Source organism: Vibrio sp. S12_S33, from assembly GCF_963889785.1.
Classification (GTDB): domain Bacteria; phylum Pseudomonadota; class Gammaproteobacteria; order Enterobacterales; family Vibrionaceae; genus Vibrio; species Vibrio aestuarianus.
Genome location: NZ_CAWPQZ010000005.1, coordinates 1 through 57,671 on the forward strand (window position 1 = coordinate 1; position 57,671 = coordinate 57,671).

At 42.9% G+C, this 57,671-nt stretch carries 54 protein-coding genes and 4 pseudogenes; 35 read left to right on the forward strand and 23 right to left on the reverse strand.

What is annotated here, in order from left to right; genetic code table 11:
• Nucleotides 1–195, reverse strand: a pseudogene (locus tag AACW06_RS03595) (IS1 family transposase); the annotation flags it as partial.
• A gap of 341 nt (nt 196–536) precedes the next feature.
• Between AACW06_RS03595 and yiaK the strand changes: the two are divergent.
• The 14 genes and pseudogenes from yiaK to AACW06_RS03665 form a co-directional block, all read left to right on the forward strand.
• Nucleotides 537–1,538, forward strand: a complete 1,002-nt coding sequence (gene yiaK / locus AACW06_RS03600; RefSeq protein ID WP_192074025.1) for a 3-dehydro-L-gulonate 2-dehydrogenase — start codon at nt 537–539, stop codon at nt 1,536–1,538.
• 24 nt (nt 1,539–1,562) lie between these two features.
• Nucleotides 1,563–2,051: a TRAP transporter small permease gene (locus AACW06_RS03605; protein WP_192074026.1), complete on the forward strand. Its 489-nt coding sequence runs from the start codon at nt 1,563–1,565 to the stop codon at nt 2,049–2,051.
• Nucleotides 2,051–3,331: a TRAP transporter large permease subunit gene (locus AACW06_RS03610; protein WP_192074027.1), complete on the forward strand. Its 1,281-nt coding sequence runs from the start codon at nt 2,051–2,053 to the stop codon at nt 3,329–3,331. Before AACW06_RS03605 ends, AACW06_RS03610 begins: the two co-directional genes overlap by 1 nt.
• Nucleotides 3,332–3,352: 21 nt before the next feature.
• Nucleotides 3,353–4,327 carry a TRAP transporter substrate-binding protein gene (locus AACW06_RS03615; protein ID WP_192074028.1) on the forward strand — a complete coding sequence of 325 codons (975 nt, stop codon included), beginning with the start codon at nt 3,353–3,355 and terminating at the stop codon, nt 4,325–4,327.
• An 89-nt stretch (nt 4,328–4,416) separates the two neighbouring features.
• Nucleotides 4,417–5,109 (forward strand): L-ribulose-5-phosphate 4-epimerase, encoded by a 693-nt coding sequence (locus AACW06_RS03620; RefSeq protein ID WP_192074029.1) that lies wholly within the window; start codon nt 4,417–4,419, stop codon nt 5,107–5,109.
• A 10-nt stretch (nt 5,110–5,119) separates the two neighbouring features.
• The gene (locus AACW06_RS03625) at nt 5,120–5,941 is read left to right on the forward strand and encodes a Cof-type HAD-IIB family hydrolase (protein ID WP_192074030.1); all 822 of its coding nucleotides are present in this window, start codon (nt 5,120–5,122) and stop codon (nt 5,939–5,941) included.
• Nucleotides 5,942–5,958: 17 nt separating this feature from the next.
• Nucleotides 5,959–6,447 (forward strand): YhcH/YjgK/YiaL family protein, encoded by a 489-nt coding sequence (locus AACW06_RS03630; RefSeq protein WP_192074031.1) that lies wholly within the window; start codon nt 5,959–5,961, stop codon nt 6,445–6,447.
• On the forward strand, nt 6,447–7,940 hold the full coding sequence (locus tag AACW06_RS03635) for an FGGY-family carbohydrate kinase (RefSeq protein ID WP_192074032.1): 1,494 nt from the start codon (nt 6,447–6,449) through the stop codon (nt 7,938–7,940). Before AACW06_RS03630 ends, AACW06_RS03635 begins: the two co-directional genes overlap by 1 nt.
• The gene (locus tag AACW06_RS03640; RefSeq protein ID WP_192074033.1) at nt 7,933–8,577 is read left to right on the forward strand and encodes a 3-keto-L-gulonate-6-phosphate decarboxylase UlaD; all 645 of its coding nucleotides are present in this window, start codon (nt 7,933–7,935) and stop codon (nt 8,575–8,577) included. Before AACW06_RS03635 ends, AACW06_RS03640 begins: the two co-directional genes overlap by 8 nt.
• 7 nt (nt 8,578–8,584) lie before the next feature.
• On the forward strand, nt 8,585–9,343 hold the full coding sequence (locus AACW06_RS03645; RefSeq protein ID WP_192074034.1) for an IclR family transcriptional regulator: 759 nt from the start codon (nt 8,585–8,587) through the stop codon (nt 9,341–9,343).
• 9 nt (nt 9,344–9,352) lie between these two features.
• The gene (locus AACW06_RS03650) at nt 9,353–10,222 is read left to right on the forward strand and encodes an L-ribulose-5-phosphate 3-epimerase (protein WP_192074035.1); all 870 of its coding nucleotides are present in this window, start codon (nt 9,353–9,355) and stop codon (nt 10,220–10,222) included.
• A gap of 10 nt (nt 10,223–10,232) precedes the next feature.
• Nucleotides 10,233–10,556, forward strand: a complete 324-nt coding sequence (locus tag AACW06_RS03655; RefSeq protein ID WP_192074036.1) for a hypothetical protein — start codon at nt 10,233–10,235, stop codon at nt 10,554–10,556.
• Between the two features lie 166 nt (nt 10,557–10,722).
• Nucleotides 10,723–11,160, forward strand: a complete 438-nt coding sequence (tnpA, locus tag AACW06_RS03660) for an IS200/IS605 family transposase (RefSeq protein ID WP_192074037.1) — start codon at nt 10,723–10,725, stop codon at nt 11,158–11,160.
• A 38-nt stretch (nt 11,161–11,198) separates the two neighbouring features.
• Nucleotides 11,199–11,510, forward strand: a pseudogene (locus AACW06_RS03665) (transposase); the annotation flags it as partial.
• On the opposite strand, the gene AACW06_RS03670 reads toward AACW06_RS03665, so the two are convergent.
• Nucleotides 11,488–12,279 carry a phytanoyl-CoA dioxygenase family protein gene (locus AACW06_RS03670; RefSeq protein WP_192074038.1) on the reverse strand — a complete coding sequence of 264 codons (792 nt, stop codon included), beginning with the start codon at nt 12,277–12,279 and terminating at the stop codon, nt 11,488–11,490. The pseudogene AACW06_RS03665 and the gene AACW06_RS03670 sit on opposite strands and share 23 nt — an antisense overlap.
• A gap of 247 nt (nt 12,280–12,526) precedes the next feature.
• Between AACW06_RS03670 and AACW06_RS03675 the strand changes: the two genes are divergently transcribed.
• Nucleotides 12,527–13,396 (forward strand): helix-turn-helix domain-containing protein, encoded by an 870-nt coding sequence (locus AACW06_RS03675; RefSeq protein ID WP_192074039.1) that lies wholly within the window; start codon nt 12,527–12,529, stop codon nt 13,394–13,396.
• On the opposite strand, the gene AACW06_RS03680 is transcribed toward AACW06_RS03675, so the two are convergent.
• From AACW06_RS03680 to AACW06_RS03710, 7 genes are all read right to left on the reverse strand, one after another.
• Nucleotides 13,393–13,728 carry a fructose PTS transporter subunit IIB gene (locus tag AACW06_RS03680; RefSeq protein WP_192074040.1) on the reverse strand — a complete coding sequence of 112 codons (336 nt, stop codon included), beginning with the start codon at nt 13,726–13,728 and terminating at the stop codon, nt 13,393–13,395. The two genes, AACW06_RS03675 and AACW06_RS03680, sit on opposite strands and share 4 nt — an antisense overlap.
• Before the next feature lie 152 nt (nt 13,729–13,880).
• Nucleotides 13,881–14,558, reverse strand: a complete 678-nt coding sequence (locus tag AACW06_RS03685) for a fructose-6-phosphate aldolase (protein WP_192074041.1) — start codon at nt 14,556–14,558, stop codon at nt 13,881–13,883.
• 51 nt (nt 14,559–14,609) lie between these two features.
• Entirely contained in the window at nt 14,610–15,467 is an 858-nt protein-coding gene (locus AACW06_RS03690) for an SDR family oxidoreductase (protein ID WP_192074042.1), read from the reverse strand.
• Nucleotides 15,468–15,469: 2 nt separating this feature from the next.
• A complete protein-coding gene (locus AACW06_RS03695; protein ID WP_192074043.1) occupies nt 15,470–16,348 on the reverse strand; it encodes a [formate-C-acetyltransferase]-activating enzyme in 879 nt (292 codons plus the stop codon).
• Entirely contained in the window at nt 16,314–18,614 is a 2,301-nt protein-coding gene (locus AACW06_RS03700) for a formate C-acetyltransferase (protein WP_192074044.1), read from the reverse strand. Before AACW06_RS03700 ends, AACW06_RS03695 begins: the two co-directional genes overlap by 35 nt.
• A 191-nt stretch (nt 18,615–18,805) precedes the next feature.
• Entirely contained in the window at nt 18,806–19,129 is a 324-nt protein-coding gene (locus tag AACW06_RS03705; protein ID WP_192074045.1) for a PTS fructose-like transporter subunit IIB, read from the reverse strand.
• 85 nt (nt 19,130–19,214) lie between these two features.
• Nucleotides 19,215–20,288, reverse strand: coding sequence for a PTS fructose transporter subunit EIIC (locus tag AACW06_RS03710; protein ID WP_192074046.1), 1,074 nt, complete (start codon nt 20,286–20,288; stop codon nt 19,215–19,217).
• Between the two features lie 439 nt (nt 20,289–20,727).
• Here AACW06_RS03710 and ptsP point away from each other — a divergent pair, with 439 nt between their 5' ends.
• From ptsP to fabV, 14 genes and pseudogenes are all read left to right on the forward strand, one after another.
• Nucleotides 20,728–23,238: a phosphoenolpyruvate--protein phosphotransferase gene (gene ptsP, locus AACW06_RS03715; protein WP_192074047.1), complete on the forward strand. Its 2,511-nt coding sequence runs from the start codon at nt 20,728–20,730 to the stop codon at nt 23,236–23,238.
• 71 nt (nt 23,239–23,309) lie between these two features.
• Nucleotides 23,310–24,353: an oxidoreductase gene (locus AACW06_RS03720; RefSeq protein ID WP_192074048.1), complete on the forward strand. Its 1,044-nt coding sequence runs from the start codon at nt 23,310–23,312 to the stop codon at nt 24,351–24,353.
• On the forward strand, nt 24,350–24,820 hold the full coding sequence (locus AACW06_RS03725; RefSeq protein ID WP_192074049.1) for a heme-degrading domain-containing protein: 471 nt from the start codon (nt 24,350–24,352) through the stop codon (nt 24,818–24,820). Before AACW06_RS03720 ends, AACW06_RS03725 begins: the two co-directional genes overlap by 4 nt.
• 2 nt (nt 24,821–24,822) lie before the next feature.
• Nucleotides 24,823–25,416: a KpsF/GutQ family sugar-phosphate isomerase gene (locus tag AACW06_RS03730; RefSeq protein WP_192074050.1), complete on the forward strand. Its 594-nt coding sequence runs from the start codon at nt 24,823–24,825 to the stop codon at nt 25,414–25,416.
• 184 nt (nt 25,417–25,600) lie between these two features.
• Nucleotides 25,601–26,542: a 1-phosphofructokinase gene (pfkB, locus tag AACW06_RS03735; RefSeq protein ID WP_192074051.1), complete on the forward strand. Its 942-nt coding sequence runs from the start codon at nt 25,601–25,603 to the stop codon at nt 26,540–26,542.
• A 19-nt stretch (nt 26,543–26,561) separates the two neighbouring features.
• Nucleotides 26,562–27,092, forward strand: a complete 531-nt coding sequence (locus AACW06_RS03740; protein WP_192074052.1) for a LacI family DNA-binding transcriptional regulator — start codon at nt 26,562–26,564, stop codon at nt 27,090–27,092.
• A gap of 136 nt (nt 27,093–27,228) precedes the next feature.
• A complete protein-coding gene (locus tag AACW06_RS03745) occupies nt 27,229–28,320 on the forward strand; it encodes a glycerol dehydrogenase (RefSeq protein ID WP_192074053.1) in 1,092 nt (363 codons plus the stop codon).
• Nucleotides 28,321–28,482: 162 nt separating this feature from the next.
• A pseudogene (locus AACW06_RS03750) lies at nt 28,483–28,772 on the forward strand (transposase); the annotation flags it as partial.
• A gap of 26 nt (nt 28,773–28,798) precedes the next feature.
• Nucleotides 28,799–29,077 (forward strand): sensor histidine kinase, encoded by a 279-nt coding sequence (locus AACW06_RS03755; protein WP_192074054.1) that lies wholly within the window; start codon nt 28,799–28,801, stop codon nt 29,075–29,077.
• A 75-nt stretch (nt 29,078–29,152) separates the two neighbouring features.
• Nucleotides 29,153–30,052 (forward strand): 1-aminocyclopropane-1-carboxylate deaminase/D-cysteine desulfhydrase, encoded by a 900-nt coding sequence (locus AACW06_RS03760; RefSeq protein WP_192074055.1) that lies wholly within the window; start codon nt 29,153–29,155, stop codon nt 30,050–30,052.
• 103 nt (nt 30,053–30,155) lie between these two features.
• A pseudogene (locus AACW06_RS03765) lies at nt 30,156–30,841 on the forward strand (IS1 family transposase).
• A gap of 385 nt (nt 30,842–31,226) precedes the next feature.
• A complete protein-coding gene (locus tag AACW06_RS03770; RefSeq protein ID WP_192074056.1) occupies nt 31,227–31,853 on the forward strand; it encodes a TetR/AcrR family transcriptional regulator in 627 nt (208 codons plus the stop codon).
• A 61-nt stretch (nt 31,854–31,914) separates the two neighbouring features.
• Nucleotides 31,915–34,197, forward strand: coding sequence for an acyl-CoA dehydrogenase (locus tag AACW06_RS03775; protein WP_192074057.1), 2,283 nt, complete (start codon nt 31,915–31,917; stop codon nt 34,195–34,197).
• 165 nt (nt 34,198–34,362) lie between these two features.
• Nucleotides 34,363–35,565 carry an enoyl-ACP reductase FabV gene (fabV, locus tag AACW06_RS03780; protein WP_192074058.1) on the forward strand — a complete coding sequence of 401 codons (1,203 nt, stop codon included), beginning with the start codon at nt 34,363–34,365 and terminating at the stop codon, nt 35,563–35,565.
• A 103-nt stretch (nt 35,566–35,668) separates the two neighbouring features.
• Here fabV and AACW06_RS03785 read toward each other — a convergent pair whose 3' ends face one another.
• Entirely contained in the window at nt 35,669–37,351 is a 1,683-nt protein-coding gene (locus AACW06_RS03785; RefSeq protein WP_192074059.1) for an aspartate:alanine antiporter, read from the reverse strand.
• A 185-nt stretch (nt 37,352–37,536) separates the two neighbouring features.
• Complete coding sequence (locus AACW06_RS03790) at nt 37,537–37,803, reverse strand: GrxA family glutaredoxin (protein WP_172533475.1); 267 nt, start codon at nt 37,801–37,803, stop codon at nt 37,537–37,539.
• Nucleotides 37,804–38,096: 293 nt separating this feature from the next.
• Between AACW06_RS03790 and AACW06_RS03795 the strand changes: the two genes are divergently transcribed.
• Nucleotides 38,097–39,338, forward strand: coding sequence for an iron-containing alcohol dehydrogenase (locus AACW06_RS03795; protein WP_192074060.1), 1,242 nt, complete (start codon nt 38,097–38,099; stop codon nt 39,336–39,338).
• A gap of 35 nt (nt 39,339–39,373) precedes the next feature.
• Here the strand turns inward: AACW06_RS03795 and AACW06_RS03800 are convergent, their stop codons facing one another.
• The 5 genes from AACW06_RS03800 to AACW06_RS03820 form a co-directional block, all read right to left on the reverse strand.
• Nucleotides 39,374–40,228, reverse strand: a complete 855-nt coding sequence (locus tag AACW06_RS03800; RefSeq protein ID WP_192074061.1) for a MurR/RpiR family transcriptional regulator — start codon at nt 40,226–40,228, stop codon at nt 39,374–39,376.
• Between the two features lie 307 nt (nt 40,229–40,535).
• A complete protein-coding gene (gene panP / locus AACW06_RS03805) occupies nt 40,536–42,185 on the reverse strand; it encodes a pyridoxal-dependent aspartate 1-decarboxylase PanP (protein ID WP_192074062.1) in 1,650 nt (549 codons plus the stop codon).
• A gap of 101 nt (nt 42,186–42,286) precedes the next feature.
• Nucleotides 42,287–42,799, reverse strand: a complete 513-nt coding sequence (locus AACW06_RS03810; protein WP_192074063.1) for a hypothetical protein — start codon at nt 42,797–42,799, stop codon at nt 42,287–42,289.
• An 87-nt stretch (nt 42,800–42,886) separates the two neighbouring features.
• Nucleotides 42,887–43,792, reverse strand: a complete 906-nt coding sequence (locus AACW06_RS03815; RefSeq protein WP_192074064.1) for a lysine exporter LysO family protein — start codon at nt 43,790–43,792, stop codon at nt 42,887–42,889.
• 23 nt (nt 43,793–43,815) lie between these two features.
• Nucleotides 43,816–44,736 carry an HDOD domain-containing protein gene (locus AACW06_RS03820; protein ID WP_192074065.1) on the reverse strand — a complete coding sequence of 307 codons (921 nt, stop codon included), beginning with the start codon at nt 44,734–44,736 and terminating at the stop codon, nt 43,816–43,818.
• 370 nt (nt 44,737–45,106) lie between these two features.
• On the opposite strand from AACW06_RS03820, the gene AACW06_RS03825 reads away from it, so the two are divergent.
• Nucleotides 45,107–45,694, forward strand: coding sequence for a TfoX/Sxy family DNA transformation protein (locus tag AACW06_RS03825; RefSeq protein WP_192074066.1), 588 nt, complete (start codon nt 45,107–45,109; stop codon nt 45,692–45,694).
• Between the two features lie 68 nt (nt 45,695–45,762).
• Here AACW06_RS03825 and AACW06_RS03830 read toward each other — a convergent pair whose 3' ends face one another.
• The 3 genes from AACW06_RS03830 to AACW06_RS03840 all read right to left on the reverse strand — a co-directional run bounded on the left by AACW06_RS03830 (nt 45,763) and on the right by AACW06_RS03840 (nt 48,945).
• Nucleotides 45,763–46,308: a hypothetical protein gene (locus tag AACW06_RS03830; RefSeq protein WP_172533471.1), complete on the reverse strand. Its 546-nt coding sequence runs from the start codon at nt 46,306–46,308 to the stop codon at nt 45,763–45,765.
• Nucleotides 46,309–46,491: 183 nt separating this feature from the next.
• Complete coding sequence (locus tag AACW06_RS03835) at nt 46,492–46,989, reverse strand: response regulator (RefSeq protein ID WP_053310011.1); 498 nt, start codon at nt 46,987–46,989, stop codon at nt 46,492–46,494.
• 33 nt (nt 46,990–47,022) lie between these two features.
• A complete protein-coding gene (locus AACW06_RS03840; RefSeq protein ID WP_192074143.1) occupies nt 47,023–48,945 on the reverse strand; it encodes an ATP-binding protein in 1,923 nt (640 codons plus the stop codon).
• Between the two features lie 171 nt (nt 48,946–49,116).
• Between AACW06_RS03840 and AACW06_RS03845 the strand changes: the two genes are divergently transcribed.
• Nucleotides 49,117–50,376: a DUF945 family protein gene (locus AACW06_RS03845; protein ID WP_192074067.1), complete on the forward strand. Its 1,260-nt coding sequence runs from the start codon at nt 49,117–49,119 to the stop codon at nt 50,374–50,376.
• Nucleotides 50,377–50,505: 129 nt separating this feature from the next.
• A complete protein-coding gene (serC, locus tag AACW06_RS03850) occupies nt 50,506–51,603 on the forward strand; it encodes a 3-phosphoserine/phosphohydroxythreonine transaminase (protein ID WP_192074068.1) in 1,098 nt (365 codons plus the stop codon).
• 118 nt (nt 51,604–51,721) lie between these two features.
• Here the strand turns inward: serC and purB are convergent, their stop codons facing one another.
• The 3 genes from purB to mnmA are packed head-to-tail and all read right to left on the reverse strand — an operon-like array spanning nt 51,722 to nt 54,904.
• Entirely contained in the window at nt 51,722–53,092 is a 1,371-nt protein-coding gene (gene purB, locus AACW06_RS03855) for an adenylosuccinate lyase (protein ID WP_192074069.1), read from the reverse strand.
• Nucleotides 53,093–53,145: 53 nt separating this feature from the next.
• Nucleotides 53,146–53,763 carry a high frequency lysogenization protein HflD gene (gene hflD, locus AACW06_RS03860; RefSeq protein WP_192074070.1) on the reverse strand — a complete coding sequence of 206 codons (618 nt, stop codon included), beginning with the start codon at nt 53,761–53,763 and terminating at the stop codon, nt 53,146–53,148.
• A gap of 19 nt (nt 53,764–53,782) precedes the next feature.
• A complete protein-coding gene (mnmA, locus tag AACW06_RS03865; protein WP_172533468.1) occupies nt 53,783–54,904 on the reverse strand; it encodes a tRNA 2-thiouridine(34) synthase MnmA in 1,122 nt (373 codons plus the stop codon).
• A gap of 289 nt (nt 54,905–55,193) precedes the next feature.
• Between mnmA and AACW06_RS03870 the strand changes: the two genes are divergently transcribed.
• Together AACW06_RS03870 and AACW06_RS03875 are read left to right on the forward strand one after the other, a co-directional pair.
• A complete protein-coding gene (locus AACW06_RS03870) occupies nt 55,194–55,463 on the forward strand; it encodes a hypothetical protein (protein ID WP_192074071.1) in 270 nt (89 codons plus the stop codon).
• Between the two features lie 102 nt (nt 55,464–55,565).
• Nucleotides 55,566–56,870 (forward strand): inosine/guanosine kinase, encoded by a 1,305-nt coding sequence (locus AACW06_RS03875; RefSeq protein WP_192074072.1) that lies wholly within the window; start codon nt 55,566–55,568, stop codon nt 56,868–56,870.
• A gap of 57 nt (nt 56,871–56,927) precedes the next feature.
• Here the strand turns inward: AACW06_RS03875 and AACW06_RS03880 are convergent, their stop codons facing one another.
• Nucleotides 56,928–57,341, reverse strand: coding sequence for an H-NS family histone-like protein (locus tag AACW06_RS03880; RefSeq protein WP_192074073.1), 414 nt, complete (start codon nt 57,339–57,341; stop codon nt 56,928–56,930).
• Nucleotides 57,342–57,671: the final 330 nt, after the last annotated feature.

Genomic DNA, 57,671 nt, shown 5'->3' on the forward strand with positions numbered 1-57,671 from the left:
CACCAGAGCTATTCATTGCCATATCAATGATTTGTTCTTTGACATTAGGCTTATATGCCTCGTAAGCGTAATCAAGCTGAAAGGAACGCTTACATTCTATGCAACGAAATCGCTGAAAGCCCGTTACCCCTTGCCGTGTTTACGTACATGTTCAGTTTGGTTACAAAATCGACATTGAACTTGAATGGTAGCCATGATTTCTTGTTTGAGGGTGAAAAGGTTACCTCTTTAACACAAGTTCTCCATGCTGGAGTTACGACCAAATTTTTGGTGCGGATCAGTGGTTATCACCACCGAGCTCTCAAACAGAATACCCATTTTCATCAAAACAAACCACATAAAGTAGATCTAAATCACACTAATTGTTTCACATTGCGGAATAAATCGGTCTTTTCATTCCTTTTTTTTAACCAGCTAACACTTATTAACAAAATGCTTAATAATAAAAAGATTCTCAACTTAGCTCACGGTTTTATTTCGGAATGCAACATACAATTTATTCCGTATTGTGGAATTAAACTTAGCGGAGAGATCAAATGCCATTGGTATCAACAGAAAAACTACAACGAGAATATGAACGAATTCTTTTAGCTCGCAACATGAAACCGGGGATGGCAACTAGGCTAGCCGCGGGTTTTGTTGAAATGGCAAACGAAGGGACGTATTCACACGGTATTAACCGTTTTCCAGTTTTTATTGATCAAGTAGACAAAGGGCAAATCAAGCTTAATGCAGAGCCAGAATGTGTGAATAGCATGGGCGCGTTAGAGCAGTGGGACTGTAACTTTGGCCCAGGAGTACTCAACGGATTAATTTGTGCTGAGCGTGCGATGGAACTAGCTCGTAACTACGGTATTGGCATGGTCGGTATGCGTAACTCTAACCATTGGATGCGCGGCGGAGCTTATGTGTTAAAAATGGCGCGTGAAGGCTTTGCTGGTATCGCTTCAACGAACTCTATTGCTGTTATGCCTGCTTGGGGCGGTAAAGACCATCGTGTCGGCTCTAACCCACTAATTATGGCTATTGCTGGTGATCCGCCGGTTGTTGTTGACTGCTCAATGACTCAATTCTCCTACGGACAACTGCAGAATTATGTTCTGGCAGATAAAGAGCTACCTGTTGTAGGTGGTTTTGATAACAACGGTGAGCTAACCAAAGACCCACATGTTCTTTGGGAAAACAAACGTCTTCTACCAATGGGTTTCTGGAAAGGATCTTCAATGGCCATCGTTCTGGACATGATGCTAACGGCGATCACTGGCGGTAACTCTGTTCCAGCCTTGACCGAAGATATGGGGGGAGAATTTGGTGTTTCTCAGTTTCTGATCGCTATCGACCTTAGCAAAACCATGGACAAGAGCCGTTATAGCGAAGAGATGAAGCGCATTCGCGACTATGTACTTGCTTCTGAACCAGCAGAAACTGGTTCTGTCATGATAGCGGGTTCTGAAATCCAGAACTTTATCGACAAACACGAAGCAGCAGGTGGCATCGAAATCAATGATGGTATATGGGATCAAATTACTTCTCTGTAATTCACCTAAAGTAGGGAAAGCTTTATGCAAAGTGTATTTAAGAGTATTTGGAAAAGCATCGACGTCATCATGGCAGTCATCCTGACTTGCATGATTGTCCTCGTATTTACCAACGTTGTATTACGTTACGGCTTTTCATCTGGTCTTCGTCCCTCTGTAGAACTATCTCGCCTTGGTCTTGTATGGATAGTCATGCTCGGTGCCGCCGTAGTGCTGCGTCGAGGTGAGCATCTAGCTGTCTCTGAATTTTCAGAACGGCTATTTCCAAAAGCAGTACCCATATTAAGACGACTTTGTTGGGTAGTAGTACTCGTATCGGTAGGCATGCTCTACATCGGTTCATACCGTCAAATGATGTCTAACTGGTCAGATATTTCTCAACTAACAGGGCTTCCTTCAGCGTTATTTTACTTAGCTGGCGTGGTGTCAGGTATGCTCATGGGAGTTATCGCTTTTGTGCGAATCTTCAAGCCAGACTGGCAGCTAGGTAGCTTAGAAGAGGAGAAAGAATAATGACATTAGCCATTTTCTTATCGGTCTTAATTGTCTCAATCTTACTTGGGCTCCCTGTCGCTTTTGCGTTGTTATTATCTTCTATTGCACTAATGGTTCATATGGACTTCTTTAGTGCTGATGTTCTTGCCCAGTCTTTGATTAATGGAGTAGACAGCTTCACGCTACTCGCAATTCCTTTCTTCCTCATTGCTGGCGAAGTCATGGCATCTGGTGGTTTATCACAACGTATTGTTCGTTTAGCAACAACCTACGTAGGCCATCGTCAGGGGGGGCTGGGTTACGTAGCCATTATGACATCTGTTCTTCTAGCGGGGCTTTCCGGCTCGGCGGTTGCGGATGCGGCAGCCTTAGTGAGTATTTTATATCCCATGATGAAAGCTGCAAAATACCCAGAAGCACCTTCAATGGGCCTACTTGCTTCCGGAGGAATCATTGCACCTGTAATTCCGCCTTCAATCCCTCTAATTTTAGTCGGTGTTGCGGGTGGTATCTCAATTAAAAACTTGTTTCTTGGGGGGATTGTTCCCGGCCTACTGATGGGCATGACGTTGATGTTTGTTTGGCGTATGACCGTAAGTAAAGAAAATTTGGACACATCGGATAAAGCAACAAAAGCCGAAAAGCATGCAGCACTTAAAGACGGTGTATGGGCTCTTTTACTTCCTGTAATTATCATTGTTGGGATTCGTTTCGGTATATTTACCCCGACGGAAGCTGCGGTTGTGGCAGCAGCGTATGCCATATTCATCTCAACATTTGTCTACAAAGAACTTACGATTAAAAAGTTCTACAACATCGTGATCAATGCTGGTCGCTCGACCGCTATGGTGATGTTCTTAGTGGGCTGCGCTATGGTGGCTGCGTGGCTGATTACGGTTGCACAGTTGCCTCAGCAATTAGCGGAACTGTTAGGTCCACTTGTGGATAGTCCTCGCCTTCTAATGGCAGTCATTATGTTACTCGTACTCTGCGTAGGCATGGTGATGGATTTAAGCCCAACGATTCTAATTCTCGTTCCACTGTTGATGCCTGTAATCAAAATGGCTGGTATTGACCCAACATATTTCGGTTTGTTGTTTGTTATAAATTGCTCAATAGGTTTGATTACACCTCCTGTAGGTACCGTACTCAACGTTGTATGTGGTGTAGCTAGAGTGCAAATGTCTACTGCTGTGAAAGGTGTATTGCCATTTATTGGTGCATACCTTGCTCTACTTGCATTATTTGTCATGTTCCCAAGCATTATCACTGTACCAATGTCATTTGTCATTGGTTAACCCTCGACGGAGAAAAACATAATGAAAACCCTACTTAAACTCACGTTACTTGCTTCAACCATCGCAATGAGCTCTAACATACTTGCTGCAACAACACTGAAATTGGCACATGCAGCACCTGAATCAGATTTACAACAAAATTTGTCGTTATTCTTCAAAAAAGAAGTGGAAGCACGCTCTAACGGTGATATCAAAGTGAACATCTACCCACAAGGTCAGTTGGGTAATGATAAACAAATGATCGATGGTACTCGTTCAGGCATTGTTGATTTATCAATGGTGGGCTTAAATAACTACAACGGTTTGATGCCGGAATCAGCAGCATTTACATTGCCATTTATGTTTCCAAATCGTGAAATGGCGTACAAAGTACTTGATGGCGAACCAGGCCAAGAAGTTCTTGTTAAGTTCGAGAAATTTGATCTTAAAGGTCTAGGGTTCCCAGAAAATGGTTATCGCAACATGACCAACAATGAGAAGCCTATTCGTACTCCAGCCGACGTAAAAGGTCTGCAAATGCGAGTCAATGGTTCTAAAGCACTGAACGATATGTTCAACGAACTTGGTGCTAACCCACAACAAATTCCAGTATCTGAGCTTTATACTGCACTTGAAACAGGCGTTGTCGATTCTCAAGACCACCCAATTTCTGTAACACTTTCGTTCAAGTTTAATGAAGTACAAAAGTATCTAAGTCTTACTCAGCACGCTTACTCTCCGCTGGTTCTTACTATGAACCTACGTAAGTTCAACGGTCTAAGCACTGAAGAGCAAAAGATCATCGAAGATGTCTCAGCAGAAGCAGTAGCGATGCAACGTAAGCTTAGCATCGAAAAAGAAGACGAGATGATTGCAGAGCTTGAAGCACAAGGTATGCAAGTAAACCGTGATGTCGATGGGGCCGCATTCCAACAAGCTATTGAACCAGTATGGAGTGCATTTATAGAGAAAAATGGCGACACCATGATCAATAAGATCAAGGCAGCTTCTATGTAAGCATTGCTACGGTTACCCAGACTCCTTCTGCTTCTGGGTAACCCCTCTTTTCAACTTCTTTTCGTATCACAAACATTGGTAATTTACTTATGTATCACGAATTAAAACAACGCGTAATCGAGGCAAATTTACAACTACCTAAATATGGTCTTGTTACCTTCACCTGGGGCAACGTATCAGAAATTGATCGTGAACTTGGTGTGATTGCAATCAAGCCATCAGGTGTGGAATACGATGTGATGACGGTCGATGATATTGTCGTTATCGATCTTGAAGGCAATCGTCTCGAAGGTAATCTGAATCCTTCAAGCGATACAGCAACGCATATTGAGCTTTACAAAGCTTTCCCTACTATAGGTGGCATTGTTCATACCCATTCACGCAATGCAACGATTTGGGCACAAGCAGGCCGAGATATACCGGCGCTAGGCACTACTCATGCTGACTATTTCTATGGTGATATCCCTTGTACACGTTTACTAAGCAAGGAAGAGATCGAGACCGATTATGAAAAAAACACCGGGCTCGTGATCATAGAAGAATTTAACCAAAGAGGTATTGACCCACAAGCGATGCCGGGAGCCATCATCGCTGGTCACGCTCCGTTTACTTGGGGTAAAGACGGCTCTGATGCCGTGCACAACGCAGTCGTCATGGAGGAAATTGCAGCTATGGCTACCGCAACTCGTGCTATCAGTCCAGAAGTCGCCATTCAACCCGAATTGCTCGACAAGCACTACAACCGTAAACACGGTAAAAACTCATACTACGGGCAGAAATAAGGACGTTCATATGTACAGGTTATTGGCGTTAGATCTCGACGGGACTGTGCTCAACTCTGAGCACACTATCAGCCAAGAGTTGGTGGAGACCATACAACAGATCGCGGTTAACACACATGTAGTGATTGTTACAGGTCGACACCATGTCGCTGCGAAGCCTTACTACGACCAACTAGGTCTATCGACTCCAATCATTTGCTGCAACGGTACCTATATCTTCGATTACCAAAATGACTCTGTCATTCAAGAAAATGCCATCGACAAAAATAAAGCCAAACAGTTCATCGCGCTCTCGCAAGCGCACGACCTAAAAATGGTGATGTATGTTCGCGATGCCATGATATACTCACGAGCGCGTCCTATTAACTATATGGAAGCGCTCGTGGCCTGGTCACAGACCTTTCCAGAAGACGGTCGCCCTAATATTCAAAAAGTGGATGATTTTCAACTTGAAGCACAACGCTCCGACTACGTGTGGAAATTTGTCGTTGAGGGTGAAGTTGATAGTTTCGCAAAATTGCCCTTTATCAAAAACCACTTCAATGGCGAGCGTTCGTGGATTGACCGAGTCGATTTTTCTGCAGCAGGCAATAGCAAAGGCAATGCGCTAAGCCAGTATGTTTTGTCATTAGGTATTGCACTAGATGAGTGTGTTGCTGTTGGCGACAATCATAACGATATCTCCATGCTGACAGTCGCCGGTATGGGTATCGCCATGCAAAATGCAGATGACACAGTAAAAAGTACCGCCAACCTTATCACTGAAAAAAACAATGATGATAAGCGTGGCTTGGCACAGTTATTAGGTCAACTCTTTATCAATACTCATTAATAAAAATCGAGAACTCTATGTTAGTTGGAAATACTCAACCTACATCAATAACCAAGTCGTATCCCGTTGTTATCCAAAACATCTTGGAATACTTAAATAGCCTTGATCAAGTGTCTCTCGCCTTAGGCCGTCACGAATTGCCCGGTTTTGATTCTGATAAAGCATGGTTTGTTGTACTGGAATATGACAAAGCGCCTTTGGAGAACTTCGAACCTGAAGTTCATAAATACCATTCTGATTTACAAATTGTGTTAAAGGGCAGTGAAACCATGGCATGGTCTATCGATACGGGTAAACACACGGACGCAAAACCCTATTTAGAACAACGAGATCTGCAATTCTACAACCATGACGGCATTGCATTAAACTTCATTCACGCTACGCCAAACCAATTTTACTTGTTTACACCCAATATCGTGCACATCACCAATATCCAAAATGATGATAACCAGCCAGTAAGGAAGCTAGTGGTTAAGATTCATAATGACCTACTGGAAGCCAAATAATGAATTACTATATCGGTATTGATTCCGGCGGAACCTTTATGAAAGCAGCGTTATTTGACGCTAAAGGTACTCAATGTGGACTTGCTCGCGTATCGGCGAGCGTCATCAACGATCAACAAGGTTGGGTTGAGCGTGATTTAGATGCACTTTGGCAAAATTTGGTTGACGTGATTAAACAGTTATTAGCTACAACTGACGTTGACCCAACCAGCATCAAAGGACTCAGCATTTCCGCGCAAGGAAAGGGCGTTTACCTACTAGATAAGCAAGGGAAAAACTTAGGCTACGGCATAATGTCTTCCGATTCGCGCTCTTTACCTATCGTCAAAGAATGGTTAGAACAAGGCGTTGCCGAGGCGATTTACCCAACGACTTTGCAAACACTTTGGACAGGACATCCAGTGTCTATCCTTCGCTGGATCAAAGACAATGATATCGAGCGTTACAACAACATCGGATCGGTACAGATGTCTCATGATTATTTGAGATATCGCCTAACAGGGGAAATTGCCGCCGAACTGACCAATATCTCAGAGAGTAACCTTTTCAATTCCATCACCGGTGAGTACGACAAAGCACTCCTGAGTACCTTCGGTATTGAAGAGCTCTGGGATGCTCTGCCCCCAATAGTAAAACCGCAACAACAAGCTGGCAAAATTACCGCTGCGATTGCTAAAGAAACAGGACTTGCCGAGGGCACTCCCGTATTCGGCGGCCTTTTCGATGTGGTTTCCACCGCGATTTGCTCGGGGATCAATTCGTCCGAAGACTCGCTCAATTATGTGATGGGCACGTGGGCAGTAACCTCAGGTATTTCAAAGCAAGTCACTAAAGAGCATCATAACTTTGTCTATGGCCACTACGCCATTGACGATGAATACATTATTCATGAGGCCAGTCCAACTTCGGCAGGCAATTACGAATGGTTTGCTGATTACCTTGGAAACAATGGTCAACTCGACCACGCACAAAACCAAGCCCTGGTGGCGGCATTAGCACCAGCGTCAAGCTCAGTCTACTTTGTGCCTTTCCTTTACGGTTCCAACCAAGGCCTTGGTCTGAAATCTGGCTTCTATGGCCTTCAATCTCACCACTCCAAAGGGCACTTAATCCAAGCTATTTGGGAAGGGATTCTTTTCTGCCACAACCTGCACCTTGAAAGGATGCGTCAGCGTTTTCCAAAAGCAAACGTACTTAAGGTAACAGGTGGCCCATCCATGAGTCCCATCTGGATGCAGATGTTAGCCGACCTTACCGGTATGACGGTGGAGATATCTGATGTTGATGAAACCGGCTCTCTAGGTGCCGCTATGATGGCTATGGTTGGCTCAGGAGAATTTGAGTCGCTTCAGGAATGCACCAATCGCATTACAAACTCGGTGTCACGCATCGAGCCAAATCCAAAAAACTATTCAAGTTACCAAAAGAAATACAACAACTACCAAAAACTGGTGCAGTTATTTAAACAATTTGAGGATGAAATCAATGCCTAAACCTTTACTGCAAATGGCACTTGACGCAACTGATCTCAATGCGGCTCTCGCATCGATCGAACATGTCGCGGACAAGCTTGATGTCATTGAAATCGGTACTATTTTGGTTTTTGCTAATGGCGTGGACAGTGTGAAAGTCCTTCGCGAAAAATACCCAAATCATACCGTCGTCTGCGACATGAAAATAACCGATGCAAGTGCCATTTTAGCGCGCTTGGCGATGGAAGCTGGCGCCAACTGGGTCACCGTAAGCGCTGCAGCTCATATTGAAACCATACGTTCAGCGAAAAACGTTACTGATGAATTCAATGGCGAAGTGCAAATTGAGCTATATGGGCATTGGACGTTAGATGACGCCAAAGCGTGGGTCGAGATGGGAATTACCCAAGCCATTTATCATCGTTCGCGTGACGCAGAGCTCGCTGGCGTCAATTGGACCCAACAAGATTTAGCCAAAATGCAGGAATTATCGAATTTAGGAATTGAACTATCCATTACTGGTGGTATTGTGCCTGCCGATCTGCATTTGTTTAAGAATCTTTCTGTTAAGTCATTTATTGCTGGTCGAGCGTTAGCTGACAGCAATGGCCGTGAAGTGGCTGAAAGTTTTCACCATGAAATAGAAAAACATTGGTAACACGCATATGAGTGAGCAAATTAAATCACTGTCTAAATCATTGACTGTACTTGAATTTCTAGGGAACTATCCAAACGGTATTTCTCTACAAAAAGTGTCAGAAGGCACTGGCTTTAATAAGTCTTCAGTCCATCGTATTTTGGCAACATTTGAAGCTTCAGGATATGTTGCTCAAATGAGTTCTGGTAAAGAATATCGTCTCACTATGAAGCTAGTACAGCTCGGGCATGCTGCGATTAACTCGGATGTAACAGGAGCGGTGAAACCCTTTCTATCTGAGCTACTTAACGACGTTAATGAAACTGTGAATTTTCTATCGTTTGATGCTGACAATATCATCTTCAAAGACAAGTTCGAGCCAGTCAACGCCGCCTTTCGAACTCGTACCTATGTGGGGTTGCATTCTCCTATGTACTGCTCAGCAGCCGGGAAATGTTACCTCGCATTTAGCTCCGATGCGGTACGAGAGACTTATTGGCAACGTAATACCAGTACAATGAAGCCGTTAACTGAGAATACTATTCTAGATAAATCTCAGTTCTTTAGCATTCTTGATCAAATCAAAGCCCGTGGCTATGCCTTAGATGATGAAGAGAACGAGGCGGGTATTTCTTGTGTGGCTGTCCCTATTTTCGACAAAAACAAATCTCCTGTATACGCGGTCAGTGTCTCTTCACTAACGCCAAAAATGAAAGCGTTAGGTTATGAAGGTATTGCCAAAAAAATCCAAGGCATAACAGCGCGTATAGAACAACAACTCTTTTAAGGAAAAAGAATGTTTGATTCTAAAAACAAATTCAGATTAGGTATTTACGAGAAAGCAATGCCGGCTTCTCTCACTTGGGAAGAACGTTTTATTTATGCTAAAGATGCAGGTTTCGATTTTGTTGAAATCTCTGTCGATGAAACCGATGAGCGTCGTGCACGTCTCGATTGGTCAGACGAAGAAATTTACGAACTTCGCCGCTTATGTGAAAAGCATCAAATGCCATTCCAATCAATGTGTCTAAGCGCACATCGTAAATTTCCATTTGGCTCTATGGATGAAGTCATTCGTACAGAATCTTTCATCATCATGGAGAAGGCCATTTCTCTTGCATACAAACTGGGTATCCGCTGCATTCAAATGGCGGGTTACGATGTGTATTACGAGCAACAATCTGCTGAAACACACGCACGTTTTATCGATGGCATGAAGCAAGCAACTAAAATGGCAGAACGCGCAGGTATTATGCTTGGTGTAGAGATCATGGATACACCTTACCTCAACTCGCTCAGCAAGTTTGAGGTGCTAAAACGTGAGATCCCATCTCCTTACTTCATGGCCTACCCTGATGTCGGCAACATCTCCGGTTGGAATTATGATGTATGTACTGAATTAAAGCTTAGCCGCGACCACTTAGTACAAGTTCACCTAAAAGATACGCTACGTGTTTCTGAAACCTGTAAAGGTCAGTTCCGAGATCTTGTGATTGGTGAAGGTCAGGTCGACTTTCCTGCTATTTTCAAAACATTAGTAGAGATTGATTACAGTGCACCACTTGTGATCGAAATGTGGGCTCAAAATGACAACTGGTTAGAAGATATCAAACAAGCGAAAGCAACCTTGACATCTATCGCTAACCAATCTGGATTTGAACTGTAAGGGAGTGACCATGACTATTTTTCGTACCGCATTTTTCGAAGCCGATCTAACCGAGGCGCAGAAGCAAGACTTCTACCAATACATGGAAAACGAAGTCGCACCGATCATTCGTACTTTTCCTAATAATCAGGGTTTAACTCTTAATAAGCCTGAAGCGATTGAAGCTGAAAGTCACAAAAACCTTCTACTTATGATGCAACACAGCTACGAAAGCGAATCAGCAATGGCTGAAGCACTGGATTCTGATGCTCGTATTAAAAGCATGCATGCAACCAAGGTGATCATTGAGAAATACAATATTCATGTTCACCACATCAATTTCGTGCGCGACTAACCCCTAGCGTCTCATAAAAAGCAGAAGTTCAACTTCTGCTTTTTTATTGTCATCCCTAAACCACCGCCTTGGGCGGTGGTGATTGAACCTTGGGGCTATTGCCCGAATGAGTGCCCATGCTAGAAGTAAGCCTCTTATTCACCATAAGTAAGAGGAAACTAAAAACATGGGCGATGATAGAAGTTCATCACATGTATATTGGCGTTGCAAATACCACATAGTTTGGACACCGAAATACAGATTTAAGATCTTGAAAGGGAATGTAGGTAAAGAGCTTTATCGCTCAATCTATATTTTGTGCAATATGAAAGATTGTGAAGTCGTGGAATTAAATGTTCAGCCGGATCACGTTCACTTGGTTGTGATAGTTCCACCCAAAGTTTCGATATCAACGTTGATGGGAGTATTGAAAGGGCGTTCAGCAATCCGTTTGTCTAACAAGTTCCCACATATAAGAAAGAAACTGTGGGGTAATCATTTTTGGGCAAGGGAATACTTTGTTGACACAGTTGGTGTGAATGAAGAAATCATCAGGCGTTACGTAAGGCACCAAGACAAGAAAGATCAAGAATATGAGGCACAGTTAGAGTTGAAGATAAGCTAGCAGCGCAGGGATGCCCCCTTATTAGGGGGCTATCCCCGTTGGAGCAAAAAGTTCACTTAATTCTTGATGGCGCAGCCTATTATCAGTCAAGGTTGGTGAAAAATGCGGTGAAAGTGCTCAATATCGAGCTTCATTACTTACCACCTTACAGTCCAAATTTAAATCCAATCGAGCGGTTATGGAAAGTGATGAATGAGAATGTACGGAATAATATTTACTTCCCCTCCAAGCAAGCATTTACTTCAGCCATCAAAGAGTTTTTCGATGTAACATTACCAGAAGTTGCAGGTTCACTTGTATCCAGAATTACGGATAACTTTCAGATTTTTAAACCTGCATCTTCAAGTTAAACGGGTATACATCTAGTAGCCATTTTTGAGCCGGAGTTAAGCGTCTAGCGGTATGTTCCGTAAGCCACTTTTGTTGATCTTGTTGCGCTGCATCATCTCGGTCGATATATAGACCATGCAGCACACGACGACGTGTTCCTGCGTAATTAATGGTGCCGCCATGCCAGGTGTGAGCGTTGAAAATCATCACGCTGCCAGCCGGGCACTCTAGATAGATTTCGTCAGGGTGCGCGCTTTCTACATCGTCTAAAACTTCTTCAGGTAACTCTGGACGTAAATGAGTGCTAGGGATAATTCGCGGTGCGCCGTTTTCACGAGTTAGGTCGTCAATTGCCCAAATAGAGTTAACTAAATGAACTTTAGGAAAGTCGGGACGTGGCTTTTTCCAATCGGCGTGCAGCGGTTGATGACCACAGTCAGGATGCGCTTCGCGCGCGTTGAGGCTAGATATTTTAAAAGCGCCACCAAATATGTGTTTACAGGCAGCGAGAGCAAGCGGGTGCGCCCATACCTTTTCCCACACTGTGCCTTTATTGATTAGGTTCGCGACTCTTGTTACGCCTTCTTCTTGGTGATGTTCAATCGCCAAGTTTTCACCTTCTCGTTCAACGAGTATGTCGATAGTTCGACGCATCTCTTCAAGCCAATCATTATCGATTACGTTGTGGATGACTGTGAAACCTAGTGTGTCTAGCTCGTGAATCATCTGTGGAGACAGTTCAAGATCTGCACCGAGCGCGTTTAAATGCGTTTGAGCGATTTGTGTCATGTAAGGTACCTTTTAATATTATTTTTAGTGCTGATTTCAACCACCAAAATAATGGACATTACGCGTTTTATAAGTAGGGGGATTGTTCGAAATACTGGATATTTGTTGATTATTGAATAAAGTGTGATTTAGTACATATCCTTAAGGTTATTGCTCGAATATCTTGTTGTAAGTTAATGGCTACAATGCTTTAAGGTTTAACTATCCTAAAATTGGGTGTAATGAAAATTCATACAGATAATCAACCATGCTAGACAAAACATATTTATTAGAAGCACTTGAATATTATGCGAACCAGACGGAAGCGATCAGTGATGTCTACTTTGCTGGCAATCTGCCTACACCTCCACCCTTGGCCTATCAGGTTCACTTTCCTCGTGTAGAAATGGTGCTGGTTGGCGAGTTGGACATGGAAGTGGGCAATAGCATAGGCGTTGATACGCAATACACGCTAAAACAGGGTGGTGTGTTGTACCTGCCCGCGGAAAGCTGGAATAAGCCTGTGTGGAACAAGCCTGTTGTGACTCTAACTGTTATGGCGGGTAAGCAGAGCTTTGGTATGAGTTTATTGAGTTGGGATGGCGAACAGTTTGACTCCGCGATTAAAGAGAGTGTCCTTCGTCGCGGCCCTCGTATTGGTACCTTTATCCTTAATGCTATCGAAGAGTTGATCAAGCAGCCTGAAAGTCAGGGCACTAAGCGTTTATTGGTTGGTTCACTGTTTAGCCATATTCTTGATCTGATTGAACGTCCAGTCGAGACACCATCTAAAAGTCATGCGCTATTTGAAGTGGTGAGGGAACATCTTGAGCAACACTATCATGAGCCGTTAACGCGTGAATCGGTGGCTAAGCATTTTTATGTGTCACCGAACTATTTGTCTCAGCTGTTTCAGAAAGAGGGGCAACTGAAGTTCAACGAATATTTAAACCATGTCCGTTTAGAGCGTGCCAAGTACTTGTTGATTGAATACGATATGAAGGTGAAAGAGATCGCGCATCGCTGCGGATTCAAGGATAGTAACTATTTTTGTCGCGTGTTTAGAAACCAAACTGCACGCTCTCCGTCGGAGTATCGCGCGCAGTATCTTAGCTCAAGTGTAACGTCAGCAGACTAGAGAATGAGCTCTGCATTAGGTGGCGCGTTGCGTATTTTTTTTATAGCTTGAATTACTTCTCCGCTATTTCTTAAAAAATGTGCAATGGAACAACGCACAATTCGCGTTTGGCTGAATCGCTCGACACCGTCAATATTGATATCTGCAATAATGACCGCAACATCAGCTTCTGCGATATCAGACTCTTCAAGTTGGTTCTCGCTCCCCAGTGCTCCTTGAGTTTCAACTGAGATTTTATATCCCGCTTTTTTACAGGCTTTTTCTAGTGCTTCGGCAGCCATATAGGTGTGTGCTACGCCACTGATGCACGCAGTAACTCCAACGATTTTCATAATGCGGTCTTTTATTAGCTATACCAATCGAGATAAATATCTCATTAGTATTATATGTTAATGCCCAACGATTGTAATATCATTGGGCATGTGATTGATTTCAATTTGCGTGTTTTATAATCCAGTGACCAAAAATCAAGGACTAGATTACATTATAGTACATCTAGCACCGTGGTATCTTTCCCATAAACACCTTCCCAATCAGCAACAAAGCCTGCGACACCAGAGTCTGTCAGTGGATGCACCAACAGTTGGTCAAATACGTCTGGCGCAATCGTTACTGAGTGTGCGCCTACTAGAGATAATTGATGAACTTGCTGCACGTTTTTAAATGATGCACCGAGAACTTTAGCGTCCAAGTTATAAGTGTCGATCAGTGCCACCATCTCAGCAGCAACATTCACACCATCGCTACAGATGTTATCTAGACGGTTTACGTAAGGGGCTAGAAACTCTGCGCCAGCAACTGCTGCCATTAGCGCTTGCTGAGGAGTAAGGATAGCCGTTGCGGTGATACGTATGCCTTCTGCGTGAATAAGCTTCATCGCTTTGAGGCCCTGAGGTGTTGCTGGCACTTTTACGATGATGTTGTTATCAAATGCTTTCAGTGCTTTGGCTTCTTCAAGCATTGTCTCTGCGTCTTTACCCATTACTTGGGCATGTAGCATACGCTCTTCACCAATACACTCACGGATATCCAATAGGATCTCTTTGAGAGGGCGTTTCTCTTTAGCGATAATGGATGGGTTAGTCGTTACCCCAGCCAGTGGGTAAAGATCTACCGCTTTGCGAATTGCGTTAAGGTCTGCGGTATCTAGCATGTAAATCATGGTGTTGCTCCTAATTTGGGGTAGGCTACGACTCGGCGCAACCAAACAAATTTAAATAAAGTGAAATTCTTTCAGGCACTTGATAATGGCATCTTTACTCTCAGTAAATACCATGCCTTGATCGGCGAGTTTGCTTGTGTCTAAACGTACATCGCGTGTTTTTGGGGCGTCCGCGGCTTCTAACAGTTCATTTAGGCGCTCTTGTTGGCCTAACTCTATGAGAATGTGCTCTGCAATCTCGTAGCGGCTCGCTGGGTTATGTGCACCAGTATGGTAGGTACCGTAAGGAATAGTGAAGATCTTCGGGAACTGTTCGATAAGCTCGTGAACGTAAGTTAGACCACGGAACTCATTGCGACGCTCTTGCATCAACTGTCCGTTAACTAGCGCTTGTAGTGTGTTCCAAACCACGTTCGGGTTGATGGTCGTGTTACGCTCAGGAAGGCCAAATAGCCAGGTAAAACGCAGTACCCACATCTCGTCGAGAATACTTGCTAGCTCTTTTTCAGCTTCAAGTTTGTTCTGACCGTACACGGTATCTGGTACAGGTTGGTCTAATTCGCTGTATGGACCTTTTTCTGGGTTACCGTTAAACACTTGCTCTGTGGAGATAAACACCAGCTTAGCACCATGTTCTTTACACGCTTTTGCTACGTTGATCGCGCCTTGAACATTGACCTTATGTGCGACATCAGGATGCTTGTTGCAGAAGTCTGTCACCGCAATCGCCGCAGCGTGGATAACGTAATCTGGTTGGAAGTCAGCAAAAGTAGCGACGACCGCTTGGTTATCCGTAATATCGAGCTGTTCAACGTCTAGGCCAAGGATTTTAAATTCGCCTTGGTAGCGGTTGATAAAACGAGTACCGAAGAAGCCTTTTGCGCCAGTAATGAGTATTTTCTTAGTCATGTTTATCCTCCAATGATGACGTGGTAGCCTTGTGTCGCAATGTGTTGGCGTATGCTTTCCACCTCTGATTTACGCGGAACCGGAACGTCTTCGAGTAGATACACCATCCCCAAGGTTTGGTATTTGTTTGCGCCATATTGATGAAATGGCAGTAAATGAATTTCGCTAAGATTGAACGGGCGCAAGAAGTTGATTACCCTGTCAGTGTTAATTAGGTCCAAGGTGTAGCCTGGGATAAGGGGTAGGCGAGGGATGACATTCGTCCCTTGCTCTACTAATTGGCGGAAGTTGTCTAAAACCAGTTCTAGATTAATCCCAATCACGGTTTTGGCCCGTTGTGGGTCCATGATTTTAAAGTCAAACAGCACTTCATCACACAATTGACCAATTTTAAGTAGTTGCTTGGTGTTACCGTGCCCCGAGGTTTCAATCGCGGTTCTGAATCCCATTGCTTTTAGTTTGCTGAGTAACTCAATAGCAAACTTAGGCTGAGTTAACACCTCGCCACCTGATAAAGTAATGCCGCCATTTGAGGTGTTGAAGAACACGTCATCTTTGGTCACTTCAGCAACAACTTCATCTAAGGTCATATCTGTCCCGACTTGCTCCCACGCGCCACTTGGACACTCATCGACATCCATGGCACAGGTTTCACAATCTATGCACTTGGATTCTCGGCGCAGGTATGTGGTGCGGTGCGAACGCGACTCAGGATTAGCACACCATGGGCAGCTTAATGGGCAGCCTTTAAAGAACACCACGGTACGGATACCAGTGCCGTCGTGCAGCGAGTAGCGCTGGATATTGAATATCCGGCCGCTGCTCGCTTGATCTTTTAGTGTTGAATTACAGCTCATGAGCGGTTCGGCGAATGATGTCATCTTGAATCTCTTTCGATAATTCAACAAAGAATGCGCTGTAGCCTGCGACACGAACGACCAGCCCTGCGTAATCTTCAGGTTTTTGCTGCGCTTTCTTCAGCGTTTCCGCATTGAGTACGTTGAACTGAACGTGTTGTAGTTTTAGCTTCATAAACGCGCGCAAGAAGTCAGACAGTTTGCTTAGTCCTGATTGGCCTTCTAGGGTTGCAGGAGTGAACTTAACGTTGAGTAGGCTGCCGTTCGAAAGTAGGTAATTGTCTAGCTTGCTTACTGATTTTAGTACCGCTGTAGGGCCAAGTTGATCTTTACCCAGCATAGGTGACAGGCCACCATCTGCTAGCTGTTCTCCAGCTAAACGGCCATCTGCAGTCGCGCCAACAACAGCACCCAGCGGTACGTGCGCTGAAACGGTGTAAGAGCCCGGAGTAAACTGACCACCGCGCGGGTTGTCATACTTCTCTACCTCTTTACAGAACAGGCGAAGAAGTTCAGAACCTAGGTTGTCGACCTCATCAATATCGTTACCGTACTTCTCGTATTTGTTCATTAGGCGAGTGCGAATCTTGTCACCTTCAGGTACATCGAAGTTGGCGTTTAGCACGTCGATAAACTCAGCAAAACTCAGACGCTGTTCTTCAAAAACAAAGCGTTTTAGCGCTTGTAGTGAGTCTGATAGGTTAGCAATACCGATACCTTGCACACCAGAGAAGTTATAGCGAGCGCCGCCGTAAGTGATGTCTTTGCCGTTCTCGATACAGTCGCTAATAAACGATGACAGTAGAGGAACTGGAGCCCAGTCACGGTGGCCAACATCACAGATGTTCGAGCCTTCGACCATTAGTTTTATGTAGTGCTTGATGTCATTGCGAATTTGCTCAACCAAGTTATCAAAGCTGATATCTGGATTGTCTTGATTGCGCTGCATGGTTAGTTCCATCACTTTGAGCAGGTTAAACATAGCGATATCATGCAGGCCATAAGTTTTGCCTGGAATAGAGAGCTCAACACAACCCACTACCGAGTAATCACGAGCGTCTTCGAGTGAAACTCCACGGTTAAGGAAGGCTGGAACCACGACCTCATCGTTGAATATTTGCGGGATACCTGTGCCAAGACGAATGGTTTCCGCAGTTTTCATTAAGAAGCTGCGATCAATGAATTCGTTGACGCGAACACCTAAGTTTGGCTGTGGAAGCTGCACGCTTTGATACGCGTCTAAACATAGGCTAGATAGAGTGTTAACCGCACTTTTACCTGTTTCAGTCAGTCCACCAAGTAAGATGGTGTAACCGGTAGGGAAACCTGCGAAGAACTTAGCACTGCCAGAAGAGCGCAGCAGTACGATATCGTTGGTTTTAATCCATAGACTTTCTAATAGCTCTTTCAGGAACGCCGGAGATACTCCAGCATCAATAGACGCTTGATAGAACGGCATCATGTATTGATCAAAGCGACCTAAAGATAGCGAGCTTGCATTAGATTCGTATTGCAGAACAATGTTCATGTACCAAAATAGCTGACAAGCCTCGTAGAAATCTTGCGGTTTACTGGTAGCGATCTTCCGAGAAATATTAGCGATTTTGACCAGTTCTGTCCTGCGCTCCGCATCATCACACGCTTCTGCCATATTCTGTGCAAGATCGGCGTAACGGTAGATATGACGAATTGAGGCTTCTAGCAATAGCACGACAGATTGATAGAACTCATTGTCTGGGTTACTTAACGCTAGGCCCTGCATTTCATCCAATAACGAACCTAAGCCGTGTTCTAGCAAGCGTTCAAAGTCGATGATGATATGGCCTTGGCCTTTATCTGTCTGGTTGACACTAAAGATTTTTTGCGCCACGGCATCTTTGACTTCGGATGGAATTTGCGCGTTGATGAAATCTTTCATTGAGCGTTCTGACCAGTAAGTCAGTATCTCGTCACGGTAAACGGCTTTATCTTGTTCTGAGATAAAAAACTTATCTTGAGGACGAGTAGCGAAGATATCGAGCTCTTTCTCAATCCAATATGGATCCATCTCTGGAGAGATAATACCTGCACGCGCCTTTACTGTGCGGTTGCCAGCAATCAACTCATCTTCGCGAATAGAAATTTCGACATTGTCGAGAATGTAGGCGGTGGCTTTTGCACGACGAATTAGCGTGTGTTCACCTTCTGTCGATTTATGGCTTTCTGTGTAAAGTAATGCGCGTTCAAGGGATATTTCACGTTGTGATTCAAACAGTGCTGACTTGAGGCGTTCAATTCTTAGGGTGCTCATTTGCTTGGCTCCTTGCATTACCAGTAATACGGTTGTTGAGCGTTTTGGTGTTTTGAACACTTATAACAAAGTTGCCGTGTGTGGATTTTTCTGCTGCGGTCACTTTGGTATCACTACTCATTGGTTTTTAGGCGCCCCCCTCTAAGGAGGAGGGGAGCAACCCTATAGGTGTGATATTGCTTATTGCTATCTTAAGACGTTACATTTGAAAGATGAGCTTCAATCTTATCCATTACTGCTGCTGCTCTCTTAACTGCGTCGCTGACACCAATACTAACCACAGTTTTGCCTTCAAAACGTTCCCTATTTTTGATGTCGATGTCTTTTGTTAAGATAACGATGTCAGCGGCTTCAATTGCTGCGGCAGTCAGCTCGTTTTCGATGCCAATTGAGCCTTGAGTTTCCACTTCACATGTCCAGCCTTTGGCTTTTGCTGCTGCGTCGATCGCTTCTGCTGCCATGTATGTATGTGCTACACCTGATGGGCATGCTGTTACTGCTACGATACTAGTCATAATTTAATTCCTTAACATTAAGTCTGAAGGGCAAGGCGTCAAGTGATAGCGAGCACGCCTTGCTTATTTTGATAGGTCTTAGTGATTAACCGATTTTGATATCTAAGTCTAAGTCGTCAGACTTTTCGTTTGTTTTCTCAAGCACCGGGCGACGTGCTTTTAGGAAGTTAACCATTAATGCTGTGACGATTGAGCCAACTGCTAGGGCAGCAATAAATCCGACGCGACCTTCAACAACTGGTAGAACAATTAGCCCACCCCAAGCTGCGTAGCTCTCTACACCGATTGTTGCTGCAGTTACTGCGCCAGCTACGGTACCGATCATGATTGATGGGATAACACGTAGTGGGTCGCCAGCTGCGAATGGGATTGCACCTTCAGTGATACCCATAGTACCCATTAGGATTGATGCACGCCCTGCTTCTTGCTCGCTCGAGTCGTACAGTTTCTTGTTGATGAAGGTTGCTAAGCCCATACCGATAGAAGGAACCGCTACTGCTACTGAAGAGATACCTGCTACGTTGTAGATGCCTTCGCCGACACACAAGATAACGAATGCATAAGCGACTTTGTTGACTGGACCACCCATATCGAAAGCGAGCATACAACCCATGATGATAGCAAGTACCACAATGCTTTCATTCTGCATGCTCTTTAGGAAGTCAGTTAGCGAAGCTGTTGCTGCACCAATTGGTTCACCAATACCCCATACAATAGCACCTGCTGTGATGAAGGTACCTATAATTGGAATAACAAAGATAGGCATGATGGAGCGAGCAAACGCGGGTACTTTTATCTTCTTCAAGTAGAAGACGACGATACCACCGAGTAGACCAGCGAAAATCGCACCGAAGAAACCTGTGTTGTACATGTTAGCGCCAATAAAAGCGGCGATGGCAGAAGGTGCTAGCGCTGAACGGTCGGCGATGGAGTAGCCGATGTAAGCAGCTAGGATTGGTACCATTAGTTGGAAACCAGCTACACCGATAAAGAATAGATCGTGCAACCATGTCCCATCTTCAGGAACGGCACCTTCACCATACATCATAACTGACGCAGCAAGTAAGATACCGCCAGCCACCACAAATGGGATCATATGAGATACACCAGTCATCAGATGTCTTCTGGTGTCCTTCAAAATTGTGATTAAATCATTCATAGACCTCTCCTTGAATTGGGTCAAATTGTATTTGTAGAATCTGTTTCACGTTGGTTTATCAGCCCGAGCTTTGAATTTAATATAGTGAGTATTTATGCTGTCTAGTTAGAGGATTTTTATGCTATTTACTGGATAATTGTTAGAGTGGAGGAGAAGTTTGATCTCTATCTATATTTATATCTAGATTAGAACTAGATAGTTTTTCTATGGTTTTAGTAATTAAAAACAATTAGTTATGTGTTTTGCTTTTTATTTTTTTATTATTTTAAGTGTTCTGGCTCACAAAATTGATAGTAAATTTGATTTTGTTCACATTTGGTTCTTAGTAATACAAAAATCCAGTAATTAGTGTTTTTGTCCAATAGCTGGAGTGCGATGATTTGTTATTGTTGTTACATCAACTCGGGCCTATCGCCTAGCAGTACAAGGACAATATGTAATGAAAACTTTCTCTTTCTCTTGTGAGCTACCAAATGGTGTTCACGCTCGTCCAGCGAGTCATGTCGAAGCGCTTTGTAATCAATTTTCTTCTGACATTACTTGGCAAAATAAACGCACAGGTATGAGTGGTAACGCGAAGAGCGTTCTCTCTCTTATTGGTACTGATACGCTTCTTGGTGATGAGTGCTTAATTACTATTGATGGTCAAGATGAAGAGTCTGCCATTAATCAACTTAGACAGTTTATCGTTAATGAGTTCCCTCACTGTGATGCACCGCTGCAAAATAATGAGAGTGCTGATGATGCTGAATTAGTACCGCTACCGCGTAATTTCTCTAATCTAGAGGTAGCACATGAGCGTGGCCGTGCCGTGAGTGAAGGTATTGGTCGCGGTACCCTCACTATTATGGGGGCGGTTAACTTCGACAGCTTAGACAACCTTCCACCTGAATTAGCGCTCAATGAAGAACAACTGCAAATGAAAAACGGTCTGGAATCAGTGATTAAGTCGATTTCGATTCAACTTAAAGCCGCAGAGCATACTGAAGGTGAAGTGTTAAAGGCTCATCTTTCAATCGCCAAAGACGAAGAGTTTCAACAAACCATTACGGGCAATTTGAATGAAGGTCAAAGCTGTGCGGATGCCATCATCGCGACAGCAAAACACTTTGGCGAGATGATGAAAAATTCGTCTAGTAGCTACATGCGAGAGCGTGAACTAGACATTCGCGATGTTTGTTATCAATTACTGCAGAGCATCTATGGTGACGAGCGATTTGCTAGCCCAACCCAGTTAATTGGACCGACAGTATGTCTGGCTGACGATCTAACGCCAAGTCAGTTTTTGGAGCTAGATAAATCTCTGTTGAAAGGGTTGATTCTATCTCATGGGGGTAGCACGTCTCACACGGTCATCTTGGCGCGCTCTTTCGCTATTCCAACTATTATTGGTTTAGATGCGGCTAAGTTAAGTGAGTTTATGGGTAAGCAGGTGATTGTGGATGGTCACTTAGGTGCAGTGGTGACGGATATTACTGAGCCTGTTGAGCGCTATTATGTTCAACAGCAAAAAATAAAAGAGATTGTTGCCACACGTCAAGCAAAATACCGTGACCTAGCCGCGACAACAATCGATGGCAAAGTTCTGGAAGTAGCAGCAAACATTGCTCACTCAGTGGAAGCACCACAAGCCTTCGCTCATGGCGCGGAAGCGGTAGGTCTGTTCCGTACGGAAATGCTCTATATGGACAGAACATCTGCGCCAGATGAACACGAACTGTACAACATCTTCTGTCAAGCTTGTGAAGCGGCGAATGGCAAATCTATCATTATCCGTACCATTGATATTGGTGGTGATAAGCCAGTGGATTACCTCAACATCCCGGCTGAAAACAACCCATTCTTAGGCTACAGAGCAGTTCGTATCTACCCTGAATTTATTGAGATGTTCAAGACTCAGCTACGTGCCATATTACGTGCTTCGGCTCACGGTAACTTGAAGATTATGATTCCAATGATCTCGTCAATGGAAGAGATCCTTTGGGTGAAGGATGTATTGGCGGAAGTGCGTCAAGAACTGCGCAAAGAGGCAGTGCCTTTTGCAGAACGCGTGCCACTAGGCATAATGCTTGAAGTTCCTTCAGTCGCTTTCATCATCGACCAGTGCTGTGAAGAAATTGATTTCTTCTCTATCGGTTCAAATGACCTGACTCAGTACTTAATGGCTGTTGACCGCGACAACGCTAAGGTTGCCAAAAACTACAACAGCTTGAACCCTGCATTCTTGCGCACCCTTGACCATGTGGTACGTGAAGTGCATCGTCATGGCAAGTGGATTGGCTTGTGTGGCGAGCTAGGTGCGAAAGGCTCCGTACTACCACTATTGGTTGGCTTAGGCTTGGATGAAATCAGTATGAGCGCGCCAAGTATTGCCGCAACTAAAGAGCGAATTTCTAAGCTTGATAGCCGTGAATGTCGCCAACTACTTAACCGCGCGATGGAGTGTCGCACTGTTCAGGAAGTTGAGCATGTTCTTGCTCAGTTCCGCATGACTCAAACAGAGGCGCCTATGGTGTCGAAAGACTGCATCAGCCTTGACCGAGATCTACGTAGTAGAGAAGAAGTGATTAAGACGCTTTCTGACAACTTGTTTATTACTGGCCGCTGTCGATACCCGAATAAACTGGCTGATGACTTGTGGGCTCGTGAGGATGTGTTCTCTACTGGACTAGGCTTTGGTTTTGCTATTCCTCATACAAAGAGTGAGCATATTGAGCAGTCTGCAATTAGCGTGTGTCGTTTAGCTAAACCTATTGCTTGGGGCGATGAAGAAGCACAGTTCATCATCATGCTAACTTTGAATAAACACGCTGCTGGTGACCAGCATATGAAGATTTTCTCTAAACTGGCGCGCAAAATTATGCATGCAGACTTTAGGGAGCAGTTAATGACTGCAAGCAGTGATACTCAAGTTGAGGCGCTGTTAAAACAAGAGCTTGAGCTCGTATAAGTTACCCCCCCGTTTATGCTTTTGGCTGTGGCGCTCTACGGAGTCACAGCCTTTTTTATAAGGATTATTTAATGGAAACGATTAAAGTCGGTTTAGTTGGCTTCGGTATTTCGGGGCAGTGTTTTCAAGCGCCAATTATCAGCGATTGCCCACAGTACGATCTTACTGCGGTTGTCTCTAGCAACGAAGAGAAAGTAAAAGCCCAACTTCCAAATGCAGAGGTTTATCCTAACCTCGAAACCATGCTTGAAGACGCCGACATCGAACTTGTCGTGGTCTCGACACCCAATCATTTGCATGTGCCGCAGGCTATGGCATCGCTGCAAGCAGGTAAGCATGTGGTGGTAGAAAAGCCGTTTTCCGTGTCATACCAAGAGGGTAAAGCGTTGTTAGATATTCAGGCTACCTCGGGTAAGGTGCTGACGGTTTATCAAAGCCGTCGTTTTGATGGCGACTTTATCACTATCAAAAAGCTGACTAGCGAAGGAAAGCTCGAAGGGATTCATACCTTTTATTCGAGTTACAATCGCTATCGACCAGAGGTAAAGGTTCGGTGGCGTGAACAAGATGTCCCTGGTGCGGGAATTCTCTATGATTTGGGCGCACACTTAATTGACCAATCTATCGCGCTGTTTGGCAATCCAGATGAGGTAACGGGCATACTACGTAACCAAAGACCGGGAGCAGAGGCTGTCGACCATTTTCATTTAGTGCTCCATTATCCAGAACGTGAAGTTATTGTCCATGGCAACTGCTTGAGCACTACAGAAGGGCCAAGATTCCAGATTTTCGCCAACAATGGTAGCTTGATCAAATATGGTATGGATAGCCAAGAGGACTTCCTTCGAGAGAAGAAAGGGCCGAGCACTCTAGGTTGGGGTAGCGAAAGCGAAGATCTTTACGGTCAGTACACCGATGTAAACGGCGTTCAGAGTCGTATTGCGACCGAACTCGGCTGTTATCAAAACTTCTATCATCAACTGGCAAATGCCATTCGCTTCGGTGAGTCAGTCCCCGTTCCAGCACATGAAGCTTTGAGTGTTATTGCTGTGATCGAAGCGGCTTCTTTAAGTGCTAAAGAGAAACGTCGAGTGAAATTACAGGAGCTACTATGATTACCGATCTAAACCAACTATTGGCGCAAGAAGCAGAGTTACAGTTTAACGAGTTTGATAATCAAACTGCGTGGGAGTTGGGCAGCTTGATTAAAAATCGTGCTGAGGCGAAACAGGTTAACGTAGCTATCGAGATTGTCTGTAACGGCCATCGCTTGTTTAGTTTTGCCATGCCTGACACGACTTGTGACAATCAATGTTGGATTGAGCGCAAGCGTAACGTGGTCGACCGTTATCAACATAGTTCTTGGTATATGGGCCAGTACTATAAGGCGAAAGGCAAAACCATTGACCAAGCATCCTTAGTTGATGCAAAAGAGTTTGCTCCCTACGGTGGTAGTTTTCCTTTGATTATTCGAGGCGTGGGTGTGGTTGGCTCTATCTCTGTATCTGGCCTTCCTCAGTATGAAGATCACAAGCTAGTGGTAGATACTATTGCCGACTATCTCGCAGGTGAAAAGGCGTAACTATGGACATATTACAAAGGGCACGTGATGTAATCGCCCAGGAAGCGACCGCTATTGCCAATATAGAAGTCGATGACAACTACGAGAAAGTAGTAAAGCTTATCTTAGATTGCGACAGTAAGGTCATTACCACAGGGATAGGTAAGGCAGGATTGATTGCGAAAAAGATGGCCGCTACCTTAAGTTCCATTGGTAGCCCAGCAGTGTTCCTTCACGCCGCCGAGGCAGCCCATGGCGATCTCGGCATCGTCAATAGCAATGATATCCTTATTGCCTGTTCAACCAGTGGTAAATCACGTGAGGTGATTGAGATCTTAGAGTTAGTACGTCACCTTGGTGTCAGACACATCGTTGGTATTACCTCGCATCCAGATTCAGAGCTTAGAGAACATTGTGAATATGTGCTGAATATGGGGCAGCATAAAGAGGCGTGTCACCTAAACTTAGCACCGACGACCACAATTGCCGTGATGCTGGCGATTTGTGATGCGATAGCAATGTCTGTTTCAGAAGCAAAAGGGTTCACCAAACAAGAGTACGGCCTTAGGCATCACGGCGGCTACTTAGGAAGAGCCTCGCGAATCAACAATAATTGATTGCGTGACATCTCAATATTAACAAGAACGCACATTTTTCTAGTTTATCGAACATCTAACCTACATATCGCGACGCGTTGGTTATCTAAATTGTTTACAAATTCATAATAACTCGCACTTTGGGGCATTTGCTTCTTGTGGTTGAAAAAACCTAACCAAGTACATTCCATATGAGGAGGTCAATTTGAATCCGACGAAATGGGTTAGCGTGACTCTAAATCCTGCTATAGACCTGTCTGCTGAAGCGGACAATTTTTCGGTTAATCAAGTTAATATAGTCAAAGAGCAGCACAGCTACGCTGCTGGCAAAGGGATAAATGTCGCTAAGGTGATGTCAGATCTTGGTGCATCAGTCACTTTGACAGGGTTCCTTGGCCACAACAATCAAGAGTTATTCGATAAGACGTTTGACGCTAGTGGGCTAGATGCGCAGTTTGTTAGCGTGGATGGCACCAATCGAACCAATATCAAAGTCCACGCTCGTAACGGAGAAACAACCGACATTAATTTTGGTGGCTTTTCCGTACAGCCTAATCATATAGAACGGCTTCATCGCAAGCTTTTAGAACTCGCGTACGACCATGACGGTTTTATTTTTACCGGTAGCCTGCCTGAAAATATTGATGAAAACGTAGTTACAAGTTGGATGCGAGAGCTAAAACAGCTCGGCAAAAAGGTCGTTCTTGATAGCAGTAAAGCCATGTTGAAAGCGGGTGTTTCTGTCCAACCTTGGTTGATTAAGCCCAACGAAGCAGAAGCTTCTGAACTTCTTGGCCGTGCAATAGGCTCAATCGAAGATGGCGTCACTGCCGCCCAAGAGTTAGTAGAGCTTGGCATTGATAATGTTCTTATTTCGATGGGTGAGAAAGGTGTAATTTGGGCGACAGAAACAGAAGTATTAGTTTCGACGCCTCCGACGGTTAAACCTGTCAGCACCGTTGGGGCGGGTGACTCTGTGGTTGCAGCGTTCTGTTGGGCGAGTCAGTTTGACAATCCCTACAGGCAGATTGCCAGTGCGACAGCGATAGGAGCTTTGGCGGTATCTCAAGTGGGGGTTGGCGTTGCCTCAATTAATTTACTTGATGAAATGCTCAAGCAAGTTCTTGTACAGTGGTACGTGGTTTAAATGACGCATGGGGCCAAGTATGAGATTAAGTGATCTCGCTAAGTTAGCTGGTGTGTCTAAAACGACTGCGAGTTATGTATTAAGCGGCAAAGGTGACCAATATCGAATCAGTTTACCCACACAGAACAAAGTATGGGCACTAGCCGAGCAGCATAACTATCGACCTCATATTGCTGCTAGAGTGTTACGTGGAGGTCGAAGTCAACTGGTTGGCGTTGTATTACCTAATTTGCACGAGCCAAAGGCAATGAAGTGCTTGGCGAGAATAGAAAAACTCTCTCGAAAACTCGGGTATCGTCTTTTCATCAGTTGCAGTGAATCCTCAGATACGAGTGCAGAAGATTTGTACCGCGATATGTTGCTACAGGTCGATATTGCGGTCTGGATCACTCAAAATCAAAACGAGTTAGGCCTACAAACTGATGTGCAAGTGCAATACCCAAGAGCAGACAAACCGACCATTAAGTTGATGGAAGCTACTATACGTAAAAAAAAAACAGTAATGACGTCGCTATTCAAAGTGGCCAATCGGATAGTACTTTCTTATTAACAGCTGTGTCACAGAACATAGATTGGTGTTCAAAAATACTATTGAGTGAAGATTTGTACTATTCCCGCAGGATAACTTTGTTGTTCAAATGGAACAGAAAAATTACTTAAATCATTATCATAAGTAGAGGTAAATTATGATCACAACGACAGTTTTTCCTGGACGTTATGTTCAAGGTAAAGGTGCTAGAAAGCTTCTCGGTGAAGAGCTGCAACGATTTGGACAAAAAGGTATGATGATTTGTGACCCGTTTGTTTATGACAATATCTTGTCCGAGTTTGAATCCCATTTAAGTCAAGTAGAGGTTGATATTGTCTCTTTTTCTGGAGAGTGCTGTGATCAAGAGATTTCTCGATTAGTCGATCGCTTAAAGATCAGAGGCGGACAGTTTGTAGCGGGTCTTGGCGGTGGGAAAACTATTGATACAGCGAAAGCAGTCGCGCACTTTGCTGAAGTAGTGGTCACTGTTGTACCTTCTCTCGCTGCCAGCGATGCGCCATGTAGCGCGCTTTCAGTGATTTATACACCTCAGGGTGAATTCGATCGTTATTTGATTCTGCCGCAAAACCCTAACTTGGTTTTAGTCGATAGTGAAATCATTGCTAAAGCCCCGACTCGTTTGCTGGTGGCAGGTATGGGTGATGCTCTAGCTACTTGGTTTGAAGCAAATTCTTGTATGCAAAGCTTCGCGACTAATATGACAGGTCGCTTAGGTTCGATGTCGGCATACGCGCTGGCAGAGCTTTGTTACAACACTTTGCTAGAGTATGGCCATCTTGCCAAAGTATCTAATGATGAAGGGATAGTAACCACAGCGTTGGAGCGTGTTGTTGAAGCCAATACATTGCTCAGTGGCTTAGGTTTTGAAAGTGGCGGCCTTGCAGCTTCGCACGCTATCCATAATGGTTTAACTGTGCTAGAGCCAACTCACTCCTATTTACATGGTGAAAAGGTTGCGTTTGGTGTTCTTGCCTCACTATTCCTAACAGGTAAAGATCCACAAACTATCGAGCAGGTTTACCAGTTCTGTGAACAAGTGGGTCTTCCAACTACGCTAGCGGACATCGGCCTTGAACAAGTAGATGATGCTGATCTAGTTCGAGTAGCACAAGCGGCATGTGCAGAAGGTGAAACCATTCACAACGAACCTAACCCAGTTGATCCAGACGCGGTGTTTGCCTCAATTAAAGCCGCAAACGCAGAAGGTTGTCGACGCAAAAGCTCTTAGCTTCAAATAGCGAGCCCATACCAAATGCCAATTTTGCGTTATCAACTACAATTTCATCAATCTATTCAGAACGTGAATAAAAGAGGCTTCTTATTGTAATGGTACGGTTAGCTTGGATGGTATTTAAGCCTTATAATTATCACTACTTATAAGGAATCTGATATGTCACCAAAATTACGAGTGCAAATCACCCCTCAACAGAAGCTTAAATATGCCAAGATGATGGTTGAAGATGGTTACACCAATCAACAGATACAAGATATCAGTGGTGCTTGTTCATCAGCTGTAGTGCGCTGGAAGCGCCAATATAAAGAAGAAATGTTAAGCATGACACCCACTAATAGAGTGGCATTAACACCAGAGCAGCAACGTATACAAGAGTTGGAAAAACAACTTGCTAGAGCCAAAAGAGACATCGATATATTAAAAAAAGCCAGCGCCTTGTTCATACATTAAAGCGACCGCTCCGGTCATTGAAATGATTGTCGGTAATCTACTACGAAATGCTATTGCCGCGACGCGTCAAGGTAAAATAACCATCACACTTAGCCAAGCTGAACTCATTATCCAAGACCAAGGTATGGGGCTGTCCGATCAATCGAGCGAGGATGGACATGGTTTGGGGCTACTGATCGTTAGCGACCTCTGCCAACATTATGGTTGGTTTTTTAACCTCAGTAATCATGAGCAAGGCGGATGCATTACTCGTATCTGCTTTCAAGAAGAACATGTTGACGAGAAACCATTAAACGAATAACGACCTTACCCTGTGAAGCTGCATTGAAGCAAAGATAGGTATATACTGCCGCACTGTTTTATGTAGGCTCTGATAATGAAACTATCCGACACTCCTATCACGCAGCACATTTTTGCTAATAAGCATTTTTATTTAAAACGTGATGACCAGTTACACAGCCATTTCTCTGGTAATAAGGCCAGAAAATTTATGGCGCTGCTAGATACTAAAGATGAGATCACAACAACGTTAATCAGCTATGGGTCCGTACAAGCCAATTCATTATACTCAATGGCTGCGCTAGCCAATATTAAGGGTTGGTCCTTTGAGTTTTATGTCGACCGAATCCCGTTATGGCTCAAGCAAAAACCGATCGGCAATTACCGTGGAGCACTTGATCTAGGCGCAAAAATCGTTGAAGTGAGTAGCGTTTCCCCAGTGCCTATCCACCCTGAAGAATATATTCGCACGCAGCGGCAGCCTGATGCTCATTGCTTGGTGATGCCTGAAGGTGGACGCTCACCGATCGCTAAAGTAGGCATTAAACAGCTCGCGATGGAAATTCTGAATTGGGCACGGTTTGAGAACAAACAATCTTTTGTGGTTGCACTTCCCTCTGGTACTGGAACAACCGCGTTATTTCTCCACAAATATTTAAAGCCACATGGTATTGAGGTGCTCACTTGTTCATGTGTCGGGGGTAATGACTATCTGACCAAGCAGTTTGATGACTTAGGAGAAAGCGACCACCCAGTCATATTATCTCCAAACAAAAAACATCACTTTGGGCAATTGTATGCCGCTGACTACCACGTTTGGCAGCAACTCCTAGAACAAACACATGTTGAGTTTGATCTACTCTACGACCCATTAATGTGGCAATGCTTGCTGCCTTGGATGCAAGATAACCCACAGCAATCTATTATTTATATTCATCAAGGTGGGATGCTAGGAAACGAAAGCATGCTACCTCGCTACCAACGTAAATTCGGTTAAGCTAATAAAACGAGGAACATGATGATGCTGAGAACTTGGGTCGAGACTCAAATCGGTGGATATGTGTTAATATAGCCACCTGATTTTTGATTGTTTTTAACTCATGGCTACCATTCAAGTTAAATGTCGTTTCTGCAATAAAACTGAGCCCGTCCGTAAGCATGGAAAGGGACATTCTGGCTTTCCTCGTTTCAGGTGTCTCGACTGTCGAAAGAGCTTTCAACTCGATTACGTTTACGAAGCCCGCAAGCCAGATGTAAAAGAAAAGATTGTAGATATGGCAATGAATAGTTCTGGTGTTAGGGAGACCGCCCGAGTATTGAATGTCACATACAACACAGTATTGAGCACTTTAAAAAACTCTCGCCAAGGCAAGTAATCTTAATACCTTTCGATAGAGCAAACATCACTCTAATTTGTGAAGTTGATGAGCAGTGGTCATTCGTAGGTAATAAGAAAAACCGACGATGGCTTTGGTATGCATGAGAGCCGCGTTATAAACGCATCATTGCTCATGCATTTGGTAAACGTAATACAGATGCATTGCGAGCACTACTTACTTTACTAGCGCCGTTCGACATCCGCTTCGACTTCACTGCCTACACGAAAGAGCAACCAAGAGAAAAGCACGTTGTTGGCAAAAGATTCACTCAGCGAATTGAGCGAACCAACCTGACACTACGTTCAAGATTGAAGCGCCTTGTTCGTAAAACGATCGGTTTTTCAAAATCAGAAGAGATGCATGACAAAGTTATAGGGACGTTTATCGAGCGGGAGTTCTACTGGTAATTCAACTGATTTGAGTCACGACCGAAAAACCGCGTTATGAGACATAAAAAAAGCCCAGAGCAAAAGGCACTGGGCGGATACAAATAAACATAGGAGTTAAATAAGAAAAAGCAGTGGTGCAGTTATCAGTAAGAAGAAAAATTCGACGGCCTGTAAAACTCTTGATGCTCTGTTAACTACACCTATTCAGACTAAGCTTTTCTCAATGAGTTCACTTTTTTATTAAAAATTTTCTATCAATTTTTTAAATTAAATAAATTCAATCAGTTGTCTAAATTTTCCACGACTCTGGTCAGACCATCTTTCAAAAATGTGATGTTAATTGCTTGTTAATTAAATGTGTCAATAGTATATTTCAAACACGTGTTTGATACGAGTGATTGAAATGGCATCAAGAAGTAGTACCAAAGATAAAATCCTAAATGTAGCCGAAGGATTGTTTGCTGAGCATGGCTTCAACGATACTTCGTTAAGAGCTATTACCAGCAAAGCTGGCGTGAACTTGGCCTCTGTTAATTATCACTTTGGTGACAAAAAAACATTAGTTCGTGCGGTACTGAATCGTTATTTAGAGGCTTTCATGCCTGCCGTTAACGAAGCTTTAATGACATTGAATACTCAAGAACAATACAGCATGGCCGATGTTTTTGAATCTTTACGTGCCCCACTTAGGTCCTTAAATGATTTAAGGCCTAATGGTACGAGTCGTTTTATGTTGTTGATAGGAAGAGGTTATACCGATGTGCAAGGTCATTTACGTTGGTTTATCACCACTCGTTATAGTGAGGTGTTGTCACTTTTCACACAGTCAGTGTTGAAAGCCAACCCAAGTTTAACGCCTGAAACACTTTTCTGGCGCTTGCATTTCACGTTAGGTACTTGTGTTTTTACTATGGCTTCAAGCCAAGCCTTGGCCGATATTGCCGAGAATGATTTTGGCACACAAGTGGATGTAAAAACCGTGGTTGACATGATAATCCCCTATTTGGCTGCCGGTGTGGCTGCTGAGTAACTACCCAACTATTTATTATAATAAAGCAGTAAAAATCCAAGTGAACAAAAGGATCTGAACTATGAGCTCTCTACGAAGAAAATGGATAAGCGACCCAGCTTTTAAACTGTTTAAACAGGTATTGCCACCGTTATCTGATACGGAAAAAGAGGCGATGGAAGCCGGGAGTGTTTGGTGGGATGGGGAGCTATTTTCTGGCAAGCCAGATTTCAAAAAGCTGCATCATTACCCTAAACCAACGTTATCAAGTGAAGAGCAATCTTTCATTGATAACGAGTTAGAAACCCTGTTATCAATGCTAGATGATCACAAGATCGTAAAAGAAGATCGTGATTTACTTAAAGAGGTATGGGAATTCTTACGTAAAGAGCGTTTCTTTTCTCTTATCATTTCTAAAGCTTATGGTGGCCGAGAATTTTCAGCATTAGCGAACTCTACAATTGTGTCACGTATTGCGACTCGTAGTATCAGTACCGCTGTTACCGTTATGGTACCAAACTCGCTTGGGCCTGGTGAACTTCTTTCTCACTACGGTACACAAGAGCAAAAAGATTATTGGTTACCGCGTCTTGCTGATGGTACCGATATCCCTTGTTTTGCTTTGACAGGCCCTGAAGCGGGCTCTGATGCTGGTGGTATTCCTGATCAAGGCGTGGTTTGCTATGGCAAGCATGAAGGTAAAGAAGTGCTTGGTATCAAGCTGAGCTGGAACAAGCGTTATATAACGCTCGCTCCGGTGGCAACCGTATTAGGTCTGGCATTTAAGCTGAGTGATCCTGACAAGTTATTGGGTGACAAAGAAGATATTGGCATTACCTGTGCTCTCATTCCTGCCAATCATAAAGGGGTAGAAATTGGCGAGCGTCATGACCCACTTGGCCTTGCTTTTATGAATGGCCCGACTCGTGGACAAGATGTTTTCATACCAATGGATTGGTTGATTGGCGGTGCGGATTATGCAGGTAAAGGTTGGCGAATGTTGGTTGAATGCTTATCTGCTGGGCGTGGTATCTCTCTACCTGCATTGGGAACGGCAATTGGTCATCTGACTTCTCGCACGACGGGTGCTTACGCTTATGTTCGCAAACAGTTCGGAATGTCGATAGGTAAATTTGAAGGTGTTGCTGAAGCATTAGGACGTATTGGTGGGCTAACTTATTTATTGGAAGCGACGCGCACGTTGACAACGACCTCACTAGACCTTAAAGAAAAGCCGGGTATTGTGACCGCGATTGCTAAATACCACATGACGGAAATTGCCCGTACGATCTTAAATGATTCGATGGATATTCATTCTGGGCGTGCGATTCAAGATGGCCCAATGAATTATTTAGGTACGCATTATCTAGGTATTCCCGTTGCGATTACGGTGGAAGGGGCGAATATTCTGACTCGTAACCTAATGATTTTTGGTCAAGGCGCAACGCGTTGCCACCCTTATGTACTGAAGGAAATGGAAGCTGCGGCCAACCCAGATGTTAAGCAAGGCGCTAAAGATTTCGACAAGCTGCTGTTTAAACATATCGCTCATGCTACCAAGAACACGTTCGGTGCTGTGGGCGCTGCGTTGACAGGTTCACGCTTTATTAAAGCAGATATGAGTGGACCAACTAAAACTTATTATCAGCAGTTAACCCGTATGAGTCGTGCTCTAGCGGTGAGTGCAGATTTTGCCATGTTGACTCTAGGTGGTGAGCTTAAACGTAAAGAAATGATTTCCGCGCGCTTGGGCGATGGTCTAAGTTATCTGTACATGGCATCAGCGACGCTGAAAAAATACGAAGATGAAGGACGTCAACAGGCTGACCTAGATTACGTGCACTACGCTGTTCAACACTGTTTGCATCATGCGGCTCAGTCATTGCAAGAAGCCTATACAAACTTCCCGACTAAAGTTGTTGGACGTTTATTAAAAATATTGGTATTCCCATTGGGGAATCATTTTGCAAAACCGAGCGATGAATTGTCAGTTAAATTAGCAGAAAGCTTAATGACACCTGGTGCCCACCGTGATCGTCTTACACATCTCTGTTACATCGGAGAAGAAGAAAATGACAGTGTTGGATTAATGGAACAAGCTTTTTTAGCTATGTACGGTATTAATAGCCTTGAGCGTAAGCTGTTCCGCGCTGCCAAAGAGGGTAAAATCGCCCGCAAAGGCGTACTGGCTGATAGGCTTGCTCAGGCTTTACAAGCTAACGTTCTGACTCAAACTGAAGTTGATCAAATTTTAGAAGCAGATAAATTGCGTTATAAGGCAATACAAGTTGACCATTTTAGTCATGATTTTAGCGAGGTAATGACCAATAAGCCGGGAAAGCCAAAGCTAAATAACGTCGCGTAGCGAGTAAAAATAACGCTGATTAATTAAGGCACCTATCAAGGGTGCCTTTGTTTTTTGGGAAACAGTGATCCAACCACTTGCAATTTCTGCTTATTTTGAAAGAAATAAGGTGAGATTTGTGGGCGAAACTTTTATCCTAGCTGAGATTTTTGAAGGAAGTTGAATATGATCATCAAACCTAAAATTCGCGGATTTATCTGTACGACAACGCACCCAGTGGGTTGTGAAGCTAATGTAAAAGAACAAATTACTTACACTAAAGCGCAAGGTCCAATTAAAAATGCACCTAAGCGTGTACTTGTTGTGGGCTCATCAAGTGGTTATGGCCTGTCTTCTCGTATTGCAGCAGCCTTTGGCGGTAATGCTGCGACTATCGGGGTTTTCTTTGAAAAACCAGCGACAGAGAAGAAACCAGGAACTGCCGGTTTCTACAATGCGGCTGCGTTTGACAAACTTGCTCATAAAGCGGGTTTATATGCGAAAAGCCTAAATGGTGATGCATTTTCTAACGAAGCTAAAGAAAAGACGATTGAACTGATTAAACAAGACCTAGGTCAAGTTGATATGGTGGTTTATTCGTTAGCTTCTCCAGTGCGTAAATTACCAGAGACTGGTGAATTGGTTCGTTCATCGCTAAAGCCTATTGGTCAAACTTACACATCAACGGCGGTTGATACCAATAAAGACACTATTATTGAAGCCAGTGTTGAACCTGCGACTGAGCAGGAGATTGAAGACACAATCACAGTAATGGGTGGTCAGGATTGGGAGTTATGGATTAAGGCTCTATCTGATGCAGGTGTGCTTGCGCAAGGTTGTAAGACCGTAGCGTATAGCTACATTGGTACAGAATTGACATGGCCGATCTATTGGGATGGCGCTCTTGGTAAAGCCAAGATGGATCTAGACCGTGCAGCCGCTGAACTTAATGAGAAACTATCTGCAATTGGTGGTACGGCAAATGTTGCTGTTCTTAAATCGGTTGTGACTCAAGCGAGTTCGGCGATTCCTGTTATGCCTTTATATATCGCCATGGTGTTCAAGAAGATGCGAGAGCAGGGCGTACATGAAGGTTGTATGGAACAAATCTACCGCATGTTCAGTCAACGTCTTTATAAAGAAGACGGCAGTGCCGCAGAAGTTGATGAGAAAAATCGTCTGCGCCTAGATGACTGGGAATTGCGTGAGGATATCCAACAACATTGTCGTGAATTGTGGCCGCAAATCACGACTGAAAACCTAAAAGAACTGACGGATTACGTTGAGTATAAAGAAGAGTTCTTGAAACTGTTTGGTTTTGGTGTGGAAGGTGTTGATTACGAAGCCGATGTTGAGACAGCAGTTAAATTTGATGTGATTGATATCTAATCATATTTATTTAATCGTACGTCAAATGCAAAGAGGCACTCAGAAATGAGTGCCTCTTTTAGTTTTGCAACCCTACCCCCTCTTCTTTGGAAAGGGGCATTATCTAGCTGAGCAGAATTAAGATCGTACCGGTTAAAGTCATCAATATATTGGCTATCGCGTAGGTACCAGCATAGCCTAGAGCAGGAATGGTAGATTTAGCATAGTCATTAACAATATCCATCGCTGGAGCGCAGGTGCGAGCACCGATGATCGCACCAAACAGCAGAGCACGGTTCATTTTTAAAATATACGCCCCCACTAAGTAAGCAAAAACGACCGGTACCACACTGACTAAGAAAGCTAAGCCGATAACCTGAATACCAACGTCTGCGAGGTGCTCAAACATTTTGCCACCTGCGCTTAAGCCGATACCGACCATGAAGAACATCAAGCCAAGATCTTTGACCATATTTAGTGCTCCTTGAGGAACATAGCCAAATGTTGGGTGATTAGCTCTTAAAAAACCGAGCATAATACCTGAAAGCAAAAGCCCAACTGCATTACCAAGACCGAATGAAACTTGACCAAAAGTCATGGTAATTAAACCAAATAAAATACCAATAATGAAGAAGCTACAAAACGCTAATAAATCGGCCATTTGACTGTGAATCGAAATGAAACCAATTTTGTCCGCTAACCCTTGTACTCGGCTTTTTTCGCCACTGACCTGCAACACATCCCCTTTAGCGAGTACAATGTCTAAGTCCATTGGCATCTCAATCTGAGCGCGAATCACTCGGTTAAGGAAACAACCGTATTCTGACAAATTAAGGTCTGATAAGCGTTTTCCCGCGATGCTGTCACTTTTAACAACGATTTCTTCTTCAGAGATACGCAGGTCAAGCAGGTTACGGTCAAAAACCTCTTTCCCATTTCGAAAACTTGGGTCAAGTCGAGCATGGCTGTCAGGGAAACCAACGAGTGCGATTTCATCACCTTCTTGCAATATGGCGTCACCATCTGGGTGGGCGAGAATACCGTTACGGCGAATACGTTCAATATAGCAGCCGGTTTGTCGATAAATACCCAGCTCACGTAAGTTACGGCCATCGACCCAATTAATCAGTTCTTGTCCAACACGGTAAGCACGAATAATGGGCAGATACACCTTACGTTGGCCGCTGCCGCCTAAGCCACGTTCTTGGGCAATCTGCTGAGCAGAGTCAGATAAATTTTGTTTCTGTAATTTAGGCAATAACTTAGCGAACATGATCATGCTAATAAGGCCAATTAAATAGGCCATCGCATAACCGACAGAGACATTATCTAAAATAAGAGAAAGATCCATCGACCTTGGTAGTGTTGCTAGCCCTGAATTTAAGGCATCTTGCGCACCGACTAGGACAGGTGTTGAGGTTAACGCGCCAGCCATCATACCAGCCGCTAAGCCAAAATCGAGATTGAGATAGTAGCTACCAAAATAGGTAATCCAAGTTGCAGTGACCAAAACCACTAAACTTAAAATAAGATAATGTTTCCCATCTCGAAAGAAAATACCAAAGAAGTTCGGACCAGCTTCGATACCGACACAATAGATAAACAGCATAAAACCAATGGTCAACGCTTCGGCATTAAAGGAGAAACCGAGGTGTCCCATAATTAACGATGTAATCAATACACCGATAGAATTACCCAGTTGCAAGCTACCAAAACGAATTTTGCCAAATGCTAGGCCAATCGCTAAGACAACAAAGATAAGAAGAATAGGGTTCTGTTCAAGCAAAAGTACGACGTCGATATTCACGGCTCAACTCGTTATGTGTGCCAAGAGGTAGGTTAAGTGTGGGAATTGTATCTTAATATTGCAAAAAGATAAGTGAAATTTTTGATATTTGACAATTCACTGACTCGATCGAATAAGGATAGAATTTATTGATATCAAATGGTAAAAACCCGCCATATATCAGCGGGTTCTAATGTTTTCATCTTTTACTCGTCGAATAGACCTAAATGCTCTTTCGCGTAAGCTTCAAATTCGGTGCAGCCGCCAATGTGTTCCTGGTCGATAAAGATTTGTGGCACAGTTTCTACTGGTTTACCGACCGTTTTTTCCAAATCGGCTTTGCTGATACCTTCAGCATGGATATCAACATAACGGTAGTTGAAGTCATCACGCTTCAGTTTCAATGTGTCTGCGTGTTCTTTAGCGCGAACACAGTAAGGGCAACCAGGACGGCCGAAAATAACAACGAACATAGCTTTCTCCTTTATTCTGTTTCGTGCAACTATGCACGATTCAAGAAAGGAAATAAAGTGGCAATCACCTGTTGTTTCAATAGGTAAAATCTATTGCTGAATTCTTAAACAATACAAACTAGTTCTTTTAATATGTTATTAATGTATGCAAGCTTTCTTCGCTGTGATACCACGCATAAACCCATGGTTTTTACGTAGTTATTATCTTCAAGTTGCACTGCATCAAGAAAAAATAACGAGGATAAGTGCACTCTAAAACCAGCTAATTAGGATTAGAGAAAAGGAACACATTCATGTTTCAATTTATGACAGCAACTCGGATCATTTTTGGAGAAGGGGCGTTGCCAAATTCGCTCTCAATCTTAAATCAATATGGTTACAGCGTGTTACTGGTCTCAGGCAAAGAACGATCACGATCACGAATCATCACTCAATACCTCAATACTCAAAATATGCGTTATCAGCATGTGGCTATTACGGGTGAACCCAATATTACTATGGTTGAAGAAACAGCTATCCTTGGTCGCAGGTTTAAGCCTGACATGGTGGTGGCTATCGGTGGTGGCAGCGTTATTGACATGGGTAAAGCACTTGCGGCAATTATTCCCAATCAAGGAAACGTGTACGACTATGTTGAAGTTGTTGGCAGAAGCGTTCCACTTAAAACCAAACCTATTCCTTTTATTGCCATTCCTACAACCGCTAGTACTGGTGCTGAAGTAACGCGTAATGCGGTACTAAAATCAGGGCAAGACAAAGTTAAAGTGAGTTTACGTAGCCCTGAAATGTTAGCAGATGTAGCCATTGTCGACCCAACACTCACTTACGGAACCGATATGTATACTTCTGGGCGAGGTGCAATGGATACGTTTACCCATCTGATGGAGGCCTATGTGTGCGGAGAGCCAAACCTATTGACCGATATGGTATGTGAAGAAGGTTTACGACGGTTAAGTCGCTCTATTTTACCTGCTTGTCGCAAAGATGATAAAAAAGCACGTGCTGATTTATCATTTGCTGCCATGTTGGGTGGTATGGCTATCACTAATGCTAAATTGGGTGCCGCGCATGGATTAGCCTCTGCATTAGGTGGAAAATTAGAGGCACCACATAGCGTGATTACGGCGCGTTTAGCTCCGCATGTGATGTATGAAAATATTCGCTCTGCACGAAAAGCTAAACGTAAAGATCTACTTGGTCGTTATGAGAAAATTGCACAAATCGTTACTGGTCGGAATAACGTACATGTAGAAGATGGTGTTTTATGGGTAACAATGATGCTTGATAAACTACAGTTGCCAAACTTAAGCCAATTTGGTGTTTGCAGTACCTCTTTTGAAAAGGTTGCTGATGATGCTTTGCAGTCGGTTGCTATCAAGGGCAATCCTTTACCGTTAACGCAAGAGCGATTGGTTTATATTTTGAATCAAGTTTGTGGCTGTCAGGCTGGGTGTAAAGAACTAGATGCTAATGCAGCAAATCGTGTAGAGATTGTGCATGATCCAATGCTGCAACAGAGAAGTAAACAAGATTAAAAAAACGGAGCCAGTGGTAACGGCTCCGTTCAAAATTAAAATTGTGATAGTTTATCGTAACGTGAATCTTTCAAAGCATCTTTTACTCGCTTTAAATTTTCACGAAAGCCAGAACCTCTGCGCAAAGTAAACCCTGTGGCTAGTACATCAATGACGGTCATTTGTACGACACGGCTGGCCATTGGCATATAAACATCCGTATCTTCTGGTACATCAAGTGAGATCGAAAGTGAACTGGCTTTATCCAATGGCGAGTCTTTCGCCGTGATAGCGATAACCGTTGCGCCATTTTCACGAGCAAGATTCGCTATCTCAACCTGGCTTTTAGTTCTACCAGTGTGAGAAATTAAGACGATCACATCGTTATCAGTGCAGTTAATGCAGCTCAAACGTTGCATAACGATATCTTCAAAACAAGTGATAGGAATATTGAATCGGATAAACTTGTTCTGGGCATCTTTTGCAACTGCAGAAGAGGCGCCTAATCCAAAGAAAGATATACGCTTAGCCTGAGTAAGCAGATCCACTGCACGATTGATTTGCATGGGATCTAAGCTATTTTTTGCTACATCCAAACACGCCATGGTTGATTCGAAAATCTTATGCGTATAAGCATCAGGACCATCTTCTTCTTCAACATTACGATTTACATACGGAGTTCCGTTAGCAAGGCTTTGTGCCAAGTGAAGCTTGAAATCAGGAAAACCTTTGGTGTCTAAACGACGACAGAAACGGTTCACCGTGGGTTCGCTGACATCTGCCATTTTAGCCAGTGTTGCGATACTTGAATGAATCGCCGTCTGTGGTGAAGCCATAATGACCTCAGCAACTTTACGTTCCGACTTGCTAAAATTTTCCAAGTTTTTTTGAATTTTTTCTAATGTATTCATAGTGTTCACGCGGGCGAAGAGAACAACTCGTTGATTTTACCAATGATCTTTTTGGGAGAGTGGAACTAATGCCTTTCCTAAAAAGGTAGATTAAACCAACGCCATGAAGGGAGTATAAACCGAGGTTGTAGAATTCTGTAACAATTCAGCTCATCAATTGATGAGAATATGACAAGCCTCAAACAAAATTTCATGAAAACTACATATTTGAGGTTTAAATAGAGGAAAAATGAAAATTTTGGCTAATTAATGATTAATTAGTTACAGCAAAAAGAAATAAATTTTCAATTTGCTGTAACTGATCACGTTAAATTTGGCCAAGGATCTGCTGTGATTGCTGGTCAATTTTAAGCATAAGGTTAGGGGCTAATTTAACGATCTGGCGTTGTTCTTCTAAAACGGAGCCTAATATTTCATTGGTGGTCAGTGGGTTAGCCAATACAACACGAAAAACTATAGTATCCAATTTGTCCCAGTGCTCTGGGTTTAAGCGGGTACGAGAAACAAATGAGCGACCAGTTTCTCTTTGTTTTTTCTGTACAAATTGAGTGAGTTCGTTGAGTAGTTCGTTCAGTTTTGCTTTTTGTTCAGCGGTTGACAACTTGAGGGCTTTTTGCGTTATTGGAGGAAGGTAACGATAGGTTAGCAGACAGAGCTCGGGTTCAGAGATTAACTCAAAATCGTTTTGTTGTTTAATCAAGTCGGCAAAATAGCGTGCTTTATTAATACTTTGATCGATCAATAACTCATAACCCGGCCGACTGATGATATGCATACTGGCATACACTAGCATAGCCATACCAGAGCGAGACCCTTCCAATGTGTGGCTACCGAGATCTTTCGACCCTTTGCGCAAAATATACTGTGCGTGATGTTCAATGGAATGCATTGCGTCTGGGTTTTTGAATAACACCATTCCTGCACCCATCGGGATATATAACTGTTTATGTGCGTCAATTGTTACTGAGTCAGCGAGTTCAATACCATCAAGTAAATGGCGGTAGTTATTCGACATTAATGTTGCGCCGCCCCAAGCTGCATCAACGTGGAAATGGCAGTTTTCTTGCTGGCAAATAGCCGCAATATCTTTTAACGGATCGATTGTGCCAGTTTCAGTTGTACCAGCAACGCCAATGACAGCAAACGGTTTAATCTTATCTATTTTTAGCTGGGTGATTTTCGCTTTTAAGTCATCAGGACACAGTCGATTATTATTATCAGTTTTTACTGAAATCAGGCTGTCTTGACCAATCCCCAGTACATCCGCTGCTTTTTTCAGAGAATAATGGCCGCGTTCAGACACTAATATCGCCAGTCCATTATATCCATAATGTTGCATTGCCTTAAATAGGCCTTCTTTTTCAACGCCTTTAAAATCACCTTGTGCTTTGAGTGCATTATTGCGTGCCACCCAAAGAGCAGTAATGTTCGCGATAGTACCACCCGAGCAAAATGCGCCAAGCGAGTGCTCTGCACTGTGCATCCATTGTGAATAAAAAAGGTCATTTTGCTGATAAATCAAACGGTGCAGCATACCCAGCACTTGACGTTCTAAGGGGGTAAATGCTTTGGATGTTTCGATTTTTACCAAGTTTTGATTCAAAGCAATCATGATTTTTGATAATGGCATTAAGAAATAGGGTAATGCCGAGGTCATATGACCAATAAAACTTGGCGCAGCAGTGTGAACCGAATGAGAAACTAGCGTATCAAGTAGGTGCTGTGTGTGTTCAGACACAAACTCAGGCGCTTCAGGGATGTGTGCATTAGAGAAATCTTTCTCGATTTCTTTTAGTGGTTTTTCTTCGGCAACAATGTGTTCACGCAGGAAAAGATTAAGGTTGCGTGAAAGCTCAGCTTCAATTTTTGTCAGTGTTGAGTCGGGGCCTTCAGGCACGGTGAAGATTCGTAGTAAGCTCTCGAAACTCACATCTGCAGTTTTCTGTTCGGATACCATACAGCGTCGTAATTTTTATTTGTTATGGAAAGCGATCGGCACAATCTAAACGAAAACGGGACAGATGTCCCGTCTTAATTCGGTTGGGCGGTGGGCTTCGTTTATTGGCACTTGTTCTTTTCTAGCGTTGAAATTGCATCGTTGTAGCGATTGAGTGCCGTATCGATTTGCTTGGGATGACTGAGTAATTCTGCAAGTGCTGAGCGTAGCTCATAATTTTTTTCGTTCGGTGCAGTTTGTCGATCTTCAAACGTGGTTTTTGCTATTTGGCCAAGCTCATCGCTGCGTGAGGCGAGTACTTTTACGTCATGCTGTTCCAGTTTCAGCCAAGCTTCAACAGGTTGAGAGGTGGCGACTTTGGATGGATCGTTTTGAAGATAATAATGCACAGCTGCTCGACTGAGTTCGAAGTGATGTTGACGTCCTTGTAAGAACCATTGGCTTACTTCTTCAAGATCTGGATATTGCTTAGTAACTAGATCTGTTAAATCGCTGTACCAAGTTAATGATGCATCAATATAAGCATCATACTTTTTGTTCAAACATTGATTATCAGCAGCCATTGCCATATTCGTAGATGTTGAAAGTAGTAGGGCAACAATGACACGTTTCATAAATCTTCCTTTTTGAGCTTTTGTTATTGTGTGGGAGTTTACTCCCTAATTATGAGTGTAAATAATGATTAAGGTGATTCCTGATACCTAGCCTGCAAGTGATACAAAGAACAGCATCAGAATGGGCACGAGTAAGCTGAGAATAAAGCCACTGACGATAGCGATAGGGACACAACGCACACCACCTGTTGTTTGAATCACTGGCAATGTAAAATCCATCGCGGTTGCGCCAGCATAGCCAATAGATGTACAGGGTTTAGAGCGGATCAACATAGGGATCATGACTAAGGCAATGAGTTCTCTTAATAGCTCAATCATAAAAGAAGCCCCGCCATAAACCGGGCCGAAGGCATCACCCATTAAAATTCCAGACAGTGAATACCAGCCAAATCCTGATGCCATTGCGAGTCCTCTATATACTGGGATCTCTAAAATCATCGCTGAGATGATACCGCCAATCCATGAGCTGATAATGATAACTGAGGCGATGATCATGCCATGTTTATTAAGTAGGATTTGTCTGAGTGTTAATCCACTATTTCTTAATTGGATACCAATGAAAAAGAGTAAAATAAATAGAATCCATTCACTGGCAGTATCTACCCAAGTGAGATCTAACGCTAAAACGACACCAATGATTAACCCACCCCCGACAACTAAAATCAGTTTAATGGACTCTAAGGCCATATTTGAAAGTGGAAGTTTGGTGTGATTTGCATCGGTTTTGATCGGCCAACACTTGTCAATAAACGGTAAAACCAACAGGTTGCATAAACCGATCGCTAAGAAAAATACGGCAGTGAATTTGAGGATCAGCTGTAGGTTATCGCCGAGGTTATCAAGGGCGGCTAAACTGAGCCCCATAAGGAACAGAATGACATAGACTAACCAAGAGGTCGTTTTGTTCAACGCTGACAACCATTGCTGATTGGTTATAGAAAATAAATACCCCACGACTAATGGAGCAAAAATAAATAACATCCCTGAGAGCATCTAATCCTCTGATTATCTTTTATTTAAAAACCGCTCGCGCTAATGACATCGCTCAGCTTTGATTTGAATTCAATCTCGCTTAAATTACTGAGGTTGTACAGTACTTCAGCACCTGTCGCATTAATTTCAACTTCATGCTCATCAATATCGTCGTCTTGTCGGCGAAATAAGAGCAAGTGGTGTGCAATGCGTGCCACATCAAGGTAACTGACTTCATGAGAAGATGCGACTAAAGATTGATTTCCAGCCACTTCTAGGAAATCTGAGTCAAACCCCCAATTTCTTAAAACCAATTGACTGGTCTTCGAGCAGCGAGACTGGAAGATTTGTAGCGCAATATCTTGATCTAGATAATTTCCGTTCTGTAGATATAAGTGATATTCACTGACTAAACAGAACAGTCCAATATCAGCCAATAGACCAACTAATAGTGCTTTTTCTTGCTCTAAATGTTGATATTTAGCCGGTTCAAGTAGTTTAAAGGCTTGGGTGACTAAAACCATTGTCGCACCGAGCTCTTTTGATACCGATGCACTGTTAACTAGTATTTTATTGCACGCTTTGCTCAGGTTTACGGAGTGTTTTAGCTGTTCAATGGCTTGTGCTGTCACAATATCGCGAACTCTTAGAATACCCAAGCGGGATACCGCAGTAATTAAGTCAGTGCAGGTAATATTGCGGCGATTAAAAACAACGGAGTTTGCTACACGTATAACGATGGCTGCAAGCCCTGGGTCTTCTAATAGACAATCGGCCACATCCGATATTCCTGACGATTCTAACGTGCAAATCTTCTGAATTTTTAGAACGACATCCGGAATTGGCGGTAGCGAAATTTTCCCGGTGCTAATTGAGTGTTCAACTAACTGAGCAAATTCGCTTTCTAGTCCTTGGATGAGCATTTGGCGATGTTCGGGAAGCCAATAAAAAGATAAGTGATTCATAATAATGTGCTCAATTTGTATTAGGGGCATTTTACCGTTTGCTAGTCTAAATAAGCAACCAATTACATCAGCCTACGTCAATTTGTTCCTGTTTGGTCAAAATTAAGTGCCTCAAATGAGGCTGTAGGTATCAAAGAAAGTACACTCATAAGTTGATACTGTGATGCTGGTCATATAAAACAGATTAAATATAGTAATGGATGTGAGATATGCCCAGACTTATTTCGTATCGTTAACTATGATATGGGCATATGAAGGCAAGCTAATATTACATAATTAAATAGCTTGCCGTTGAATTATTCATTTTTTCGCTAAAAAATCCGCTGCTATCTGGTGATCACGTTTAATCGGGGAATTTGATTAAGGATCAATGGATATGACAGAGCAAGCATTTTTCGATTATGTAATTAAGTTTGGCGCTTTCCAAAAGCGTTCTATGTTTGGTGGAGTGGGGTTGTTTCAAAATGAGGCGATGTACTCTCTTATCAGCGAGGAGCGTATTTTTATCCGCGGTGGTGGCCATCTTGATAGCATGTTGACTCGCTTAGGCTGTGAAAAGTATAAACATGTCAAAAAGCAAACCACAGCCACGGTGAACTACTATGATATTACTGACCTTTTTGTTAGTGAAAGTGAAGAGCTTGATGCTATCGTTGCTCATTCAATACGACACTCTGTAAAGCAAAGAAGTTTCCAAAAATCTTCTGCTAGTCGGCGTTTGCGTGATTTACCGAATATGCAGTTAACACTTGAGCGCATGGTCAAGAAAGCTGGTGTTGCTGATGTCGAGACATTTATAGAATTAGGGGCATCAGAGGTTTTTTCTAAGGTGAGAAAAATCTATGGCAGCGACGTGGATGTTAAATTACTTTGGAAATTTGCGGGCGCAATCGAAGGTATTCACTGGAAACTGTTACAAGAACCTCGTAAGCGCCAGTTATTGAATCGTTGTTCGTAAACAATGAGGATAATTGACTGTCACAAAAAGCCAAGATACTTATCTTGGCTTTTTTGTATAACAGTTCGTTAGAACTTAAAGCGAGTGGTGAACATCAACTGCTCACCGTACGCATCGTTAATACGAGCTTCAGCCCCGACGGAGAATAGTTCTGTGGAGTGGAAGCGAGCATAGAAAGACGCAATCCAGTCATCATTGTCATCAATGGAGACATAACCGCCTTTACCACCTATTTCAAGTTGTGGGCCAAGCCACTGACGAACACCTAGATTTAACTCTATTCCGGTATCGGTACTGCTATTTTCACTATCGACGATGCGAAGCAACATTTCACCAGTAAAGTCTGCCCAGTTGTTGATGGGAGCGTGGAAACCAAAACCTGCAGCAGCATCAAAATCACTTTCAAATTCAGAGTCAATACGGCCAATAATATGAGCATTTGGGTGGATAGACTTACTTATCGCTGCACCAAATGTCACTGGACTGACTCCAATGCGAGCTTCGATATAGTCATAATTAAAGTTGCTCATGACCGTTGGGCTGTTTCGGTCGGATTCAGCCAATGTTTGCCCAGAGGCAAGCAGTAGTGCTGCCGCAATGATTGTTTTACGCATAGTCACTATAAACCTATATTTTTAGTTTATTTCCATGGTCAGTAGTGGAAAATCCACTGTGACATTAATCAATTAAGACATCATAGTGCATAGTGAGCTATTGCCACCACCAAAAAATGTCATTCTTTTGTCGTCTTGGCAAAAAAATAAGCAAAGAAAGTGCCATTTTCATAAAAAAGAGGGTTATTCGCCAAAGTTAATGCGGTTTTCTGCGATGGCATTAAATATTTTTTCGGCATCTAAAACTCGCGCCCATGGCATTAACTCGGATTCATTGGCAATCATATACTGCGTTAATTGGTCTTTTATTATTTCTCGCAGCTTATCGCCATTCCAAGGCTTGGCAACGTAAAAATGCAGGCTAGAGTGATTGACAGCTTCAACCGTATCTTCTAAACCTGCTTGACCTGTGAGTAACACTTTTCGAGTCTGCGCTGTCTCTTCGTTTTGACTTAATTCTATCAAAAAACTAATCCCTGTTTGCTCTGGCATGATGTGGTCACACAGTATCAAGGCGAGTTTTATATGTTGAGCTTGGTTTTCTGCAATAACTTCTTTTGCTTCAGTAACCGATTCCGCAGCTTCTACGATGAAATATTCTTCGAAGCAGTCTAAGTCTTGCATCACACTATCTAAAACTTCGCGTTCGTCGTCGACACATAGAATCAAGAATTTGTTCATGATTTTCTCCTTTAACAAAGCCACTGAGACGGATTAATTAATTGGTAGCCAAACTGTCATTGTGGTGTAGGTGTTTTTTTTCGATTGAACCTCAAGCCAGCCTTTATGTTGTTGGACAATTTGTTGACATACAGATAAACCGATCCCAAGACCAAAGTTGCCCTCTTTTTTGGTGGTGTAGTTCAAAGTGAAAATATTGGCTTTTTGCTCGTCATCTATGCCACTGCCGTTATCTGTGAAGCTAATAGTGACAAAAGGGCGATCATCGTGTCTCGTTTGTTTGGTTGTAATATGTAATACCCCATGTTCAGGAAACGCATCAATGGCATTGGATATTAGGTTGGTCCATACTTGTTGCAATGCGATGGGCTGGCAGGAAACAAGGGGTAATTGCGCATACTCTTTTTCTACGCTATGCCGTTTAAGGCGGTTTTCAAAGATCACTAAAGTGTCTTCGATGCCTTCATGAATATCGACTCTATGAAGGGTTTCATCGTCTGGTCGCGCATAACCTTTTAAGCTTTTGACCATATCGGCAATGCGCTGTGCACAAACATTTATGGAGCGTAACGTGCTACCAGTTAAGAAATAACTTTCTAAATGCTCTAACCTTTCCAATGCGTTATCTGGCGAGTTTTTGGCTAATTGTTTGAGTTCGATATCATCATCGAGATTCAACTTGACTAGCTTTTTGGCAACCAAACGGTTTTTTATTTCCACTTCAAGAGTTTTGGCTCGGGTTCGCTCTTCGGCCGTTGATGTCGGCTTGGCCTGTAAAGCGGCTTGAAGTAATTGACTGCCCTTATTTTGTAGTGATTGGTTGCTCGTCGCATTCACTATCAGCTCAATGTTATTGGATAATGTTTCAGTCCCTCGCAAGATGGCGGCAATCGGATTATTCAACTCGTGAGCAACGCCAGCGACAAGTTGCCCTAACATCGCCATCTTTTCTCGTTCGATAAGCTGTTGATGAGCCGACTCCAATGATTCAAGCGTCTTTTGTAGTTCTAGTTTTGTGTTAATACTACGTTGCAGGCGGCGATTGAAGTGGCGCAATAATAAGTTGGTAAAAAGGGGCAGTAACCGTGTGTCAGAATGCATGACCTTGGAAAAGACATCTCGGTCTAACTTAATTACATCAGTTTTGGTCAAAGTAATGGCGGTGGAAAAGGATTTCTCTCCGGTAACGAAAGACATTCCACCGACAATATTCCCTTTTTTATGTCGAACCACTTCTCGCTGTTGACCGAGATCATCCTTTTTATATAAAGCGACCTCTCCTTCGGTAATGAACCATAAGAAGCGGTTGTCTTCGCCCTCTTTAGTCAGTAGGTGCTCTGCTGAATAGGTTCTACAAGCATGAGTTTCATCTTCATTTTCAAAAAATTGATGAAGAGCGCCGATTACTTGCTCGGCTAATTCACTGTCAGAAAGCTTGTGGTAGTCAGAGATGAAGCCATCTCTGTAGCTGCGCATTTTATTGTCAATATGTGCACGTAAAATACGCTGTTGATCAAGTACAGTGCTGTAATTGAGTATGTTCTCTTTATCGTTCTCTAAAATATAAGTAGTGAGCTCTTTGTGAACGGTTTTGTATAATATTTGGTCGGGGACTGGTTTTGTTAAACAATGATCAAGACGTCCTTCATTGACGGCGCTGAGAATGGCTTGAATATCTTGTCCGCAACTGATCAATACCTTACGAGCCGAGCGAGTGTGCTCAGACTTATCGAGGTGAGTTAAAAAATCTGCGCCATTAAATGCTTCGTGGTGACTGGCGATAACCAAAGCAATGGTTTGCTGCTGCTCTTGTAAATACTCAAGTGTTTGTTCTGCTTCTTCGATGGATTCGGCAGTATGTAAATCAAATTTAAGCGCAAATGGCGCCAGTTCAAAGCGCAGTTGATCAACACTGATAGGGTTGTTATCTAAACAAAGTAGTGCGTAATGATTCACTCGAGCCTCTAGAGTCATGACGATTTATTCTACTGTAGCAATTATCTAAAATTGGGTTTGAGAGCTAGGTTTTAGAATTTCTCATCCTCTAGCAATACTCTGACTTAACTCTATGTTTTGGTTTTCATTTCTTTACGGTAGACTGAGTGAAACTGTTTAGGATAGAAAACTATGAAACAATTAAAAATGATTAGTGCCGTAGGTGGCGCAATCTCTCTTGCGTTATGTTGGCCGCTTGCTGTAGGTCAAATTGGGCATAATGTCATCAGCGATGGGATAGCAAAGCTCTCTTCCTCGGCTTTTCAGGCTGAGATTGTTAACTATGATCGCGGTTACCTTTCCTCTAACGTTCAAACACGCTATCAGATCATCGATGAGGGACTAAAGCAACAATTGGTGGCTGACGGCTTGCCAACTGAGTTCCTAGTTAATAGCAAGGTTGAGCATGGGCTTATGAGCTTAACGGCTCATTCATTATTAGTGGATACACCTGATTTTCCGTTAAGCTTAACCAGTACAACGCAACTTAATGGTAATACGCAATATTCCTTTGCATTAGATAGCTGGCATTATGCGACACAAGATGGCCAAATGGTGGTGTCGACTTCACCTGCAACATTAGAAGGGGAGGTCACTGTGCTAGGTGAAATATCCTACCAACTTGATGTTCCATCAGTCGAACTTGACTTTGCTAGTGGTGAGAAAATGGCGCTTTCTCAAGTGTCTGGTCAAGGTGCAGGTAAACAAGACAAAGGTTTTTGGTTGGGAGACCAGTCACTGGCTTTATCACGTTTGAGTGTTGTTGATGGGCTCGAAAACAGTGTGCTTGATGTGACTAATGCCACCTATAAATTCGACTCTTCAATCAATGGCGAACTTGCTCGCTTTAGCAGTAATCATGTTGTCGCGTTGGAAAAACTGCTTTCAAATGACGGTGAAGTGAATGATTTAAATATTGATTTCACCTTGGGTGATATAGATAATGAATCATTGGAAAAGCTCACTACGTTATACCAAAACAATCCTGCATTATCGGAACAAGACATTCAGCGAGCCTTACCTTATATCGAGTCTTTATTTGCGAAAGGATTCTACCTTTCTATGAATAAAATGGTGCTAAAAGTTGCTCGTGGTGAGTTTGAATCAAAATGGAAAATCGCTGTACCGGAAGGAACCAATGATATATTGCAAGACCCAAGTATTATTTTGCCAGCGTTAGTGGGTAATGTTGATACTTTTATTTCGAATCAATTGGTTGAGGATTTTCCATTCATTAAACAAGGCATCGATGAACTTGTTATCATGGAAATGATGGTTCAAGAGGCTGATGGATATCGATTTCAGGCTGAAATTAAGCAAGGAAATCTGGAGTTTAAAAACGGCAAGCAACTCCCATTGGTTGCCTTGTTGATGCCAGTAATGTTTGGTTAATGTCAGTAAAGTAATGCTTTTTCCCTATCAATAAAAAAAAGAGGTCACATGACCTCTTTTCTCGCTTTTTATCCTGTGTAAAAAGTGTTATTAATCACACTAATTGTCGGTAGTAGGAGTAAGGACTTCATGGAACCAAATCAAGCGGACACTGTTTATAATTTTAGTGCGGGCCCTGCGGGTTTGCCAAAAGCGGTAATGGAAAAAGCACAAGCTGAGTTTGTGAATTGGAATGAACTTGGCACGTCCGTGATGGAAATTAGCCACCGTAGCAAACCATTTATCAAAGTCGCTCAAGATGCGGAACAAGATCTACGCGATTTATTGAATATTCCTGATAATTATAAAGTTTTATTTTGCCAAGGTGGTGCACGAGCTCAATTTGCCGCTGTGCCTCTTAATTTACTTGGTGACGCAACTAAAGCAACCTATGTAGACGCTGGTTATTGGGCCGAAAGTGCGATTAACGAAGCGAGCAAATACTGCGAACCTGATGTGTTTAATGCCAAAATCACTAAAGATGGCAAGGCTGCCGTTATCCCTGCCTGTGATTGGAAAATTGACCCTGAATCCGCGTATGTTCATTTTTGTCCGAACGAAACGATAGATGGTATTGAAATCAATGATCTTCCTCAAACGGATAAGCCGATTGTGGCCGATATGTCTTCAACTATTCTTTCTCGTCAAATTGATGTGTCAAAATACGGTGTGATTTATGCGGGTGCACAAAAGAATATAGGCCCGGCAGGCATCTGTATTGTGATTGTGCGTGATGATCTTCTGGGATTGGCTAGCGATGTTTTACCGACGATTTTGAACTATAAAGTTCAGGCAGAACAAGACTCTATGTTCAATACACCACCGACATTTGCTTGGTATTTGTCAGGCTTGGTATTCAAATGGTTGAAAGAGCAGGGTGGTGTTCAAGCCATTGAATTGATTAACCATGAAAAAGCAGCCTTATTATATAACTGTATTGATGAGTCTCCATTTTATCGTAATGAGATCCACCCAGATAACCGTTCTCTAATGAATGTCCCTTTCCAATTAGCAAAGCCTGAGCTGGATAGCGTATTTTTAGAGCAAGCAGAGGCACGCGGTTTAGCTTCATTAAAAGGTCACCGTGCGGTTGGTGGTATGCGTGCGTCTATCTACAATGCAATGTCATTGGAAGGGGTTCAAGCACTGGTTGATTTTATGCACGAATTTGAAAAGCAATATGCATAAAAAATAATTGATATCACACCAAGAGCACATCATCTGCTGTGTGAGCAAAGACTGTTGTGTTGATAAACGAAAGCCCACGAATATCGTGGGCTTTGTCATAGAGAGTCGAAGCTAAGTCTTACAGCTTATCTGTGAGCTCGATAGCTTGACCAATATAGTTGGCTGGCGTCATCTCTTTCAAGCGTGCTTTTTCAGCTTCTGGTAGCTCTAAGCCGTCAATGAAATTACGCATTGCTTCACCATCAACACGCTTGCCACGTGTAAGTTCTTTAAGCTTCTCGTATGGCTTTTCAATACCATAGCGGCGCATCACGGTTTGGATTGGTTCTGCTAATACTTCCCAGTTCTTATCCAGCTCTGCCAATAGTGCATCACGGTTAACTTCGAGTTTACTAATGCCTTTTAGTGTTGATGTGTAGGCGATAATTGCATAGCCAACACCCACACCTAGGTTACGTAATACTGTTGAATCAGTTAGGTCACGCTGCCAACGTGAGATAGGCAGTTTTTGAGCCAAATGACCGAATACCGCGTTAGCTAGACCAAGGTTACCTTCGGAGTTTTCAAAATCGATTGGGTTTACTTTATGCGGCATGGTTGAAGAACCGATTTCGCCAGCGATGGTTTTTTGCTTGAAATGACCCAGTGCAATATAGCCCCAAATATCACGATCGAAATCAATCAGAATGGTATTGAAACGAGCAACGGCATCGAACAATTCTGCAATGTAATCATGAGGTTCGATTTGTGTTGTGTAAGGGTTCCACGTTACGCCCAAGCATTCAGTAATAAATTGTTCACTGAAATGATGCCAATCAACTTCAGGATAAGCTGATAGGTGAGCGTTATAGTTACCCACTGCGCCATTCACTTTGGCTAAGATCTCAACATTAGCAATTTGCTTATATTGGCGCTCCATACGGTATGCCACGTTCGCCATCTCTTTCCCCATTGTACTAGGAGAAGCAGGCTGGCCGTGGGTACGAGAAAGTAACGGAATATCTCGGTACTCTTCTGCTAGCTTACGGATTGCATCAATGATGTTACGAATTTCAGGAAGAATAACGGTGTCACGTGCTTCTTTTAGCATTAACGCGTGAGAAGTATTGTTAATGTCTTCAGAGGTACAAGCAAAATGGATGAATTCGTTAACAGCATGCAGCTCAGGCATCTCTGCTACTTTTTCTTTTAAGAAGTACTCTACAGCCTTAACATCATGGTTCGTCGTGCGTTCAATTTCTTTAATACGAGCAGCATCTTCTTCACAGAAGTTTGCAGCAATATTATCGAGGAATTGATTCGCTTCTGCGCTGAATGCTGGCACTTCAGCGATTTCAGCGGTTGCTGAAAGCTTCTGTAACCAACGTACTTCAACGATGGTGCGATATTTGAGGAGACCAAACTCACTAAAGATACTGCGTAACGCAATCGTTTTACTTCCGTAGCGGCCGTCTACCGGTGAAACAGCAGTCAAGGCTGACAGTTCCATGTTTTTCTCCTGAATTTGAAGTTAAGTATGAGAGTGAATTCTTTGCATTGAAGCTAGATACGCGCCAAAAGTATTTGTGCTTGTTCGATCATTTTCTTACGACCGAAAATCAAATGGCGACGTTTTCCTCCAACTTGGCGCCACAATACCGCGCAGCGGATCCCCGAAAGGAGCAGTGCTCGTACTTTGTGCTGAGTTGAAGTTTGTTGTAATACTGTAGGGGTGCCGGTGACTTGGATACGCGGCCCAATAGGGCTAATGACATCAAGATAAATACTGGCTATATTGCTGACCATCTGATCGTCTAACAAATCAAAATGTTCGATTTGACGTTCGGTGGTTTGGATCCGATCGCCAAGTTGTGACATTGCATCTCGGCGACCATCTAATTTACGTTCTAATGCCATTAGACTAATGATGTAACGAGTAAGCTCACTGCCAGAAGGCGTGCTATCAATACCTTTTACTAAGCACTCAAGGCCAACTTTAAGGTTAGCCTCAGAGCCAAAAACATCGAGAGTATTGCTTGGGTTAGTGCTTAAAATAGCCGTTAGAGAAGTTTCAAACGCGTCTGAATCACAGTGACCATTTTTCGCGACTTGTTGCACTAAGGCAACCGCTTGGCAGATACCGGCAAATGCGATGGTACGGTCATAAATGGTGTTAGCCACGTAATTACTCCTAAATCAATTAAATGCGCTGTTCAATAATTCCGCCACCAAGACAAACATCGTCTTTATAGAAAACGGCAGATTGACCCGGGGTGACGGCGACTTGAGGCTCGTCAAAAATAACTTTTATATTGTCATCATCAATAGGGATGATAGTACATGCAATATCCGTTTGACGATAACGTGTTTTCACTGTGCAGCTCAATGGTTCTGTAATTGGCGTACGATCAACCCAGTGCAATTGTGATGCGATCAAACCTTGAGACTTCAACAATGGGTGATCGGCACCTTGCACCGCGATAAGAACATTACGTTGCAGATCTTTCTCTGCGACATACCATGGGTCTTCATTACCGCCGCCGCCTTTTTGGCCACCGATGTGCAACCCTTTACGCTGACCTAAAGTGTGATACATCAAACCTTGGTGCTCACCAATCACTTTACCTTCTGGTGTTTCAATTTTACCCGGCTGGGCAGGTAAATAGCGAGATAAGAAATCAGTAAATTTGCGTTCGCCAATAAAACAAATGCCAGTTGAATCTTTTTTCTTCGCAGTAATTAGATCTTGTTCTTCAGCAATACGGCGAACTTCAGGTTTTTCTAAATCACCAACAGGGAATAGGCTGCGTGCAACTTGTTCGTGACTTAACGTATAAAGGAAATAGCTCTGGTCTTTATTGTTGTCCAACCCACGTAACATTTGTGGTTTTTCATTGCCTTCAGGGAAGGTGCGACGCACGTAGTGACCCATAGCAATGTAATCGGCATCAAGCACTTCGTCGGCAAATTCTAGGAAGGCTTTAAACTTGATTTCTTTGTTACAAAGAATGTCTGGGTTAGGTGTACGCCCAGCTTTGTATTCAGCGAGGAAATACTCAAATACGTTATCCCAGTATTCTGCGGCAAAGTTAATCGTGTGCAGGTGGATACCTAGTTTGTCACAAACTGCCTGTGCGTCAGCGAGATCTTCTGCTGCCGTACAATATTCCTCATTGTCGTCTTCTTCCCAGTTCTTCATGAACAGGCCTTCAACTTGGTAGCCTTGCTCTTTAAGAAGATACGCGGAAACTGAGGAATCAACACCACCGGACATGCCGACAATGACTTTCTTTTGGCTGTTTGCGCAGCGGTTATCTGACATTACTAAATACCACTAAATTGACTTGGATGCAGATTCTATCAGAAAGATTTTAGTGGGGACAGATCCGAGACTGCAATCACACTTCTATTACGCTTAATTGCTGTAGTTTCCACCAGTCTTAAAGATAAATTAATTTTAGAGTTCTCTAATTGCCTATGGCATAGTGCATGAAATTCTCGATATTCTCTTATAGGGTTGGGTTCTCTGTGATGACTTACATCACTTGAAATGGCACATATGGTTTGCCAATAATTTCAACCTATTAGTTAGATTTATATAAGGCAGCAACATGCAAGATGAAAACCAAATAATGGATGACGCGATTCTGATTGAAACGGTTGAAAATCAACTCGCAGAAGGAAATCCAATCAAAGTAAAAGAGACATTAATGCGTCTGATGATGAAAGGGAGTAGCCGAGAAGATGCAGTGGCATCGATGGCGTGTGCGCTAGCGATTGAAGTTTTCGATGTGATGAAAAATGAAGGTGAATTCAATTTAAAACGTTATTCTGAGCATTTGGATATGCTACCAGATCTCAGCTTCATGGAAGGTGAATAAAAATAACCATCAGCAAACGTTTGCTATAACCGACTTAGTTGCCGCGCAATTGGGTGCGCGGTAGAATCGCGCATCCTTCACCCCTTTACTCAGACTTACGTTATGAAATTTCCTGGTCAACGCAAATCCAAGCATTACTTTCCTGTCCACGCTCGCGATCCTCTTGTCATTCAGTCACAAGAAAATAAGAAGATGTCACGTACACATATTATTGGTATTGACCAAACTTTGGTCGATATAGAAGCGAAAGTAACAACAGACCTAATTGAGAAATATGGGCTTAGTAAGGGGCACTCATTAGTTATTGATGATCAAAAAGCCGAAGCGCTTTATGTCGAGCTAAAAGAAAATAACTTAATTACGAATGAGTATGCCGGTGGCACTATAGGTAATACATTACATAATTATTCGGTGTTGGCCGATGATCGATCTACCTTATTAGGGGTCATGAGCCAGGATATAAAAATAGGCAGTTATGGATACCGTTATCTATGTAATACATCAAGTCGTATGGATTTGAATTATTTACAAGGCGTGGATGGCGCTATTGGTCGTTGTTTTGCGCTAATTACTGAAGATGGAGAGCGTACTTTTGCCATTAGCGAAGGACAGATGAACCAACTCACTCCAGATAATGTGCCTGAAAAAATATTTCGCAGTGCTTCGGCACTAGTTATCACGGCGTATCTTGTGCGTTGTAAAAAGGGTGATCCGATGCCTGATGCAACAATGAAGGCGATTGAGTACGCCAAAAAATACGATGTACCAGTGGTATTAACACTAGGGACAAAATTTGTTATTCAAGACGACCCTCAATATTGGCAAGAATTTTTGCGTGATAATGTCACTGTCGTTGCCATGAATGAAGATGAAGCAGAGGCTTTAACTGGTGAAAGTGATCCGCTTGCTGCATCGAATAAAGCGTTAGATTGGGTTGATTTAGTATTGTGTACTGCAGGTCCTGTTGGGCTGTTTATGGCTGGTTATACAGAAGATTCAGCAAAACGAGAGACGTCATTGCCGCTATTGCCAGGTTCGATTCCTGAATTTAACCGTTACGAGTTTAGTCGCCCAGCATCAAAAATAAGCTGTGAAAACCCAATCCGTATTTATTCTCATATTGCACCTTATATGGGTGGGCCTGAAAAAATTAAAAACACGAATGGTGCTGGTGATGCGGCTTTATCGGCCTTATTGCATGATATGGCCGCTAATAAATATCACAAAGAGAATGTACCTAATTCAAGTAAGCACCAGAACGACTTTTTAACCTATTCATCATTTTCTCAAGTCTGCAAATATTCTAATCGTGCGAGCTATGAAGTGTTAGTGCAACATTCTCCACGTTTATCTCGTGGTTTGCCTGAGCGCGAAGACAGTTTAGAAGAAGCATATTGGGAACGCTAATGTTCTTACAGATAATAAAAAGGCTCCGTGAGGGAGCCTTTTTATTTTAATTGATAATTAAATCTCAAATTCTTCTAGAGACTTACCTGCATCAAGTTGCTCTTGAATTGCAGAAGGTGTACGGCCTTGACCGGTCCACGTTTTTTCATTGCCGTTATTATCAACATATTTATATTTTGCAGGGCGAGGTGCGCGTTTACTTTGAGCTTTTACTTTACCTTTTGCTTCACCAGAAAGTGCTGAAATTAATGCGCTAACATCAATACCATCTTTTGCAATTTGTTCTGCAATAGCCGCAAGCTTAGCTTCTTGTTCAGCGCGAGCTGAACGTTCTTCCTCTTCTAATTCTCTACGCTCTTGTACAACAATCGTTAATTTATCTAGAGCTTCTTCAAGTTGCTCAAGAGTTAGTTCACGAGAGAAAGCGCGTAGGCTACGGATATTTAGTAGAGTTTTTGTTAATTCAGACATGACTATTCCTATAAGATTTAATTTAGTCGACAAGGTAATAATAAACTGAGGAAATTTTTCTTACAATATTAAGTTCAGAATATTAATAAAAAAACTTATTGGAAATTGTTTTTTACAAAAAATATGAAACTAGCCAATGATTCTTCAGTTTCATACTTAAGTAGCAGGTATTACAAGATTATCAATGTTATTTTCAGTCGCTGATAAATTTGTTTTCTTATTATATCTTCGTGATATACCTTGCGTCGACTTATGAAAATAGTATCAATGCTTGCTTATCAGTGTGATCTGAGATGATCCAATTTAAATTGGATCATCTGTTGCAATGAG

Excerpts from the sequence above, each read along its gene's own strand:
- yiaK (WP_192074025.1), top strand. The coding sequence starts at position 537 with ATGCCATTGGTATCAACAGAAAAACTACAACGAGAATATGAACGAATT.
- AACW06_RS03605 (WP_192074026.1), top strand. The coding sequence starts at position 1,563 with ATGCAAAGTGTATTTAAGAGTATTTGGAAAAGCATCGACGTCATCATG.
- AACW06_RS03610 (WP_192074027.1), top strand. The coding sequence starts at position 2,051 with ATGACATTAGCCATTTTCTTATCGGTCTTAATTGTCTCAATCTTACTT.
- AACW06_RS03615 (WP_192074028.1), top strand. The coding sequence starts at position 3,353 with ATGAAAACCCTACTTAAACTCACGTTACTTGCTTCAACCATCGCAATG.
- AACW06_RS03620 (WP_192074029.1), top strand. The coding sequence starts at position 4,417 with ATGTATCACGAATTAAAACAACGCGTAATCGAGGCAAATTTACAACTA.
- AACW06_RS03625 (WP_192074030.1), top strand. The coding sequence starts at position 5,120 with ATGTACAGGTTATTGGCGTTAGATCTCGACGGGACTGTGCTCAACTCT.
- AACW06_RS03630 (WP_192074031.1), top strand. The coding sequence starts at position 5,959 with ATGTTAGTTGGAAATACTCAACCTACATCAATAACCAAGTCGTATCCC.
- AACW06_RS03635 (WP_192074032.1), top strand. The coding sequence starts at position 6,447 with ATGAATTACTATATCGGTATTGATTCCGGCGGAACCTTTATGAAAGCA.
- AACW06_RS03640 (WP_192074033.1), top strand. The coding sequence starts at position 7,933 with ATGCCTAAACCTTTACTGCAAATGGCACTTGACGCAACTGATCTCAAT.
- AACW06_RS03645 (WP_192074034.1), top strand. The coding sequence starts at position 8,585 with ATGAGTGAGCAAATTAAATCACTGTCTAAATCATTGACTGTACTTGAA.
- AACW06_RS03650 (WP_192074035.1), top strand. The coding sequence starts at position 9,353 with ATGTTTGATTCTAAAAACAAATTCAGATTAGGTATTTACGAGAAAGCA.
- AACW06_RS03655 (WP_192074036.1), top strand. The coding sequence starts at position 10,233 with ATGACTATTTTTCGTACCGCATTTTTCGAAGCCGATCTAACCGAGGCG.
- tnpA (WP_192074037.1), top strand. The coding sequence starts at position 10,723 with ATGGGCGATGATAGAAGTTCATCACATGTATATTGGCGTTGCAAATAC.
- AACW06_RS03670 (WP_192074038.1), bottom strand. The coding sequence starts at position 12,279 with ATGACACAAATCGCTCAAACGCATTTAAACGCGCTCGGTGCAGATCTT.
- AACW06_RS03675 (WP_192074039.1), top strand. The coding sequence starts at position 12,527 with ATGCTAGACAAAACATATTTATTAGAAGCACTTGAATATTATGCGAAC.
- AACW06_RS03680 (WP_192074040.1), bottom strand. The coding sequence starts at position 13,728 with ATGAAAATCGTTGGAGTTACTGCGTGCATCAGTGGCGTAGCACACACC.
- AACW06_RS03685 (WP_192074041.1), bottom strand. The coding sequence starts at position 14,558 with ATGATTTACATGCTAGATACCGCAGACCTTAACGCAATTCGCAAAGCG.
- AACW06_RS03690 (WP_192074042.1), bottom strand. The coding sequence starts at position 15,467 with ATGACTAAGAAAATACTCATTACTGGCGCAAAAGGCTTCTTCGGTACT.
- AACW06_RS03695 (WP_192074043.1), bottom strand. The coding sequence starts at position 16,348 with ATGACATCATTCGCCGAACCGCTCATGAGCTGTAATTCAACACTAAAA.
- AACW06_RS03700 (WP_192074044.1), bottom strand. The coding sequence starts at position 18,614 with ATGAGCACCCTAAGAATTGAACGCCTCAAGTCAGCACTGTTTGAATCA.
- AACW06_RS03705 (WP_192074045.1), bottom strand. The coding sequence starts at position 19,129 with ATGACTAGTATCGTAGCAGTAACAGCATGCCCATCAGGTGTAGCACAT.
- AACW06_RS03710 (WP_192074046.1), bottom strand. The coding sequence starts at position 20,288 with ATGAATGATTTAATCACAATTTTGAAGGACACCAGAAGACATCTGATG.
- ptsP (WP_192074047.1), top strand. The coding sequence starts at position 20,728 with ATGAAAACTTTCTCTTTCTCTTGTGAGCTACCAAATGGTGTTCACGCT.
- AACW06_RS03720 (WP_192074048.1), top strand. The coding sequence starts at position 23,310 with ATGGAAACGATTAAAGTCGGTTTAGTTGGCTTCGGTATTTCGGGGCAG.
- AACW06_RS03725 (WP_192074049.1), top strand. The coding sequence starts at position 24,350 with ATGATTACCGATCTAAACCAACTATTGGCGCAAGAAGCAGAGTTACAG.
- AACW06_RS03730 (WP_192074050.1), top strand. The coding sequence starts at position 24,823 with ATGGACATATTACAAAGGGCACGTGATGTAATCGCCCAGGAAGCGACC.
- AACW06_RS03740 (WP_192074052.1), top strand. The coding sequence starts at position 26,562 with ATGAGATTAAGTGATCTCGCTAAGTTAGCTGGTGTGTCTAAAACGACT.
- AACW06_RS03745 (WP_192074053.1), top strand. The coding sequence starts at position 27,229 with ATGATCACAACGACAGTTTTTCCTGGACGTTATGTTCAAGGTAAAGGT.
- AACW06_RS03755 (WP_192074054.1), top strand. The coding sequence starts at position 28,799 with ATGATTGTCGGTAATCTACTACGAAATGCTATTGCCGCGACGCGTCAA.
- AACW06_RS03760 (WP_192074055.1), top strand. The coding sequence starts at position 29,153 with ATGAAACTATCCGACACTCCTATCACGCAGCACATTTTTGCTAATAAG.
- AACW06_RS03770 (WP_192074056.1), top strand. The coding sequence starts at position 31,227 with ATGGCATCAAGAAGTAGTACCAAAGATAAAATCCTAAATGTAGCCGAA.
- AACW06_RS03775 (WP_192074057.1), top strand. The coding sequence starts at position 31,915 with ATGAGCTCTCTACGAAGAAAATGGATAAGCGACCCAGCTTTTAAACTG.
- fabV (WP_192074058.1), top strand. The coding sequence starts at position 34,363 with ATGATCATCAAACCTAAAATTCGCGGATTTATCTGTACGACAACGCAC.
- AACW06_RS03790 (WP_172533475.1), bottom strand. The coding sequence starts at position 37,803 with ATGTTCGTTGTTATTTTCGGCCGTCCTGGTTGCCCTTACTGTGTTCGC.
- AACW06_RS03795 (WP_192074060.1), top strand. The coding sequence starts at position 38,097 with ATGTTTCAATTTATGACAGCAACTCGGATCATTTTTGGAGAAGGGGCG.
- AACW06_RS03800 (WP_192074061.1), bottom strand. The coding sequence starts at position 40,228 with ATGAATACATTAGAAAAAATTCAAAAAAACTTGGAAAATTTTAGCAAG.
- panP (WP_192074062.1), bottom strand. The coding sequence starts at position 42,185 with ATGGTATCCGAACAGAAAACTGCAGATGTGAGTTTCGAGAGCTTACTA.
- AACW06_RS03810 (WP_192074063.1), bottom strand. The coding sequence starts at position 42,799 with ATGAAACGTGTCATTGTTGCCCTACTACTTTCAACATCTACGAATATG.
- AACW06_RS03815 (WP_192074064.1), bottom strand. The coding sequence starts at position 43,792 with ATGCTCTCAGGGATGTTATTTATTTTTGCTCCATTAGTCGTGGGGTAT.
- AACW06_RS03820 (WP_192074065.1), bottom strand. The coding sequence starts at position 44,736 with ATGAATCACTTATCTTTTTATTGGCTTCCCGAACATCGCCAAATGCTC.
- AACW06_RS03825 (WP_192074066.1), top strand. The coding sequence starts at position 45,107 with ATGGATATGACAGAGCAAGCATTTTTCGATTATGTAATTAAGTTTGGC.
- AACW06_RS03830 (WP_172533471.1), bottom strand. The coding sequence starts at position 46,308 with ATGCGTAAAACAATCATTGCGGCAGCACTACTGCTTGCCTCTGGGCAA.
- AACW06_RS03835 (WP_053310011.1), bottom strand. The coding sequence starts at position 46,989 with ATGAACAAATTCTTGATTCTATGTGTCGACGACGAACGCGAAGTTTTA.
- AACW06_RS03845 (WP_192074067.1), top strand. The coding sequence starts at position 49,117 with ATGAAACAATTAAAAATGATTAGTGCCGTAGGTGGCGCAATCTCTCTT.
- serC (WP_192074068.1), top strand. The coding sequence starts at position 50,506 with ATGGAACCAAATCAAGCGGACACTGTTTATAATTTTAGTGCGGGCCCT.
- purB (WP_192074069.1), bottom strand. The coding sequence starts at position 53,092 with ATGGAACTGTCAGCCTTGACTGCTGTTTCACCGGTAGACGGCCGCTAC.
- mnmA (WP_172533468.1), bottom strand. The coding sequence starts at position 54,904 with ATGTCAGATAACCGCTGCGCAAACAGCCAAAAGAAAGTCATTGTCGGC.
- AACW06_RS03870 (WP_192074071.1), top strand. The coding sequence starts at position 55,194 with ATGCAAGATGAAAACCAAATAATGGATGACGCGATTCTGATTGAAACG.
- AACW06_RS03875 (WP_192074072.1), top strand. The coding sequence starts at position 55,566 with ATGAAATTTCCTGGTCAACGCAAATCCAAGCATTACTTTCCTGTCCAC.
- AACW06_RS03880 (WP_192074073.1), bottom strand. The coding sequence starts at position 57,341 with ATGTCTGAATTAACAAAAACTCTACTAAATATCCGTAGCCTACGCGCT.